We start from the raw sequence: 57,671 nt of genomic DNA, 5'->3' as shown, positions 1-57,671 counted from the left end.
TAAGATTTCCTGCAAATCATCATAGAAAAAAGCAATTTCTTTACGAACTTTTTTCAGATCTTCAGATTCAGGAGAATAAAATCCGCCTGCTATAAAACTTGCGCCTTTTTCAATATGCACATAATATCCGGCGCGGTTTAAACCTTTGGTTCCTCCAGACATCCAGATTCCCAAATGCGCTTTGTAAGGAGATTTGTCTTTAGAAAAACGAATATCACGATTAATTCTAAAAGTACAATTTTTAACTTCTAATAATTCTAAAGAAGGATCAAGCGGTTTCATTGCATCTAGAAAATCGTTTACCAATTGATGGTAGTCTTTCTTGAAAACTTCATATCGTTTTTTGTTTTCCTGAAACCATTCTCGGTTATTGTTCTTTTTTAAATCGTCTAAAAATTGCAATGATTCTTTCGCTAACATATTCAGTGTTTTTTGATTGCAGTTACTTTTTTTCTAATTCGTTTTTTTAGTTTGCCACTAATTGCACGAATTTACACTAATTTATTTTCTTATTTAGCCACAGATTAAAAGATTTACACAGATTGAATCATTTTAATCCTTGCGATCTGTGGCAAAAATAATTCGCGTAAATTCGTGTAATTCGTGAAAAAAACTTTACAAATTAAATATCTTATAAGTCTGATGTGTCGATTTCACAATTGCTTCAGTTCTTTCGGGATGAGTGTCTGAGATGAAAAGCTGTCCAAACGTTTCGCTATTGACCATTTCGACAATTTTGGCAACACGGGTTTCGTCTAGTTTATCAAAAATATCATCAAACAATAAGATAGGCTTTACGCCACTTTGCTTTTTTAGAAATTCAAATTGGGCCAGTTTCAAAGCAATCAAAAAAGATTTCTGCTGTCCTTGCGATCCGAATTTTTTTATCGGATGTGAATCAATTTCAAAAGATAAATCATCTTTATGGATTCCAACACTGGTATATTGAAGTGCGCGGTCTTTATTGATGTTTTCCTGTAAAAGCACTAAAAGGTCTTTCTCAAACAAATGACTTTCATAAACCAACTGTACACTTTCTTCCGATCCCGTTATTACTTGATGGTGCTTATTAAATATAGGTATAAACTGTTCGAGAAAATCTTTTCGTTTTTCAAAAATAGACTTTCCGTAACCGTTTAATTGTTCATTATATATAGATAAGGTATCGTTGTCGAAAACATGATTTAAAGCAAAATATTTTAAAAGAGCATTTCGCTGCGTAATCACTTTTTGATATTGAATGAGTTCGTGCAGATAAGTGGAGTCTAACTGTGAAATTACGCTATCCATAAATTTACGGCGCGTTTCGCTTCCTTCAATAATCAAGTCACGATCTGCGGGTGAAATAATTACTAGCGGAATAAAACCAATATGATCTGAAAATTTATCATATGCTTTTCCGTTTCGTTTTAGCACTTTTTTTTGTCCCTTTTTTAAACTGCAAACAACTTGTTCTGTTCTCTCGTTTTTTTCGAGTTCAGCATCAATAACAAAAAACTCTTCACCGTGTTTGATATTTTGCACTGCCAACGGATTAAAATAGCTTTTGCCATATGCTAAATGGTAAATAGCATCGAGCACATTGGTTTTTCCAATGCCGTTTTTTCCAACAAAACAGTTGATTTTGATGTCGAAATCAAAACTTGCCTCTGAAAAGTTTTTGTAATTGAATAATGAGATTTTGTTTAAATGCATTTTTTAGAGACTCCAAGTATAAAAATTGCTGTTTTTGAGCAGTAAAAATTTGAGGGTGCAAATTACCGAAAATTATCGATATAATTGGCTTTGGAGGTGTTTCAAACTGATTTATTTTAGCGCTTTCGCGAAAGGACAAGTGAAATGCAAAAATATTTTTTTTAAAATAGTGATAAAATTGAAATTTTTTACCTCAGTTTCAATAAAAATTTTATTTTTGCCGTTCACTAAATAAATTTTAAATGGCAACTTACAATAAAAGAGGATATAAGACACCAAAAGAAAAGGAAGTAAAAGAAGTTACTGAAGAACAACAAGTAATTATTGACGAAAAAGACAGTACTACAGCTGGAGTTTTCTCAAAATTAGATGAGACGGCTTCAAAAACTGAGGACTGGGTGGCTAAAAATCAAAAAATCATTATTGGTTTAGTTGCTGGTATTGCAGTTGCAACAATTGGATATTTGGCTTACCAAAAATTCATTGCAACTCCTAAGCAAGAAGAAGCTGCAAGTGAGATGTTTGTTGCACAGCAAAACTTTGAAAAAGCTGTAAACGGTGTTTCTAGCGATTCATTATTCAAATTGTCATTGAATGGTTCTGAAGGTAAATTCGGATTTATTAAAATTGCTGACGAATATTCTGGAACAGATGCTGGAAACTTAGCAAACTACTATGCTGGTATCGCTTACTTAAATACTGGTAAATTTGATGAGGCAATTAAATATTTAGGTGAATTTAAATCTGAAGATGTAATCTTAAGTGCTTTAGCAAAAGGTGCTACAGGAGATGCTTACTCTCAAAAAAATCAGCAAAAAGAAGCTTTGGATTTTTATGTAAAAGCTGCTGAATCTAACAAAAACGATTTTACAACGCCTCGTTTCTTATTAAAAGCTGGAAAAACTGCTTTAGCTTTAGGGCAAAAAGAAGATGCATTGAAATATTTTAATGACATTAAAGATAATTACGACAGTACTCCAGAAGCAGCATCTGTTGATGCTTTGATTGGATTAGCACAATAATTATACTATTTGAGTTCAGTTTTTAGATTTTAGATTCGTATTTTAGCAGTCTGAAATTTAATAACAAAAATAGTACAGATGGCTACTGAAAATAAAAATCTATCAGAATACGATAAAAACACAATCCCAAACGCGAAAGACTTTCGGTTTGGGATTGTTGTTTCTGAATGGAATGATACTATAACAGAAGGACTTTATAATGGTGCTTTTGACGCTTTGGTTGATTGCGATGTTCCTGCACAGCAAATTATCCGTTGGAATGTTCCAGGAAGTTTTGAGTTGATCTATGGAGCTAAAAAAATGCTTCAGACTCAAAATGTTGATGCAGTTATTGTAATTGGATGTGTAATTCAAGGAGAAACAAAACACTTTGACTTTGTTTGCGAAGGTGTAACTCAAGGAATTAAAGACTTGAATGTTCAAACAGATGTACCTGTTATTTTCTGTGTATTAACAGATAATAATATGCAACAGTCAATTGACAGAAGCGGAGGAGCTCACGGCAACAAGGGAACTGAAGCAGCAATTGCGGCAATCAAAATGGCATATATTCGCCAGCAGGCTTCGATAGCACACGTTTTTAATCAGCCGTTATTGACTTCAGGTGCGATTCAAATTGAAGATTCGCCGAAGAAAATAGAAAACGAATAAGCACGTTTGTTTTAAAAAATATTAAAACCTATACTGTTAAATGTATAGGTTTTTTTTATGTTTTTTTTGTGATTGTCTTAAGTTATGTCAAGTTCAGAATTATATTACATTTGAGTTGATCTTTAATTTACTTTCTATGAAAAAATTTTTACTCTACGCTTTTGTTTTATGTTTTGTTCAAAGTTATGCTCAGAAAAAAATCAATGAAAATTTGAAAAAGGAGCTCGATTCTATTATGAAATCTGATCAGATTCTTAGGGAATATATCAATTTTGATACTTCTGAGAATCGAAAACTAGAAATAGTAAAAGAACTGGGACGTGAAAATGATCCGAATTTTAGAAAAGGAATTTGGCTTGAAATGAAAAAACGTGATTCTCTTAACTTGATTAAGATTGAAGAAATTATTAAGCAGTATGGTTATCCAGGAAAAAGTTTAGTTGGCGAACCAACCAATATTGCTGCGTGGTATGTTATTCAGCACAGTTCAAAAATTGGAGAATATTTGCTAATGATTGAGCAGGAAGCTAAAAAAAAGGAAATACCTTTTACCTACTTTGCTAAAATGCAAGACCGCTATCTAACACAACAAGGAAAGGAGCAGATTTATGGAACGCAGGGTCAGATGAAACAAATAACAAATAAAGAGACAGGAAAAAAAGAGTTTTTTAATTATGTTTCTCCAATTCAAAATCCTGCTAAAGTTAACGATCGTAGAAAGAAAGCAGGTTTTACAACCACAGTTGAAGAAAATGCAAAAGAAATGGGAATGGAATACAGGGTTTATACCTTAGATGAAATCAAGAAGATGGACTAGTTTTTTTGTGTCTAACCAGCAATCATTCTGTTTTATAGATTGTTGTGGTTTTTGTTTTTTTTATGATTGTTCTTGTTCTAAAAGCCAATCAAAATTCACTAAATTTGTACTTCTTGGTTTGTAAAAACCTAATCTAAACTTTAAAACTATTATTGCTTAATGTCGAGTATTATTCAATTGCTTCCTGATCACGTTGCTAACCAAATTGCTGCTGGAGAAGTGGTTCAAAGACCAGCTTCAGTCGTAAAAGAATTGTTAGAAAATGCTGTTGATGCCAAAGCAACTGATATCAAATTAATTATAAAAGATGCTGGTAAATCTCTGGTGCAAGTTATCGATAACGGAGTCGGAATGACCGTTACTGATGCTCGTTTGTGTTTTGCCCGTCATGCAACTTCCAAAATTCGTCAGGCCGAAGATTTATTTTCGCTTGGTACAAAAGGTTTCCGTGGAGAAGCGCTGGCTTCGATCGCTGCAATTGCGCATATGGAAATGAAAACAAAACAAGATCAAGACGAACTAGGAACGCATATTGTAATTGAAGGAAGTAAATTTGTTTCGCAGGAAGTGGCAGTTTTGCCAAAAGGAACATCATTTGCCGTTAAAAACTTATTTTTTAATATTCCTGCTCGCCGTAATTTCTTAAAGTCGGATACGGTTGAATTTCGTCACGTAATGGATGAGTTTCAGCGTGTGGCATTGGCGCATCCAAATATTCATTTTAGTTTTTACCATAACGGAAGCGAAATGTATAATCTACCAGCAGCAGGATATCGTCAGAGAATTGTTGGTATTATGTCAGGGAAAACAAATGAAAAATTAGTTCCAGTAAATGAAGATACAGAAATTATAAATGTTCAAGGATTTGTTTGCAAGCCAGAGTTTGCAAAGAAAAATAGAGGAGAGCAATTCTTTTTTGTAAACGATCGATTTATAAAAAGCAGTTTCTTGCATCATGCGGTAATGTCTGCCTACGACGGATTGCTGAAAGACGGTTCTCAACCAAGTTATTTCTTGTACCTGCAGGTTCCGCCAAATACAATTGATATCAATATACATCCGACAAAAACAGAAATTAAGTTTGACGATGAACAAGCGCTTTATGCTATTTTAAGAGCATCAATAAAACATAGTTTAGGGCAGTTTAATGTTGCTCCAGTTTTAGATTTTGACCGCGATGCTAATTTAGATACGCCATATCACTATAAAGATGTAGAAGTGGGAATTCCAACCATTCAGGTTGATGGAACTTTTAATCCTTTCACAGATGATAAAACCAATCAGCATTATAGCAAAACGGCTTCAGGATCATCTGGATATAGTTCGGGTTCTTCTTTTTCGTCTTCATCAGGATCATCATCTTCTGGATCGTCGTATTCTGGTTTTTCTAAGAGGGTGGAGCCAACTGCAAGTTGGGAAAGTTTGTATGTTGGGTTAGATGTTGAAAATCCAGAAAGCACAGAAAGTTCGCCTTTTACATTTGAAAATGAAGAAGTGACTTCTTCTTTATTTGATGATGAAGATGTCGAACAAGCAACGCAGAAAACGTATCAAATACATAAAAAATATATTGTATCGCCAATAAAATCAGGAATGATTATTGTGGATCAACAGCGTGCACATCAGCGAATTTTGTACGAACAATTTTTGTTGAATATGACCGTAAATCAAGCTTCTAGTCAGCAGTTGCTTTTTCCTTTAGATTTGTTTTATTCGGCTTCAGAAATGAAACTGATTGAAGAATTGAAACCTTCTTTGGAAACTACTGGATTTGTTTTTGACGAAAGTAAAACAGATCACGTTGTAATTTCTGGAATCCCTGTAAATATTACAGAAAGTGAAGTCTCGCAGGTAATCGAACAATTATTAAGCGATTTGCAAGACGGAATTCCAGCAAACAGCTACAGTCAGAACGATACAATTGCCAAGTCGATGGCTAAAAGTTTAGCGGTTAAAACAGGATCTTATTTAACCGAAAAAGAACAAGATAATTTGGTAAACGGTTTGTTTGCCTGCAAAGATCCAAATATTTCACCTTTTCAAAAACCTACCTTCATTACCATGCGTGTTGAAGATATAGATAAAAAGTTTGCTTTATGATGAATATCACGCCAGTAGTTAAACAACTGCTAATTATTAATATTATATTTTTTATTGGCTCTCAGTTAGTGCCAGTTTCTTATGACTATTTAATGTTGTATTATCCTGAAAGTGATAATTTCAGGCTTTGGCAGATTATTACGCATATGTTTATGCATGCGCCATTGCCAAACTTTGCTCATATTCTATTTAATATGTTTGCATTATACAGTTTTGGTTCGGCTTTAGAGCATTTTTGGGGAGGAAAAAAATTCTTGTTTTTCTATATCTCTTGTGGCTTAGGAGCGGCATTGCTTCATACGGGTGTAAATTATTTGCAAATACATTCTCTTTTAGATTCTGTATCTAATTTAAATTTGTCTAAATCGGATCTTCATGTAATATTAAATGCTGATTATCAGTCTCTTTTTGATTCAAATGGTAAAATGGTTCAGGGTGAAGTTTTGAATATTTTAAGCCAAGCACATTGTAATCAAGAGCAGTTTAATATATTGAGGGAAACAAGCTTCATTGTGCAATCGCCTGTTTTAGGGGCTTCTGGAGCAATTTATGGTTTGCTTACAGCTTTTGCATTTATGTTTCCAAATGCTCAACTGGCGCTATTGTTTATTCCTGTTCCAATCAAGGCAAAATATTTTGTTCCTGGAATTTTAGCAATCGATTTGTTTTTAGGTTTTAAAGGAAGTTCTTTATTTGGAAGCGGTGGAACTGGAATCGCACATTTTGCACACGTTGGTGGTGCAATAGCTGGCTTTTTAATGATGTTGTACTGGAAAAAAAATCAGTTTAATAACAACCGTTGGAATTAATTTTTAACTTTAAAGTACGAATTCTAAAATAGAAGAATTTTTATGAATATTCTAGACGATTTAAAATTACAGTATAGATTGGGTGGTATCGCTATGCGAGTTATGTATTGGAACATAGCATGTTTTATTGTATCGCTTATCTTTTTCTATCAATTTTCAGTAGGTCAGTTTGCTTTTCCGAACTGGTTGGCTTTGTCGTCAGATCCTCAGGTTTTTATGTTTAAACCTTGGACTTTTTTAACGTATGCGTTCTTTCATGACGGTTTTTTTCATCTGTTATTCAATATGATGGTGCTTAATTTTGCAAGCACCTTGTTCTTGACTTATTTTACTCAAAAGCAATATTTAGGACTATATCTTCTAAGTGCTCTTTTTGCAGGAGTAGTTTTTGCGCTGAGTTTTTATTTTTCTAATATCAGCGGTTCCATTGTTGGAGCTTCTGCTGCTATTATGGCTATTTTGGTGGCCGCAACAACTTATTCTCCTTTAATGAATGTGCGATTATTTCTCTTCGGAAATGTGAAACTTTGGCACATTACTGCAGTTATTATAATTTTAGATTTAATGCAGTTTCGTCTTGGAAATATGGGCGGACACATTTCGCATCTTGCTGGTGCTTTCTTCGGATTTGCCTATATTAAATTGCTTCAGAACGGCACTGATTTAAGTATCATTGTTTCTAAAACGTTAGATTTCTTTGCAAATCTTTTTAAAAAATCTCCTACGACCCCATTTACAAAAGTTCATAAAAATTACAAAAAACCTACAGAAAAAACGACATCAAGAATTGTTACGAAAGATAAAACGCAACAGCAGATTGATGAGATTTTAGACAAAATAAGCCAGTCAGGGTACGATTGCCTGACGAAGGAAGAAAAAGAGTTTTTATTTAAAGCTGGAAAATAAACTTGTAGGAGACTAAATATGAAAAACCTCTCTTGGTTTAATAAAATAATGTTCTTTTTGAACATAGTGCTGACTGTGCTTACATTTAGCATTTATGTTTTACCTTTTTTAGCACCTAAAAGTTTTCCGCTTTTATCGGTGCTTACCTTGTTTATGCCTGCTTTTTTTGTGGCCAATATACTTTTTTTTGTCTATTGGGGAATTCAGTTTAAAAAACGGCTCATTTTGTCTGGTTTGGTTCTGCTGACCGGAATTACATTTATTAGTAAATTTTATAAGTTTTCTGGAAAAGAGTATGTCAAAGACGAAAAGGATTTCTCTGTAATGAGTTATAATGTGCGTCTGTTTAATGTTTTTAAATGGCTGGATCGAGATGATATTCCGTCAAACATTAAAGCGTTTATAGACGAAAAAGATCCAGATATTCTATGTATTCAAGAATATTCAAATTCGGCACATTTAGATTTAAAAGTATATCCGCACCGTTATATTTTTATTGATGGTAAAAAAATTAAGACAGGACAGGCTATTTTTTCTAAATTTCCTATTATAGACGAGGGAAAGATTATTTTTCCTAAGTCAGATAATAATGTAGTTTACGCTGATATTAAGCGTGGAAAAGATATTATTCGTGTTTATAATATGCATTTGCAGTCCATTAAGATATCTCCAGACGTAAGTGAGATTTCAGATGATATTGATAATGTAAATCAGAAGAAATCACAGCGTATTTATGCTAGAATTAGCAAGGGATTCACGCAGCAGCAAGAACAGGCAGAAATTTTTAAAGAGCATATCAAAAAATGCAATTACCCAATTATTATTTGTGGAGACATGAATAATAGTCCGTTTTCTTATGTGTACCGAAATATAAAGGGGAAGCTTAAAGACGCTTTTGAAGAGGCTGGAGAAGGTTTTGGCGCAACCTATAAGTTTAAGTATTATCCAGCCAGAATTGACTATATTTTTACAGATACTAAAATGAAGGTAAAAGAATTTGAAAGTTTTCCTGATTTCGAAAACTCAGATCATTATCCTATTATGACTAGACTTTCGATAGATCAGTTTTAGATTATTGTCTGTGTTTTTAAATAATCCATTGCAAATTTACCTTCGTTAAAAAGTAAATCCAAAACACTTAAATTGTTGATGAAGCCATGTTTGTCGTCAAATACTTGAGTGTATTTCTCGAAAGAATTAGTGTCTTTTTTTCCATTTGCTAAGTGTCTGAAATCGGTAAAATTGGCAACTTCATGAAAATATTCTGTTGTTCTTCCAAATTCCAGTTTCATTCGAAGGCATTTCGTAACAATGTCTAAAACTTCGAAGTTTAAATCCATTAAAAATTGGTGTTTTTTCTCGAAAATAGGAATGATGTCATCTTCGAAATACTCAAAGAAAGGAGAGCTTCTATAAGCTGCTTCAAGCGATTTAAAATGCTGTTTCTGCCAATCAAATTCATTTTCGATCAAAATATCTTTTGTCTTCTGATGCGTTGCTTTAGAGTGCTTAACAGGAATATTTAATAATTGAATTCCATTTGGACTATAAATGTAAGTTCTGTTTCTATTGGTCTGTTTTTGGAAATTATCTTCCATTTCAAAAGTAATACTGTCAGATTGCGCTATAACAGCAAAATGACTAATAGAAGGGAAATAAGTTGGAAGTATTAAGGAATTCATGATTTTAATTCTTGTTTAAATGTTTCAGGTTTCAAGCTTCAAGTTTTGTGTGAACTTGGAACTTGAAACCTGACTCAAGAGCTTGCTCGAACAGGCGTAGCAAACAAAAATAACTTTTTTTTAATTACGCTTTATTCTCTCTTCTTTTTTTCCAAATAAAATCTCCTACAAAGTAGATAGCAAGAAGTATTAGGAAGTATTTAAAATAAGAGTGTGGTTGGCCTTCACCATCAACAGTTGTAAATACTCTGTTCCAGCGAATTTTATTGATGCCTTTTCCGTTAGTATCCCAGCTCATCCAGATGAAAACTGGTTTTCCTACAATATGATTTTCTGGAACGTAACCCCAATAGCGGCTATCTTCAGAATTGTGACGGTTGTCTCCCATCATCCAATAATAGTTCTGTTTGAAAGTGTATGTTGTTGCGGGTTTTCCGTTTATTAAGAATTTTGAACCTTGCAATTCTAATGTATTTCCTTCATAATTAGTGATAATTTCTTTATAAAAAGGAAGGGATTCATTTGTTAGTGCAACTGTTTTTCCTGCCTCTGGAATATAAATTGGTCCCATGTTGTCTTGGTTCCATTTATTAATGTGAGGGAAAATGTCGTTGTTGTTTCCTGTGTCAATTTTTCGGATAACTGCAGTGACACCAGGAGTGTTTTTAAATCTTTCTGCTCCAGCTTCTGTTAGGGCGCCTAAATAAAGAGTATCTCTTTTTTCAACTCTATTGCCTGCAGCATCAATTTCAGTTCTAAAGCCAGCTGGATCTGTAATGTCTAATTCTTTAAAAATTGTTTCAAAATCAATTGGTGTTTTTTGGTCTAGAGCAACTGAATAAGAATATTGAGGTTTAGCTCTTTCTGGTAAAACTAATTTTTTACCATTAATAAAAACATAGCCATCTTTTATTGATAAACTGTCTCCAGGAATACCAACGCATCTCTTTACATAATTTGATTTCTTGTCAATAGGCTTGATAACACCTGGTCTTCCTTTTGGTTCAAAGAAATAATGAACCGTATCAACAGGCCAGTTAAAAACGACAATGTCGCATCGGTTTATTTTTTCGAATGCTGGAAGTCTGAAATATGGCAATTGTGGCCAACTTAAGTAAGATTTCTTTTTAGTTAATGGAATAGAGTCGTGAACCATTGGCAGGGCAACAGTTGTCATCGGAACTCTAGGGCCATAGTTTAATTTGCTTACAAATAAGAAATCGCCAATTAGCAAAGATTTTTCTAAAGATGATGTTGGAATTGTGTAAGGCTGTACTACATAAGTGTGTACTAATGTTGCCACTATAATAGCAAACAATAAAGAGCTGACAGTATCTGCCGCTTTGTTTTCAGGCGTTAATTTACGGTCTTTATGATACTCTAATTTCTGAGTGTAATTAACTACGTAGATATAAAAGCCTAAAGTGAAAAGCCCTAAAATAGTGTCTAAAGTTGATTTTTTACCAAAAGTTCTTAATGTCTCAATCCATACAACTGGAAACATGATTAAGTTGATAATCGGAATAAAAAGCAAGATAGTCCACCAAGTAGGACGCCCGATAATCTTCATTAAAACGATAGAATTGTATACCGGAATTGCTGCTTCCCAGCTTTTTCTTCCCGCCGCCTGATACAGTTTCCAAGTACCAAGAAAATGAATAATCTGAACAGCTAGAAAAAATACGAACCAAGAGTATAAAGTCATAATATTGTATTTTAAGTTTCAAATTTAGGAGGGAATGTAATCCTAAATTGTATCGATTTATTGTAAGTTTAAAACGTCTTTCATTGTGAAAATTCCTTGTTTTCCTGCAAGCCATTCGGCAGCAATAACAGCGCCAAGAGCAAATCCTTCGCGGTTATGAGCAGTATGTTTAATTTCGATACTGTCAATTGCAGAGTCATAAGTTACAGTATGTGTACCAGGTACTTCTCCAATTCTTTTTGCTTCAATATGAATTTCATTCTTTTTTGCTTCGTCCATTGTCCAATTTGCATAGCCGCTGTTTTCGATAACGCCTTGAGCTAAAGAAATAGCGGTTCCGCTTGGTGCATCTAGTTTATGGATGTGATGAATTTCTTCCATCGAAACTTTATAAGAATCAAATTGATTCATGATTTTGGCTAAATATTCGTTTAGTCCGAAGAAAATATTTACTCCTAAACTGAAATTTGAACTAGAGATGAATCCTCCTTTTTTCTCATTGCAAAGCGCAATCATTTCGTCATAATGTTCTAACCAACCCGTTGTTCCAGAAACTACAGGAACATTAGCGTTAAAAGATGCAGAAATATTGCTAACCGCTGCAGATGGAACGCTGAAATCAATGGCAACATCTGCTGTTGAAAGTCCGTCATAGGTGTTAAATTCATCTTTCTTTAAAACTATTTCATGACCTCTTTCTAAAGCAATTCTTTCGATTACTTTACCCATTTTTCCGTATCCTAAAAGCGCAATTTTCATTATGATTTGTTTTTTGATTTTTTAAATAGAGGCTGCTCTATTAAAACTTATAATTAAAGGTTAGTCCGACGTTTGGTTTAAATGTTACATCGTCGGGATAAATTTCTGGACGCATTGAAAGCCTTTCGTTTACATTAAATTGTATCAGTGCGGCATCAACATTGGCATCGATAATGTTTAAGACATAGAATCCGACAACAAACAAAGCAGATAAGTCTCTGTTTCTTTGGTAGAATTTTTGTCCGTCAACAAGACGGCTGTCATCCAAAAATTGATATTTGTCATCGTTGTAACCTTCTAATCTTCGTTTGTAGGCGTCACGATAATCGTGGTATTTTTTATTGTTGTCTATATAGAAATATAAGCTGGTCCCGATTGCTCCGTAGACCAATGGAATCTTCCAGTATTTTTTGTTGTATGCTTGACCTAAACCAGGTAAAATAGCAGAGTAAAAAGCTGCTTTTGCTGGTGTAAGCGGGTCTATTTCTTGTAATGCGGTAGTGTCTTTTACGACTAAAACCGTGTCTTTTTTTGCTTGGGCAAAAAGAGAAACGGTTCCTGTTAGAAAGAACAATAGACCAATGGGGACAATTTTATTCACTATCCGTTTATTAATTTAATAATTCTGTTAAAGTCAGCTTCAGAATTAAATGGAATTGTAATTTTTCCTTTTCCGTTACCAGCGACTTTTATATCAACTTTTGAGCCAAAATAATCGTTGAAAGTGTGTTTTTGTGTTTCTCTAACTACAAATCCAGCATCAGCTTTAGGTTTACCATCTGCTTTTGGCTGCTGGCCTTCATGATAATTTTTAACTAAAGCTTCTGTCTCACGAACAGATAAATTTTGACTAACGATTTTTTGATAAATATCAGTCTGAACGTCTAAATCTTCAATGTTGATAATTGCTCTACCGTGTCCCATACTGATAAAACCGTCGCGAATACCTGTCTGGATAATCGGGTCTAATTTTAATAGTCGCAAATAGTTGGCAATTGTCGAGCGTTTTTTTCCTACTCTTTCACTCATTTGTTCTTGAGTTAATTGAATTTCGTCAATTAAACGCTGGTATGATAAAGCAATCTCAATAGGATCTAAGTCATGACGCTGGATGTTTTCAACCAAAGCCATAACCAATGATTCGTTGTCATTTGCAATACGAATATAAGCAGGAACATGAGTAAGTCCTACTAATTTAGATGCACGAAGACGACGCTCTCCAGAGATTAACTGGTATTTATTAAAATCTAATTTACGAACAGTAATAGGTTGAATTACACCAAGTTCTTTAATAGAAGTGGCTAATTCGCGTAACGATTCTTCATTAAAATTGCTTCTAGGCTGAAACGGATTTATTTCAATCGCACTTATTTCAAGTTCAATGATATTTCCAACAACCTTATCAGCATTTTTATCTTCTACTGATTTAATGTCGTTTTCCGGATCTTTTAATAAGGCAGATAATCCTCTTCCTAAGGCTTGTTTTTTAATTACTTTTGTCATAAAAACTATTTACTGTTTTTCTTTATAATTTCTTGTGCTAAATGAATGTAGTTTACGGCACCTTTACTTGTTGCATCATAATTGATAATGCTTTCTCCAAAACTCGGAGCCTCACTTAATTTTACATTTCGCTGAATTACAGTATCAAAAACCATATCATTAAAGTGTTTTTGAACTTCTTCTACAACCTGATTAGATAAACGTAATCTTGAATCGTACATTGTTAGCAACAAACCTTCAATGTCAAGATCTGGGTTGTGTATTTTTTGAATACTCTTAATAGTGTTCAGTAATTTTCCTAATCCCTCAAGTGCAAAATATTCACACTGAATAGGAATAACTACAGAATCTGCTGCTGTTAAGGCATTTAAAGTTAACAAACCTAAAGAAGGAGCACAGTCGATAATGATATAATCATATTCTTCTTTTGCTTCTTCCAATGCTTTTTTAAGCATGTATTCGCGGTTTTCTTTGTCAACCAATTCAATTTCGATAGCAACAAGGTCAATGTGAGCTGGGATCACATCTACGTTTGGAGCTGTGCATTTTAAAACGGCTTCTTTTGGTGTTACAGTGTGCTCAAGTATTTGATAAGTTCCGGTTTCAACTGTTTCTACGTCAATTCCAAGACCAGATGTAGCATTGGCCTGTGGATCAGCGTCGATCAACAATACTTTTTTCTCTAAAACACCTAATGAGGCAGCAAGATTTACTGATGTAGTAGTCTTTCCAACGCCTCCTTTTTGATTAGCAATAGCAATGATTTTGCCCATTTATTTTCTGAATTTTGAACCGTAAAAATACAATTATTTATGGTTTCTGAAAATCTATTTTGTTAACATTTGTGAAAGTGTGCCTAATCGGGGTTTTATGGGAGTTTGATTGAGAATAATTTTAGTTATGAATAAAATTATTAGTAAGTTTTTTAGATAATTTAGCATTTGTTTCGCTGCAAAAATACAAGAATCTAATTTTGAAGTGAAAAAGTTTTTTATTTTAAAATTTCAATAGTCACACAAACTAAACCGCTTTTTTTATTAGATGTAATATCCATAAAGGCTCTTTTGCTGAGATCTATTTCCCTTCCTTTAACAAAAGGTCCCCGATCTGTAACTTCTACAATCACAAATTTTTTGTTCACTTCATTTGTAACTTTTAATAGAGTGCCAAAAGGAAATTTTTTATGCGCTGCGGTAAAATCATTGTTATGGAATCTTTTGCCACTCGCTGTTTTTCTTCCATTAAATCTATCATGATAATAAGATCCGTGTGCGTTTTTCTTGTATAATATGCTTTTTTGGGTTACTACGCATGGATCAATAAGTAGTACGTTTTTTTGTTGTGCGAATGTAATGGCAGAAAAAACTAATGCTGTAAATAGTATGGTCTTATTCATTTTATTTTCTTGTTTTTTTGTGGGTAAAAAAACATTATAAAAGAAAAAGAGATACGTCCAATAGGGTTTATTTATGTTATAAAAAGACAGAATTTAGTGATTTTGTAGTGTTTTTGATAAGAAAATTGAGTCCCAAAACGGACTCGATGGTTGGAGATTATTGCTATTTTGGGCTTTCTTAAAATTACAATTATTACAATCTATCAAACCACAAAATGAACATTTTTATGAGTAAAAAAGCAATCTCATTTTTAGGAGTATTTACGTTTATGATGCTTTTAAGCAGTTTTGTTTCACCTTATTCTTCTAGTGAAAAAATAGAAGGAAATAAAAAAATTGAACGCAAAATTAATAAAAAGAAGCATGCGATTACATTATCTTGGTCAGCTTTTGGTTCTTCGGGAAATTATATAATTACTAGAGGAGGCAGTCGTTTGGCATCTGATTTTGTATCGGTAGGATCAACTTCCAAATTAGCATTTACCGATAATAAACCTAGCAGAAATAAATACGAGAACTATTATAAAGTCAGCAGAAATGAAATTACCATTATAATCTCGCTTGAAAATCAGATTTTTGGCGATAATATGTATTTCTATGACAGAAAATATGAAAAAGCTGAAACGGCTAGAAATGATATCAATTCACAATTTGGCAGTATTGGTTTAGGAGGGGCAAACGGCGAATGGACAACAAAACGTCAGGCTTATTATTTTAAGCCAAATGTAAATGGACAAACTTATGATGTTGGTGGATCGGGTTCTGCATCGTCTGTAGAAGCAAATGCAATAGAATTAGGGTTTTATTCTCATATTGGAGGTTTGGGTAAAGTGCCTTCTGATGTTAAATTAGGAGCCATATTTACAAGACCTCATCTTTCGGGCGGAGCAAATGCGACTTGTACATTTTGGCGTTCTGTAGAAAATGTAGAAGTAATGCGTGATTTTTCGTGGACTGTTTCCCAATCAACAAGTGCAAGAAGATTATTGATTGAAAGTACTTCAAAATATATTTCAGATATTGGGAATACTAATTTTTGGGGTAGTGGCGGTTTTATTGCCGATATTCATTATACATCATCAAGGCCAAATTGGGGTGGACAGCAGCAGTGGTATACAAGAAATACTGTTTTTCCTTCTGGCTCTGAGGTTATGGGAGGTTCTTATAATATGGTTTGGCAGGGATGTGTAAATCCTCCACAAGCAAATGATGCTAATTCGCCTATTGCGACAACGCCTATTATTAGAGAAAAGCCTTTTCTTTTTATTGATAATGATGGAGAATACAAAGTATTTGTTCCCGGATGGCAAAAAGATAGAGTAGGGGTTTCTTGGTCGACGACAGATATGGGGAAAGGCCAAATTCAAGATTTAAGTGAAAATTGGTATGTTGCTAAAGAAGGAGATACCGATGTTGAAATAAATACTGCATTAAAAGCAGGTAAAAATATATTTTTTACTCCTGGACATTATGCATTGAATGCTCCGATTCAGGTAAATAGAAAAGACGCCATACTTCTTGGTGCTGGTATTGCTTCTGTAACACTAGAGCCGACAGAGAAAAATACTTGGGGATGTATTTATGCTGATAATAAAGACGGGATTATCATTGCTGGACTTTTAATGGATTCATTAAATAGTACAACCTATCAAGTTAGAATTGGTAATGAAGGAGCAAATGCGGATCATAGTATAGATCCAATTCTGCTTAGCGATATTACGTGTCGAGTGGGCGGTGTCCAATCAAAAAATGTACAGATTCAGGCTTCTATGCAAATAAACAGTAATAATGTTGTAGGCGATCATTTCTGGTTGTGGCGTGCCGATCATGGTTCGCAAAAAGGTGGCGATGCTCGCTGGCAAAGAGATAGATGCAAAAATGGACTTATTGTTGCGGGTAATGATGTAACGTTATATGCATTGTTTGTTGAACATTATCAGGAATATGAAGTTTTATGGTTAGGAGAACGTGGTAGAACTTTCTTCTTTCAGAACGAACCTCCGTATGATGCGCCAAATCAAGCAAGTTGGAGTAGTCAAGGAGATAGAGTTGATGGTTATGCGGCTTTTAAAGTAGCAAATACTGTAAAAGAACATCATACTATAGGAATGGGATCTTATGCTGTTTTTACAGGAACTGATGGAAATGTAAATAAGAAAAATGGTTTTGAAGTGCCTAATAATCCAAATGTGAAATTGGAGAAGATGTGCATTACTCGTTTTGCTGGACTGGGTAATATTCAAAACGTTATTAATGGTACGGGCGGAAGTACAGCAACAGGTGTAAAACGCGTGGCATTATATAATAATGGTGAAGGCGTACAGCCTTTTGATGAAGAATTTGTTTTGCCTAATAAGGAGTCCTATCCTTCTTATATAAGTATGGGAAAATAGTAAGAACGGTTTTTTTGCCACGAATTCACGAATTATTTTTTCAAATCTTCACGATTATTTATTCGAATTAATTCGAATAATATTAGATAAAGTATTTAAAAAGAAAATTCGTGAATTCGTGGCGAATACTATTTATTTCGTTTCTAGTATGTTTAAGAAAAGCCAACAAAGGCACAAAGTTTTTTATTTGAGTTTAAAGCAAAAAAAAAGTCTTTTCAAAATTGAAAAGACTTTTGTCGGGGTGGCAGTCCCGAAAGCTTTCGGGAGAACCTGCGGCCTTCTCGATTTTCAACCGGGACGCGATAACCGTTCGATTATATAGGTTTTAGTTTATTGCAAAAAAAAAGTCTTTCCAATAAATGAAAAGACTTTTGTCGGGGTGGCAGGACGACCTGCCTATTCCTTAATCCGTTGATTTTATTGGTGTTCTCAAGTATTCTTCCAAAAAGGGTAGCCGAATTGGTCTCATTTAAAATGACTTACCTTGCAGCCCTTTGTTTCCTTGATCAATTTAATTGCAGTCAGTCAATGTACTTTAATAGATGTAAAGGTATTAAAAATGTCATTATGATACAACAAATAATAATCCTTGTTGTGAATTATTAAGGTTATAAATTGGGTAAATTTGTAGCTTGGACTATATTTTTTCAGTATATTTTATAAGCAGTTTAGGAACTCTTTAAACATCAATGATTCAATTTTAAGTAACGAGTGTTGATTTTTCCAATTTAATAAAATAAGTTATTAAGTAAGTATTTATATGTTGGTTCGAGTCCTGTTCCCGCTAAAAAGTAAATACTTTATTAATATTGTGTTGTTCTTAAAAAAAAATTATAATAACTTATAAATAGCTTCAGCTTCGTAGTGGCCTTGATTTGTAGTAGCCCTAAAGGGACAATTTTCGAACCGTTTTCGTGAGGATTTAAAAAGGATAAATGTAACTTAATGATTAAGTGATGAATTTATTGGATAAGGTTTTCCATAGAGACATTTATTTTTTTGTCCATTTTGGAGAACTAGATTATATTAAAAACTCTTAATTACTCTTTTTTAGGGCCATATTCATTATAATATTAAAGGATTTTCAGCTTTAAATTTCAAACAGCTCAGCTTTATTGTTTAGTAGGGAATTTATATGATTGCCAAAATGTATCGTTAAAATTCACTTTAGCAAATAAATGTTGTTCCTCTTTATTCGAAATTGATTTTGGATTAATCTTTATAAAATCACTCCAAAACGAATTGATATTTGTCTTGAAATCCAATGATTTATTTTCGATATTTAATAACTTGCCCGTAATATTTATTTCAGAATGGGATATGTAATACAAATTATCCATTTTAATAAAATCGGTTTCTATTGCTTCATTAACAAACTCTTTTTTAGTATACTTCGCCAACCATCCACTTAACTCTAGTCCTTGTTTAAATTCTTCTGGAAATTTTGTAACCTCCCAATTCTCAAAAATTTTCACAATTGCATAATCATCTTTATTTATATATAATTTACCTGTGTAATTACTTAAAAATATTCTTTTTGTAAAAGTAGAATGGTCTCTTGTTGATGAAAAAGTAATAACAAAAACTTCTTTATTGTTATAAGTTTTAATTTCATCCAAATTAAAAATGAATTTTTTAAATTTTCGACTATCTAAGAGAGGTGCATATTTTATTGGATTGTTATAGATTAAACCGTGAAATTCTCGCAAATTCTGTGGTTCATAACCATTTTTAATATTCCATTTTATCTCTTCTATTTTTTTTGTACTCCTAAAATTATCATTATAAGCCAAATCATATTGTTTCGAAACAATGTCCAAATCAAGACAAATAGTATCGCTGACATTCATTCTTATATTGGAGTACATAGTCGAATTAAAAGGAAAATTAGGGTAGTTTTTAGTAAAGCTATCTATTGTTTTTTTGATAATTTGATAAGGTGCGCTTTTGCTGTAAATTATGACTTCATTCAAAGCATTCGCTTTCAAATCGGAGCTATTGAATGCTTCTTGTAAGACAATAAAATTTTCATTTCCAGCTTGATTTTTTTTTGAATCATTCTTTTTTAAATCATCTTTCTCACCATCATCAATAGTTGTTGATGGTGTTACTTTGTTAAAATACAAATAACCATCATGCAATAAATCCAAGCGAGCCTCTACAAATGTCTCTGGACTAAATAATCTGTTTAATTGTATTTTTCCCATCTCAGGTGAGTTCGATGAAATATACAAATGTGATTTTTTATTTTCGCTTAAATGATATTCAAAAGAATTTTGATCTAATGGTGTCTTGTACCATTTGTTTTGCAAGTAGATCGAATCTGCCGAAGTTACTGCTGCCAAACTGTAGACCTTTTCGTTTAAGGCTTTTTTGATATAGGTTCCCATCGGAACAAATTCCTTAAGCACCGGAGTGTTTATAGAAGTCATATCAGTAATAAAATGTTGATTTGCTCCCCAGCATATAATTTTCTCTCCAGGATGATTTTTAATGTATTCTAACAAATTGTCGGCCATTTGTTTATCTCTAATGTTATCATCAGAAGTAGTATAAAATGAACTTAAAATTATTTCTTTATTAAAATGATATTCGCCTAGAGTCATTAAACTTTTTATAATTTGTGTCCAATAAAAATGTTCTTCGCTTTTTGGTTTATTTGAAATGCTATTTAATAATTGTGATAAGGCCGTTTTATATTCCTCGTAGGTGATATCTCCTTCATCAAAAATCCCAGAATTAAGCATTGACTCTATAAGTAGTTCAAAATCTTCACGCTTTAATTTCAATTTTAATTGATTCTGACTACAGTATCGGTAAAGATCTTCTACAAGTTCTTTTTCTCCATAATCTCCTGTTATTTGATTGTCAAATCCATACAGTTTTAAATCTTTTTTGTTGCGATCAAAGTAATCGATAAAACTTTGAAATTCTTTTCGTTTAGCCCAAATTGTAAACAATGATTTTTTTAAGGCTTCTTTAGTGCTAACTCCTGTATTAATATTTTTTTGTGCTTTCCAAACATCATAAACACCAGACTCAAATGCAATAGTATTAAAACCTAATTCTTGATGTAAATACTCAACAATCTTAGTTTTCATTTCAAAAACATTACCGTCAAAATGTGTTTTTTCGCCAAGTAGTACAACTTGGGCATCTTTTATTTTGTCTTTTAAAAAAGAGAAATCTTCTACCGAACAGTTTTCAGGTAAAACAATAATTTTCTGATTTAAACTCTGTGCTTTACCAATTTGGCAAACTAAAATAATCAATAATAGTATTGTCTTTTTCATTCTAAATAAATTGAATTTTATCTCGGCTCTCTGAAGAGTTTTTACGAAATGCTGTGCGAATGTCTCTGACTTTGCACCCGCAATCTGAATCCGGTATTATTTTTAAATCTAAAATAAACAAAAAAAGCTTCAGATTTATTGAAGCTTTTACTTAGTAGCGGGAAGCATTGAAATATCTAACCGATTTTTTTATGATTTTAATGAAATTTTATCTGCATAAATTGTATTAGAAACATTCCTTGATATTCGCTTATAAAAGTTAAACTGTGATATAAAAATGATGTAGTTTTATCTTTTTAGTTGAGTTGTTAAAACAACATCTTTTAATGCTTCAAATGCGATGGCAACCATTCAAATTTTTGATCGATATGGAAAACTCCTAAGTCATTTTTCAGATGACTTTTAAAATGATATGATGCAACTTCTCTGTATTTTAAAGCCTAATCACACCAAATACAAAACGAAAAAAATGTGCCTAGTGAGAAGCTTAAAATTGAGAAGTCAATCAAAGAATAATCATAAAGTATTGCTACTCACTAAATAAAATCCATAATTAATTATAGTTATTCATAAAAAATATTTTTCAAAATGTGGTTTTCCGTAAAGAAGAAATTGTAAGAAAAGCCATATTTGTAAAAAAATACCATCTTTTTATGAAAAAAATAATTATTCTAGTAATGTTTTGGGCTTCTCTTATGTGTGAAGCGCAACCAAAACTCAAATTTACTTACGATCCTGTAACAGGGAATCAGACTATTAGGCACTTATGTTTCGGCTGTCAGACGGCAAAACCAGCCAAGGAAATCAAAGAAAGTGAGGCATTGACAGATGATGATCTTGAGAAGTTTTTCCCTGAAGATCTGATTTCCTATTATCCCAACCCAGTTAAAGAGGAATTGTACTTGAAATGGGAATTGAAAGATCAAAATGCTGTTTCAAATATTCAGATTTATTCGATCGGTGGACAGATAGTACAAAGTTATTCGGGAAACAAAATAACCAGTCTCAACATTCCATTTCAAAACTACAGTAGCGGGGTTTATCTTGTGCAGTTGAACTATACGTCAGGGCCTTCAAAAACAATTAAAATTATTAAAAAATAAAATTTATGAAACAGTTTTACTTTTCTATTCTATTTTCTGTTTTTGCATTAATGGTTTACGCCCAAGATGAAAACTCAAATTCTATTAAAACTGAAATTACAGCCAGACCTATTAGTGCGTCAACTTCAACGACAGGAAATTCAACGGAAGCTGGAATTACTGAGGGATCTCTTAATGTCTCTCTAACAGGAAACGCCAGTTATACAATACCAATATTGACACCAGCGGGAATTAATGGTTTTGAACCGCAGATTGGTGTAACATATAATAGCCAAAGAGGTTTAAAAGGGACTGCCGCCATTGGATGGGATATATCCGGACTTTCCTCGATTACCAGAATACCTGCAACAAAGTTTCATGACGGAAGAATCGATCCGGTAGATTTTAATAGCTTTGACAGATTTGCATTAGACGGCCAACGCCTTATAATCAAAAATGGGACTTCAAATGTCTATGGTGCTGATAGTACAATATATGAAACGGAATATTTTTCAAACACAAAAATTACGTCTTACGGAGTTCATCCAAACGGAGCCAATTTCGGGCCTGCTTATTTTATTGTTGAATATCCAAATGGCACAAAAGCTTATTACGGCTATTCTGCTGATTCTAAATCTATAACTGAATGGGCGCTTACATACATTGAAAATGCACAAGGTGTAAGAATCAGCTATGGATATACAGTATCCAATAATTGTCTGTTTGTAGATTTTATAAAATACGGTTCATTAGGGAATGGTACAGCTATAAATGAAATTCAATTTGTATATGGTGCCCGATCAACATTCGATCATGGCTATGTAGGTGGATTTTATTACAAACGGGATAAAAACTTAACAAATATTAATGTATCAAGTAATGGAATAGGTTTTAGAAATTATACTTTTGATTCTCCTTATAATATTAATTCTGTAACAGAAAAAAGTGGAGATAATACAAAAACTTATAATCCTACTAAATTTGAATATGACAGAAATGCAACTAATCTGATTAATTATATCAAATCAGATAACACTTTGGATGTTGGACAAATCACAAGTTTAAATGCTGCAACGGTATCAGGTGATTTTGATGGTGATGGGAATATGGATTTTATTTTATATCCAACAACAGGAGCTTTGACTAAATCAAAGTACTGGCTTTACACAGATGCCAATCCAACTGAAGCTTTCAGTATGAGTATACCCCATAGTGTTGGTTCTTTTGATGAAATTTTTCCTGTAACTTATATTAATTCTGTAGGTCAATTAGCTTCTAATCAAGGATGGACAGTTGTAAAGGGTGGTCTCTTTACTACCTATTATTTATCTTCTACTTCTTCAATCCCAACTAACGATCAAAAAGCATTCGCTTTTCCTAGATTCATTTTAGATTATTATTATCAATGTGGTGGTACTAATCCTGATGCAAACGAAAACGAAAATGAAAACATCCAGCTTAGACAGCCAATAAATCCTCCAAATGAGCCAGTTCCTGTACATTATGAAAGTGCTATCCCTAGAACTTATGTTAGTGGAGATTTTAATGGAGATGGAATTACAGATATTGTCGCTATCGAAAAATCTTTTACTTATCCTTACCGATATATGTGCACATCTATTACTTCAACATATGTAGGTGGTAGAGCGTTTTTTATAAATCTAGATAAAAGATTAACTACCAATTTTGCCACCCAAGTCGGCGATCTCTCAACCACTAATACTAGTGATATTAGAGTTGCAGATTTTAATGGAGACGGTAAAGCAGATATTTTTGTTTTTAACGATGGAATAGTAAAAATCTATTCACTAAATTATAATGATACACAATTTACCTTATTATATCAAACTCCAGGAAATGATGTAAACATTATGGTCAGCAGGCCAATACTAATGGGAGATTATAATGGAGATGGGAAAACCGATATTATGATTCCAAAAGCTTATGGGTCTTCAAATTGGTATAGGTATTTGTCAAGAGGTACGGATTTAGTAAAAGAGGAGATTGGTTCCAGTGTTATTTTCGAAGCAAACGACTCTTTTCATACCTATAATTACATTTCCCTAGATGTAAACAATGACAGTAAAACAGATATAATCAAGTCAGTTGCTTTTAGAGACTCTTCCAATACAGTTGGTATAATTACAGTTAATTTTTTTCCTAATTATAACGGATCATTTTTTGTTTCCAGTTTGATATATGCTGGAACAGGAGATCAGCCTGATATAAATATATATGCATTACCTGTATATCTTCCAACATCTCATCAGACTTTTAAGAATGGTATTTATACAACAAGCTCTACTCTTCAGGTCGCGTTTCTTAATCAAAATAAAATTCATTATTTTTCATGCGAAGGCGATTATTTAAGAGATAATCTTCTAACCAATATCACTTTAGGAAATGGAGTTGAGCAAGCTATAAGTTATATTCCGTTAAATTCAGTTTATAAAAACACATATTATACAATTTATAATCCAAGTATTGGATTTGCAAGCTATCCAGATTTTGATATCAAAATAGACCCAAGTTTTTATGTCGTTTCCAAATTAGAGCAAAGAAGCAAAGACTCATACAAGAAAAAACTTTTTGGCTATTATGGTGCGGTTTCAAATATGGATGGCTTGGGTTTTATTGGTTTTAGATCTGTAACACAAACAAACTGGCATGATGACACTACCAGAATCTTTACAGATATAATCAAAAATGATGTTAATTTAAGAGGAGCTAGTACTCAAAGTGCTGTGGTGCCATATCTTTCATACCCATATCCTGGAGAGTTGCCAAGCGATTTTACCACAAAATCGATTACTATTTATAATAATACAATAGAGAACCCATTGCAAAGCAATAAGGTATTCAGGCTCAAAACAACTAATATTAAAGAGTATAACTCTTTAAACGATACCAATTCTGAAACTCGGGATATTGTTTATGATGAGAATGATAATGTTAAATCATCCTCATTATTGTCAAATGAAGGTGCGTCGTTAATTCAGACACAAAAGACTGATGTAGAGTATGCTACTCCGATATCTACTCCGTTTTATATAATTGGAAGACCTACAAGTAAAACCGAAACCGTATCTTCAGATGGGCACACTATGGCAAGCACCGAAGTTTACACCTATAACAGTCAACAATTACTTATAAATACTGATAAAAGTGCTTTAGGGACAGCGGTAATATCAGAAAGTAATGATTATGATTCATTTGGCAATATCATAAAAAAAACAATAACACCTCCTTTGCCATTATTGCCTAGAGAGACCAGTTTTGAGTACGATGGTACAGGGAGATTTGTAGCTAAAATAACAGATAATGATGGAAAGGTATCCAATTTTGAATATTATTCAAGCGGATTATTAAAAAAAGAAACAAATCCCTACAATGTCTCAAGATCGTACACTTATGACCCCTGGTTTAAAAATTATACAATAACAGATGATCAGTTAAATAAAGTTACAACAACAACTTATACAGTTAATTCTGAGAAAACGGTTGTAAACACTACTACTGTAGCTCCAGGTTTGGATACAAGTAAAAGTGAGAGTACGCTGGATGACTTGGGCCGGGTAATAAAATCGGGATTAAAAGATATAAATGGGAATATGTCATATACATCATATCTCTATGATATTTATGATCGAAACTATAAAACGAGTGAACCCTACTTTAATTCTTCTTCCCCTTCTCAATGGAATGAAGTTAAGTTTGATGACTATGGAAGAAGTACAACTGGCAGTTTGTATAATGGAAGGACATCATCAATGTCTTACACACCTGCAAGTTTAATTTCTACCTATACTGATGGGCAAAAATCAAAAATTAGCACTCAAAATGCGATTGGAAATACTATTTCAATTAGTGAAACAATTGGTGGGGGAATTGATTACAGATATTTTGCTAATGGTAATATAAGAAAAACATCTTACAATGGAATAGAGATTACAATGGAGCAGAATGGCTGGGGAGATAAGACCCAACTCAAAGACCCATCGGCCGGAACGTATAATTATGGTTATAATGACCTAGGTGAACTTACTTCTGAAACTATTGAAAATTCTGGAATTACGACAACTATTACCCGTAATCCAAAAACAAGCAGACCAGTTACAAAAACAATGAGTGGTTCAGGAACTAGTACTGTAACGAACTATACCTATGATGACTCTTTACCATTAACTATAGATTACATAGATAACAACGAACCAACAGGAACAAATAGAACGTTAACAACTATATCTTACGACAGTTATAAAAGAGTATCAAATATTGTCGAAGAAAAATTTGGTCTATACAAATTCACAAAAACTTTTACTTACGATGCTCTTAACCGAATAATTACAGAAACTAAGATGGCTGAAATTGGTGGACATACAAGTTCTGTTTTTATGCAGAACAATTACAAAAACGGAGATCTGTATCAAATAGTAGATGGTAACAATAAAGTCCTCTGGCAGACTAATACCTTAGATGAAAAAGGACAGCTTGCCGAAGCCGTAACGGGTAACGGAATTAAGATTTCTAATATGTATAATCCCGATGGTTATCTTTCTACAATAAAGTATGATAAGATTTCATCAGGCGCAAATATACTGACACTTAGTACAGTATTTGATAAGAACACTGATAATCTGACAAGTAGGACTAATAGTGCTTTTGGGAATTACACAGAGCATTTTGAATATGATGCCCTAGACCGATTAACAACATTTACCAACCGACTAGGAATTCAGGAAACGCAGAGCTATGATCCTTCAGGAAAAATACTAAGTAATGATTTAGGAACTTACGATTATGATCCTGTAAAGAAATATCAAAATACTTCCATTAACATCGGTCCCGCAGCTACAGGTTACTATGCTAATAGGGAAGGAATTTTTAACGACAGCATGGAAGATCAGGCTGGTTTTGGGTTGGTTAGATACCCTGGAGATCTTTTTTACAGTTATGACCAAACAAATTCTCATACTGGTAAATATTCATTAAAACTTGAAAATACAATACCTATCGAAAAATACGTTCATGGTGACAAATGGATTGCAATTGATAATGCAGAAGACACAGAATATACTTATTCTGCATGGATATACTCAGATAATCCTCAGGCAGAAATGTTCTTATTTATGAAAACTAATACTGAAACAGGATATTTTTCATTAATTGATAATGTTGTAACCGATGTTAAAAACGAATGGGTCAAAGTAGAAAAAACATTTATCGTTCCAGCACATATTAAAAAGCTTAATATTCGTTTAGACAATAACGGATCGGGAAATGTATGGTTTGATGATGTGCAAATTAGAAAGACAAATGATCCGTCATCATCCGATAGAGATTTAAATATCAGTTATAATGCCTTTAAAAGTCCAATTGAAATCGAGGAAACTAATGTCGATAAAGTAAGTTTTAGCTACAATGGTGATAACCAACGTAGTGTTATGTATTATGGAGGATTTGAAGCAAATGTATTAGAACGACCTTTAAGAAAATACTATTCGGCGGATGGCAGTATGGAAGTTAAGCAAAATATAAAAACTGGTGCAATAGAATTTATAACCTATGTTGGCGGAGATGGATATTCTGCTCCAATTGCAGTAAAAAATGATGGAACAACTCAAAATTATTTATATTTACACAGAGATTATCAGGGAACGATTTTAGCGGTTACCAATGACAATGGAGAACTTGTTGAAAAGCGATTAATTGATGCCTGGGGAAGCATTATAAAAGTTCAGGACGGTGATGGAAATACTTTAAATGGTTTGACCATTTTAGATCGCGGTTATACTGGACATGAGCATTTGCAGAGCGTTGGATTAATTAATATGAATGCGAGAATATATGATCCTTTGCTTCATAGGTTTTTACAGGCTGATAATTTCATACAAGATCCAACAAGTACACAAAACTATAATCAATATGGTTACGTTCTTAATAATCCATTAAAGTATACAGACCCGAGCGGAGATATATGTGAAGGCTGTGGCGGAGTTCCTGGTGTAGATGGTGGCGGAGGAATCGGTACATCTACAGATTTAGCAGAATTTGGAAGAGACACTGGAATAACAGATTGGGCGAAAAAGAATCTAAATTTTAACAGCTGGGGAAGAAGCTGGAATAAGTTTTGGGGCAAAAATGGAAATAAGGATCCTAAGTCTGAACCTAATATGAGCCGTTATGCAAATTTAGCAACTACTGGTTCTGGACAATTTTATGGAGGAGATGGCAGTGGTAGTTTTATGGATTATTTTAGTAGATTTGTTTATGAAACGGATCAGTTTAATCCTCTAGCTCTTCTTTGGGATGGTCTTAAAGGAAATATCACGGGATCTGACAGATATGGAAATGAGTTATCTGGTTTTGAATCAAATTTAAAAATTGTCAGCGCAATACCCGTAACTAAAGTAGCAAGTATGGCAACCGGCAGCAGTATGAAAGGAATTTCATTGCTTGCTTCCAAAACAATGACAAGTGGACAGCTGATTGAACGAGCTGCGGTAAAAGCAGAGTTTGCAATTGCAAAGAATGGACCGCAAGCAGGAATTGCTAAACATAAATATGCTGTTAAACTATTACAACGCTATGAGAGCAGATTTGGCAGCAGGGGATTCAGTTATAATTATTATTTTAATGGTAAACCAGGAAGAGGATTCTTGGATATTTACGATGAAGCAAACGGTATAATTTACGATTTTAAATTCGGAAAAGCTGTTATGAGTAAAGCACAGTATAAAAAATACTCAGAAAGTTTTAAAGGAGCTTTAATATACATTATAAGACCATAAAAGAAAGATGATAGTAGTAAAGAGAAATAATCAAATAGCAGATGATTGGCAACAGGAATTTCCACTTCTTAAAGTTTATGCTCAAAATAAATTTTATAGAATTGTTGGATGCGTAGTAATTGGAATAGAACTTGTCAAAATCCCTCGTACAGATAACTATAGGCCTCACTTTGTCTTATATTCACTGTGTAAGGATAATATAAAAGAATGCATGGATATGCCGATTGTTTTACAGCAGTTTTATGATAAAAAGAATTTTCAATTAGATGTTCCTTTTGATGCTAATTCAAATCTGTTTAAAGAAGCTGTAGAAATTATAAAAAGGCAATATCCAATTTTGATTAGTGATAAAGTTTTAATTAAAGATATTCTTTCAGCCATTGATAATTATTCATCAACAAAACGTTTTAGTATAGCTCCAAATTCATATTTCCAAGGAGATTTCATGCAGATGAAACTACAAATTGAACTTTTTGTAGGTAATACTAAAAAAGCGCAAGAAATTCTGAATGCGATAGAAAAAAGAGATTGGGATGTAAAACATTTTAAAGTGTACGGTTTTGATGTGAAAGAATGGATTGATAATCTGCAGAAAGAAATTTATAAAAAAGATTTTTTCATACAGAAAGTTGAAAATAATCTGACAGATAAAAAACTTGCAAAATTGAAAATTTCACTTTTGCATAGTTGATTTTATGTTAATGTTTGAGAGTAGTGATTTGGAATTCGGACTTACTAATGTTTAAGCATAAAATAAAAAGATGGCATTAATATTTGGATGTGCTAACGAAAACTGGAGATATGAAAAAGGGTGCATTTTGCACCCTTTTTCATATCTCCTTATAAATTCTCTTTTTTTTCTTTGTTTAAATTGATTAGAAACATAGTTGTTTACTTTTTCGCCACGAAGAAGAATATCTGCCAAATTTTCTTTTACATACTCTCTCAATTCAAAATCTTTGAATTTCTCTGAATTTGTTGAAATATAGTTTGATGCTTTCTTTGAAGTGCAAGAATTTTCATTGCACAGCTTTCCTGAATTCCTTTTGCACTGAATTCTTTTCCAAGACTGCTTTCATTGATAACCGACTGTATTTTATAGTCTATAAAAGTGATTCCGTAAAGTTTTCCCTCACTGCTTTTTCGTAAAATAGTATGAATGCATTCAGATTCCAATATTCTGGATAATTTTTCGGGAGAAATTATGTTTTCACGAATGAAAGCTAATTTTATGGCATTTTTTTACATGTTTTTTATAGGATTCTTTTTGTGCTTCATTAGATTTAAATTTTTCTTCAAGAAATTTTAAGATAGGTCTGCTGTAGAATTCGCTGGCTTTTATAGGTACGCCTATCGATTTTGAATTCTGGTCAAGTATCTTGTGAGCAGTCCGTTATTTTTAAAAACTCAGCCCCAGCGCCTTCACCTAATATGAGCACTTATAATATAGGTTCTCAATTATCCAATAGTGCTTATGGTCTAATTCCAAAAATAAATAAAAGTTTTAGAAATATACAATATCCGACTCAATATAGTAGTTTTGGATTTAACCGGACCTATCTATCTCAACGGAAATTTGGCGAAAAACTTATTTAGGAGGTTTTTAATGGTTTTTATACGACTGGTCAATATTTTGTGGGACGAGGCGTTGGTGATTATAGTATGCGTAATCTTAATGGATCGGCAACGAATCGAGATGAAGCTGTTTGGGGGCTTGTCGGGGCTGTGTCAAATGGTATAGCTTTGGGCGAAGCTAAAGCAGCATTGTCTAGTCTTAAAGCTATACCAATGCCTACTGCGGAGTTTTATTCAGTTGCTTTTGAAATGAAGCTCTCTAATACTTTATACCCTAGTACAAAAGGAGCGTATAGCCATTTTAAAGTTGCTAACAATGCATTAGCAGATGCTAATGCGTCAGATGCTTCATTGGCGACATCTATGAAAAATTTAGGAGTTGTTGTTCCTAGAACGAATGCAGGCACTGTGGGAGCAAGTAAGATTCAAAATTGGGTTTGACATCATGGTGGAGAACCAGGAATTATGCAATTAGTTCCTCAATATCAGCATACACAAGGCAGTATTTTTTGGAATACTCTGCATCCTAATAGTATTGGAGGAATGTCAGTTTGGGGAGGAGGATATCCAAGATAGAATTAACTAATTATAAAAAAGCTTATTATGAAATTAATAGAATTAATAAAGTATCTTCATGAAAGTGAGAGCATGAATAGACTAATTGAAAAAGAAGGACTAAATGATGAATCAGAAGCTCTACTAATCTATATGAAAGAAGATTTGAGCCTGACATCTGACATTGTTATTTTGGAAATTGAAGAGACTGAGTATGAACTGATTTTTGAGAAGGAAGGCACAAAGTATATACAATTATTTCCCTTAGAACATGCATTAAACTTAATTGAGTTTGATTTAAATATGAAAAACAAAGGATTTTCTGACTTAGAGATCGCTCAAAGACTCCTAGAATATAGAAAGTATGATGCTTAATAAAAGAGAATAAATAAATAATTGGAAATGTTACGAATTAGAATTTTTTATAAAATAATAGTATAAAGAATTAAAAAAGAATACAGAATTTTTGATTGTTGAACATAAAAGAAACGGCCAATTGGTCGTTTCTTTTGTCTTTTAGTAAGCCTAGAATGCTTTTACCTTAGCATTTCAAATTAAGTAATGAAAATAAAATATATGCCAGACAAAAAATGAAAATAAATTCAGATGTATATTTAGAACTCTTTATTGTTTAAATTCCTTTGTAAATTCTCCTTTTCTTTTTTTGTTTAAATAGTTTCGAAACATAATCATTTATTTTTTCTCCACGGAGCAGAATATCTATTAAATTTTCTTTCACAAAATCTCTTGATTCAAGATTTTGAAAGTTCTCAGAATTTGTTGCAATAGAATTTTGATGCTTTCTTTCAGATGCAAGAATGTTCATGGGACAGCTTTCCTGAATTCCTTTTGCACTAAATTCTTTTCCTAAACTACTTCCGTTAAAAATGGATTTGGGTTTTGTGGTCAACGTAAGTTATTCCGTACAGCTGTCCTTTGTCCATAAGGCTAAATGTTTTTTATTTAAGTTTATATTTTGGTAATAAGTAATTTCAAAACAAGAGATTAATTAATCTTTCAGGAGTGTTACAATATCTGTTACATTATTAGCAGATATAAAATCTAACACAAAATTTTCAGCTTCTTTTTTATGATCTGGTGAAGTGGTAAAAGTATTTAAGTGAAAATCTTCGTTTTCATCGGCTATGTGGATAATTTCAGTATAGCCTCTGGAAATTAAAGTCCCTTTCAGTTTTAATACTTTAAGCTCTTTATCTCTTTCAATTTCTTTTTTTACCCTTAGCTTAATTGTTTTATTCATGGCATTTATTTGGTATTGTAAAATAGTTGAACAAATAATTTTAAAACAAAAAAGAGACTCGAAAGCCTCTTTTTGGAATTAATATATCTTTTATAAAAGCATTATTTTGCTTTTAGCAGTTTTTCCAAATACTCGACTTTATCTTTTTCGGCCTGAACCAAACGTTCGTAAAGCTTGATCTGCTGTTCGTGAGATTCGATTAGTTTATCTAATGGATTAAAATTGCATAGATTATTTGCAAAAGTATTATTGCCTGAATCATTAAAAGTGTTAAAATAATTAAACACACCTTCTTCTGAAAAATTCTTGATCGCTTCCACGCTTACTCCCAAAGCCTTTGCCACTTCGATCAGTTTTTCTTCTTCTACCGTTTCGCTGTTTTCCATAATAGAAATCGCCTGCTGATTTGTTCCCATAGCCTGTGCCAGTGCTTCCTGTTTCATGTCTTTCAGTTCACGGATACGGCTGATTTTACGCCCCATGTGATTTGGTTTTGTTGATGTAGTCATAGCTCAAAGATAATATTTAAGAATAAAAAAGTAAGTCTGCTGTATGATATAGAAATTTTATTGTACGGTATGATACAAAATGATACGGTACAGTACGACTAATCACTTACTTGGCTGTGTGTTAAACAAAAATACAATTTTTCACACAAGTATTAACTAAAAAAAGTAAAATTATGAAAACAATTGAAATTTCACAGCAAAAAGAAGTAATTGAAGCAATTACGGAGCACATCAAGACATCAGCAGTTTATTGTTTCGGCAGTAACAATAATGCTTACAGCTCAAGTAGAAAGGTTTATCCCGATCATGGGATACGCAAAGATCATGTCCATTTGTACCTTTTGGTTTTTGTATCGGAAACTATAGAGAATGCAAGCAATGATATAAGCGATAAGTTAAAAACGAAGACTCAAGGGGCTTTGACTGCAACTATTCTTCTTCACCATGTGCAGAGCCTGAAAAGCCTAGGTCAAGACCAACAGTTTTTCTTCTGGCAGATCATGCAGAATGCAGAACTTTTATTTCAGGACATAAACAATCCTCCATATTTAAACATCAGCGAAACCCCAAAACGAAGCTTAAAACTGACATCAAACTATGCTGTAAACAGGAGCAATATTGCAATTACAATCTGGGACTTGGTTTACAATGATGATGATGCTTCAAATTCGTATGAGTTGAAAATGTTTGGACTTCATCAGATAGTGGAGCAGACCTGCCTTTCCATGATCCGTGTTTTTACAGGCTACACCCCGAGCCATTTTGCAATGGAGCATCTGTTCAGCCTCTGCGAATACTTTTCAAGCATTACTGCAGATTTCTTTCCACGCCAGAGCAAGGAAGACAGAGCAATGTTCAATCTGCTTAAACAGCAGTCCAACGTACTGCGTTTCGCCAAGGCTAACGATGTTGATTATCTCTATTACCAGCTTATGGAAGAAAGATGCGGGAAATTTAGAAAGCAGGCTAATATTCTGATTCAAGATCAGCTTGACAGGCTTGAGAAAGCCGAAAAGGAAGAACCTGAGAAAATAAAATAGCAGAAATCATGGAAACAAATGAAACCAAAACAGCGGGTGAATTTGTCAAAGAGCTGACAGAGAGTTTCTTTTTCAGAACCCTGACCCCGCAGAAAGACAAAGAAGGCATTTATTATGCAAGCCTAAAATTTACAAGCTACATCAATCTGATGTTTACCGTACAGGATCTTCTGAAAATAGCCCTCCACACGCTTGAGAATTCCGATCTTGAAAACTCCAGCCAGATTCAGGATCCCGCTTTTCATCTTACAAGCGTTTTGGAAATTGCATTACAGCTTCTGCCATGCTCCGAATCCGAAGGGCTTGATAAACTGCACAAGCTTTATTTGGAGATCAATAAGGAAAATGACAACGGATAATCTCTGGAAATTATGAAAAAGAATAAAATAACTTTCGAAACAAGATTCTGGGCAGGGTTCAGAACGGGAAACCCATTCAGCGCATTAGAAGAAGTTCTTGATTTTGCCCATCTTGATTATTATAAACAGAACCTAACCCAAGCGGTCCTTCACTGTTATAAGGGTAAAGTATACAAGCAGGAAACTCCCTGCAACGTTTTTGTTTTTTACACAGCTGTGTGTTCGTTTGTCAGAGTTTGCTACTGATTAAAAAAAAATAAAAAAAATGAGCCTGAGTACAGATCATGCAGAATAATGACATTACTGCATTATTTCGGACATGATCGATTTTAACTGATAAATATATTGATATGGAAAAAAATAAAATCAAATTAAGGGATATGGTTGAGAATCCAGAGCAATATTTTGTAATGCTCAAGCCAGCGTCAAAAACAAGAAAAGGTATATACAATCTCAACATAAATGTTAAGGGGTATTCTGATCTTTTTATCATGATTATGGATCTGCTTAAAGCAGGAATGCTGGCTTTAGAGGGAATTGAAATAAGTGAGAACAATCACAGGCAGACTGAACGATACGTTTACAGCCTTCTTAAAGTGATTGAAATGCTGATTCCTTTGGAAGAGGGTGATCTGCTGGACATCCTCCACAGGAAATATTTAAAGCAGAATAAAAAAAGCAGTGCGGACTGATTTTTCTGTGTTAGTAATTTAAAAAAACGCCGACTTCGGAGGCGTTTTCCAGCCCCGCAGGGCAAGTTGTTTTGAGATGCTGAATTCATTTCAAGCATCTCAAAACACAACTTGCAGTTGTCTGGCGACAACATTTTCAGCAATGGATTTTAATGGAAAGGGCTTGATGCCCTTTTTTTTATAATGGACATAAGCCGGTTTATTTTAACAATCTGCAGAATATACAGTCCTGTGGAGCAAAGCCTGCGAGAGGGGCTTTTTTGCTTAAGTGGTGCGGTACATTAGTACAAATTATGCATTATGAAAATATACACGCAGGCAGGCACGCGGATATTCAAGCAGTCCTCCAGTCCTGCACTCAAGCATTCAAGCCTGCAGATATTCCTGCAATCATGCATTCACGCAATCATGTATTTAAGTATTCATGCAGGCAGGTTTTTATGCAGTCATGTGTGCCTTTCTGCAGTCAGGCATTGATTTGAGCAGTCAGGCAGTCCTGCAGGTGCTGATGCATTCATGCAAATAGTGAAGCCATGCCAATAAGAAAAAATATTTTTCCAAAGAAAACAGAAAAAGGGAAAAAAGAAAAAGAAAGCAATCCAAAAGGACGGGATGCAGGCAGGACAAAAGGAAACGGAATAAGTCCCGAAGGGTGTTTTGGGAGGCACGAGCAAAACATTATGCCGTAGTCTTTTGGACAGCCTGATCCAGCACGTCCTATCTTGGTTTTCTTTTTATTGTTCTATTGATGAAAAATACAAATAACAATCAGCAGATAAATAATTGCTTGTAAGCAGATGATTTTGCGGAAATTTTGTAATTGCTGTCTTTCGCAGATATTTGGATATTGTAGAGAGCTTTTAAAACAAATGTTTTAAGCCTGTAATATATTATTAGGATAAACGTTTAAAAGCAGACGCCAAATGGCGGATAGTAAACATAAAATGGAAGATTATGTTTATGGACATGCCCTCCAGTCTGCAGTGAAGTGATTAATCATTGCGGAAAGAGGGCTTAATTTATTTAAGAAGCAGTACTAAATCCAGTGATAAGGCTTGTCCTTGCGGTTCAGATAGCAGTACATCTCATCCTTTTTGAGTTCTGGAAAGAATTTAAGTGCATCTTCAATGGCATAGTTGGGTAGGAAGTAAATCTCTTCACGCAGAGCTTTTATTACTTTTTCACGGCCGTAAAAGCGGACGATCTCGTCAATTTCATTCTGCCCCCCGCGCTCTACGATACGTGCAATGACGGCAAGATAGGCTTTCTGCCAATCCAAGCTGTCAATTCTTGTATCCCAAAAGAATTTGGGATGAAGGCTGGGTATCTGTCTGCGGGTTTTCATACTATAAATTTAGTGATTTTTATTGTTTTAAGCAATCTTTTTACCTTCTAAAACCCCTTCCTTTCTTGGAATTATCAATTTTATTATCCTGACTCTTAACACTAAATATGTGTTCTGGATCTGCTGCAGCTTTCTTTAGACGCTCGGACATCTTTGCCCAGCTTTTCTGTTTCCCTTCGACCATTGAAACATCAAATTCTTTATTGATATTTCCAAAATAGCCCAGAGCATGTTTTGCCCAGAAGACATTTCCGTCGTATTTTTTTTCATAAGCCTGAAGATAGAACTTCAGCGGATTTTCATCCAGAAGAAAATACATATCCACAAAATCTTTCAGCCTCTGTCCGCTTTGAAAAATGGCATGGAGTTTCATAGCTCCGATGTCTTCATTGGATATCAGGCGGATTCCTTCTTTGTTTTCTATAGGGTTCAGAAGAGGGTATTTATGTGTTACAATATCAACTTTGATATCATCAATATACGTCAGAACCGTGTTGTTGTACGTTCTGCTTTCTTTTTCATCTGTGCCATAAGCATCATGCAGATATTTGAGCATCAACTGCGGGTTAAAATCTTTTGTTGTAAAAAGATCAATATCAACCGATAAGCGGTGCCCCAATTTTAAAGACAGTGCAGTGCCTCCAACCAGTACATATTCTTTCAATTTTTCATCCTTCATCAGCTTTTGCAGAAGTTCCCACATCTGACTGCTGACTGTTTCTTTGTAGAGCATAATTGTATGTTTTCAGAAAAATTAATCCTGAAAACAGCCTGCTTCTTAAGAGTGTCTGCCGATGGCTTTATTTGGCTGAGGATGTCCAATACTAAGATTAAAGACCATATTTGGAGAATGTAAGCCAAAGGCTTCCAAATAATTCCACATAATTCCAAATCGGGGGTTGACTGCCAATTATCAGATATATTGGGCTTAAGCAATTCCATTAAAGTTGAGCCATGGAAAATGAAGAGAAAAAGAACCCGCACAAAGGAGGCAGACCTTCCAAAACAGATCCTGCAGTGCACCGCTATTCCATCAGCCTTACTGCAGAGGAAAATGCACGTTTCCTGACGCTCTTTGAAGCATCAGGAATGCATGTAATGGCGCATTTTATCACAGCCTGCATTTTTCAAAAGGGAATTAAAATAGTCAGGATCGATAAAGCCACAATGGATTATTATATGCGCCTGACCTCTTTTTACAGCCAGTTTAGGGCTTTCGGGGTAAATTACAATCAAGTCGTAAAGCTTTTATATCAGAAATTTTCTGAAAAGAAGGCGTCAGCATTTCTGTACAGACTGGAAAAGCAGACAATCGAATTGGCTGTGCTGTCCAAAAAAATCATAGAGATCACGCAGGAGTTTGAGGAAAAACACCTGAAAAAAGACTATTGATTTTAAAGCAAAAGCCTCAAGAGCAGTAGATCTGCAATAGTATTGATACAATTCAATTTATGAAACATAATTTTTAGTGTACCATATATAAAGAATTGATAAGATAAATGCCTAAGATTTTATTAATTGTTTGTCTAAAGTTTGCAGGTAGTAAAAATAAATTATTAAAAGAAGAATCATGGCAGATAGAAATTTGGTAAAGTCACAGGCTGAAAGTCGAGATATAAGACCCGAACAAAAAGAAAGCAATTTTTGCGATCAGAAACAAAAAGCTGAAAAATTAACTATTGAAGAATTAAGAAGCTGTAAAGGTTTTGAAACAGTATCAGAATCGGAGGGAGAAGATATAATTGAAAGCCTTTTTAGGTTAGCAGTAATAGTTTACAATTTTTAAACTAAATTTATGAGTATTGAATGCAGTGATTTAGTGGCTCGAAAGATTCACAAGAAAAGATTTTGTAAAATTATTGGAAGAATATAAATCAGAATCTCAATTTACTTAGTATTTCTTACACCGTCCATCAGTTTTTGGATATCGTCATAGCGGTAATACATAAGCCCGCCAATTTTATTGTAGGGGAGAGTGCCGTTTACTCTAAGATTCTGAAGCGTTCCAGCCGAAATATTGAGAAGTTTACGAACCTCATAACTTTTAAGCCATACGCGGGTTTCCTCGCCTTTCTTGCGAGGGTATTGTTGATATCGCTGGATTTCTTCGAGTAAGTCTTTTTTAAACTTTTCAAGGTCATCTCTTGTAATAAGATCTACATTCATAATACTCAGTTTTACATTAATATGTCATCACCATATTAGTATTGGCTTCAGGTCAAAACAAAATAAAAGTATAGTAGCATTAGAAAGCACAAATGTGTTCTGTTTGGCAGGCATTTGCTCTTTTTTTCTGCTAAAAAAAATCATGACTAAATCAAAATACATTAAACCAATAGAAAGGCAGTCGCTAATTTAGACTGCCTTTATCAAAATACCCAAGCTTTCAATCGTCTAATAAATGAGTAGACATCTGCTGTTTGAGTTTGTGCATATCCTCGCTGAGTTTTTGTTCAACCACCTTAGCATAGATTTGAGTGGTACGGATACTTGTATGTCCGAGCATTTTAGATACACTCTCAATTGGTACACCGTTACTCAGGGTAACGGTTGTCGCAAAAGTATGCCGTGCGATATGAAAGGTTAGAGTTTTAGTTATTCCACTAATGTCAGCGATCTCTTTAAGGTATCCGTTCATTCGCTGGTTTGAAATTACTGGAAATACCGTGCCGTTATTCAGCGCCCGTGGATCATCACGGTATTTTTCCATTAAATCTGTCGCCTGAGGAAGTAAAGGCACATGTACTACTATGTCTGTCTTTGCCCTGCTTGTAGATATCCATAGGCCACCGTCTATACCTGTAACAATCTTGCTTGGGGTTAGTTCAGCGAGTTCAATATAAGAAAGGCCTGTATAACAGCTGAACAGAAACATATCCCGAACATTTCTCAGCCTTTCGATAGTAAATTCTTTATCTATCAGCGATGCAAGTTCTTTACCGTTTAATGAATGCCGTTCTACTTTATCAAAATGTTTTTTGAAGCTGGCAAAAGGATCTTTAGCAAGCCAATCGAGCTTGACAGCCATATTTATCATTTTTCGCAGCCTTTCAATATGCTTCATGATGCCGTTGTTATTAAGTTGCTTCTGGTGGTCTTTTGGAACATAATTAAATAGATAGCGTTCAAAATCCAGAATAAATTTGTGCTTAAGCTGCGAAAGGGCAATATCATTTCTGTAGAGTTTCTCCCTCAGGAATGTTTTTATATACCGTTGCGTGGTATGGTAATTCTTCATGGTTCCCGGAGCAAGTTTATGCATCTGCTGTTCATTATGATATTCCATCAGTGCCATTAGAGTTGGAGCTGTGCTATCTGTGCCCATTACCCGCTCGCGTATCGCAGTGCCGTCTATAGCATCATCATTCAGCAGCATCTGCTGATAGGTATTTATGATTTTTGCCTTGAACTGGCTGAGAAAAATGTTGAGTTCAGTAATTTCTTTGCGGTTTCCCTTAGCCATGCCTTTTCTTTCATCCCATTCGGCTGCCTTAACGGAGCGCTTGACTGAAATCTCAGTTCGTCTTCCATTTACCGTTACTCGGGCACAGATAGGAGCCGAACCTTGGATCGTGGTTTTTTGGGTCTTTAGGTAAAAGAGGACCCCGAATGTAATTCCTGCTGTTTTCATATCTCAAAAATTTAATGTTTCAGATCAATTGCACATTAAATGGGTCTCAAGAAAGCTCGATTTTCTTTTGAAAAACTGCATGATTTGAGTAGCATAAAATGTTAAAATTTTAGCATAACTGATTGATTTTTAAAATATTAAAATGAATTATGGGGCCTAAAGGTAAAAAAAGAAAAAGGGTAGCCGAATAGGTCCCATTTTCTTTGATATAACTTGAATATTTTGGAGTTGAATAAAAAGAAAAACCCCTTAAATCATACGATTTAAGGGGTTTTGACTGCCTTTGAAAGGTCTTCTAGTCGGGGTGGCAGGATTCGAACCTGCGGCCTCCTGCTCCCAAAGCAGGCGCGATAACCGGGCTACGCTACACCCCGAAGATGTAATTTTGTTGTAGTGCCCGAAAGCGGATGCAAAGATATAAATAATTTTGATTTGTAAAAGGAAAAAATGAAAATAAATAAAACTTATTTTGATATAGCTATTTCAGATTTATTTTCGGCGTTATTTTTTATAATAAAGTTTACATTTGCAACTCAAAAAAACTATTACTATGTCAAATACAATCGAAAAAATTAAATGCCTTATTATAGGTTCTGGCCCTGCAGGTTATACTGCGGCTATTTATGCGGCTAGAGCTAACATGAATCCAGTATTATATCAAGGAATGCAGCCTGGTGGTCAATTGACTACAACTAATGAGGTTGAAAACTTTCCTGGTTATGTTGATGGAGTGACAGGACCAGAAATGATGATTCAGTTACAGGAACAAGCAAAACGTTTTGGGGCAGATATTCGTGATGGATGGGCTACAAAAGTTGATTTTTCTGGAGATATTCATAAAGTTTGGATTAACGATACAATCGAATTACACTGCGAAACTGTAATTATTTCGACAGGTGCTTCGGCTAAATATTTAGGATTACCATCAGAACAGCACTATTTAAATATGGGTGGTGGAGTTTCTGCATGTGCTGTCTGCGACGGATTCTTCTACAGAAACCAAGAGGTTGTGATTGTTGGAGCAGGAGATTCTGCATGCGAAGAAGCTCATTATTTATCTAAGCTTTGCAAAAAAGTAACCATGTTAGTTAGAAGCGAAAAATTCAGAGCTTCTAAAATTATGGAAGAACGTGTTCGTAAAACAGAAAACATCGAGATTTTAATGAATCATGATACAGTTGAAGTTTTAGGTGATAACAATGTAGTTCATGCTATTAAAGCTTTAAATAAAACAACTGGCGAAACAATCGAAATTCCTGCAACTGGTTTCTTCGTGGCAATTGGCCACAAACCAAATACAGATATCTTTAAAGATTATATTACTCTTGATGAAACAGGATATATTGTAAATACTCCAGGTACATCTAAAACAAATGTTGAAGGTGTATTCGTAGCGGGAGATGCTGCAGATCATGTATACCGTCAGGCAATTACTGCTGCTGGAACAGGATGTATGGCGGCTTTGGATGCTGAAAGATATTTGGCTTCAAAGGAATAAGTTAAAAAGTTTCAAGTTTCAGGTTTCAAGTTGTTGTAAAGCTGAAATCTTTTGTAATAAAAAATCCCAGTCTAAAATTTTAGACTGGGATTTTTCTTTTTCGTTATATTGATTTTTTAAACTTTAAAAAGCTTACAATGTTGCTGCTTTTGGCTTTGCTGCACCTGGTTTTTTTATCAGTTTTGCTTCTTCGCTAAAGCGTGTAAGTTCTATTTTTGGATCACCATATAATGAAATTTCAGACTTGTCTCCAGCTGCTATTGCAATAGTCGTATCAGCTAAAATTGTAGCAACGGCAGAACCTTCAGCTGTAATATTTGCATCTTTCAAAGTAAATTTTGTTCCTGTAAACACAGAATTATTGTCTAAGCGAATAGTTGCTTTTTCGGCAATTCCTTCAATTGCTGCGGTTGCTTTTTGATATAAATCACATTTGAATTTTATTGCAGAAACCAATGTTTTAACGCCAGCATATTTACTCAATTGCAAACTTCCGTCCTCTGCTTTTAAGTTTAATTCTGTTCTAGACTTATCATCGGCAATTAAAGTAAATTTCTTTGCATTTACATTCAAATACAATTTAGAAAAATCAAGGCAATTCATTGTAATGTCATCCAATTGCAATTCTTGAATAGCATACACTACTGCTTCATTTTTAGTGATTACTTTATTTAATGTTTTAGTATAAGTAACTTTTACAGATAGTTTCTTGAAAATAGTAGATTCTTTATTGGTATATAAGCGAAGTGTTTTTTCTCTTAAATCCATTCCTACAATATCGTGCAGGTTATCATCGGCTTCAATTTTAATTTCGTTTTTCTCTCCTTGTTCCAAATAAACTTCTAGGTTATCATCGACTTCAAGGGCATCAAAACTTCCAACTTCTTTTATTGAGGTAGTTACAATTTTAGAACCTTTAATTTTTTCTCTTTTTTGAGCGAAAGTCAGAGTCGTAACAAATAATAATAGGAGTAGGGCTGTACTTTTTTTCATTAATTCTAGATTTGATTTTGACAAATATAAAAAAATCATCCACTTTTGGTGAATGATTTCGTTTATATTTAACAGTTATGATTTTAGCTTTTACTTACACTTCCTCCAGATGTTGCAGATTTTTCAATTGTTTTTGGAGTACCACTATAATTGATGTTTCCGCCGCTAGAAGCATCTGCTTTTAGGCTTAAGATTGGGCGTACAGAAACTGTTCCACCGCTAGAAGCATCTGCGTGAATGTCATTAGCCATTAATTTTTCTGCATCAATACTTCCTCCGCTTGAAACCGAAGTCGTAAGGCTTAAAGCTTTTCCTTCTATATCTATAGAACTCCCGCTTCCGGCATCTATTGCAATTCTGTCCGATTCGATTTTAACATCCATAGATGCTGCACTCGAAGCTTCTAAAGTAATGTCTTCACCCTGAACAAGTCCGTTGGTTTCAACAGTTGAAGCACTTGAAGCTTCAATTTTATGAACAACAGGCATTTTTACTGTTACTGTTTTTGATGTAATGTTACGGAAAGAGCTGTATTTGCATTCAATAATAAGCGTTCCATTTTCTACTTTAGTAACAATTTCTTTTTGAAGATTGTCATCAGCTTCAACCGTGATTTCTGTAGCATCAGATTGTACAATGACCAAATCGATAGCATTACTTACAGAGATGTTTTTAAATTCTCCTTGAACATTTCTTTTTTCTGTTGTAACATTTCCGCTTCCTTCAATTGCATTCATGTTAAAATTACATGAGGCAAATAATAAGGCCGTAACAGTCGCAATTATAAATTTCGTAATATGAATGATTATTTTTATCATGGTTTAGTTAGTTTTGATTACAACTCCGTTTTTATCAATAGTTAGTTTTCCTTTTTTTCCGTTTAAAACTTCTTTTCCATTAATTTTAACCGAAACTTCTTTTATAGTATCATTGGTGCTGCCAGTATTGTTTTCATAGTCATTTTCGTTGTCGTTCTCATAATCATTTTCATAATCGTTGTCATTGTCCTCATCAGCAGGACAGTTTAAACATTTTACTTTAGATCCGATAACTTTGTAATTGTAATCTCCTTTGTAATTCAGTTCAAAGAAATTGTCATCTGAGTTATAGTAATCTCTAACTGAAGAATCTGGTTTAACTAATTGCCCTTCTGGTAAGTAAAGATAGATGTCAACTTCTTGCCCTCTAAATTTATTTTTTACATCTGTCAGAAAATAGTTATCCAAAATTAAATGATTTCCACTAATTTGAAACTTATAACTAATTTTTTCTGCTCTTTTTTTAGCGTTTGTAAAAGAGTTTCCTCTTGCGCTTTTTTCGATCTGAATGAACGGAGCTGATTCATCTGTATGTAATACATGTAAACGTACATCGTTAGAATAAATCAATTCGTTGTTTGCAGAATCTTGAACAAACTCAAACTCTCTATAGTGGTTCAGGCTTTTTGTATAGTAATCGTTATACTTGAACTTAATGTATAAAGTATCAGCAGGTTTGATTGCCAGAACTTTTTTCTCTACTACTTTATTGTCATAAGAAATTTCAGTTGCCTGTTTGATTCCGATGCTAGTAAGAATTGCGATAGAAATAATCCAAAGAGCTAAAAGCGTGTATTTTGTAATATTTCCGATTGATTTTAAATTTGGAGATAACAGTTTAAATCCTAATAATGTTAAGAAGAAAAACGGAATTCCAACAGCAAAGAACATTAACAATCCGAATGACCAAAGAGGATATTCTGTAAAGTTTCCGGCTTCAACAAAATTCTGCCAAGGGAAATCGATAAAAATATTAGTTCCTAAAGTAAATACGCCAATCAATAACATGATTAAAGTAGAAATCCCTGATATAATTAGAATTACTCCTAAAAATTTAGCAAAGATTTTAAAAACCGTCATGACAAAGTCTCCAAATGAACTACTTATTCTCCCAGCTCCCGACTTTACCTGGTTTCCCATTTTGTCATAATCTGCATTTTTGAATTTTTCAGAAAGTGAATCAATTTCTTCGCGAACTTTTTTTTCGATGTTCGAAATAGTCACTGGTTCTCCTGTCATTTCCAATTTTTCAGAAGTTGTTACCGCTTCAGGAGTTACAATCCAAAGAACGAAGTAAGCTAAAATTCCCGTTCCAAAACCTGCAAAAACGAAGATTAAGAATATGATTTTAATCCAAACCGCGTCAATTCCAAAGTAATGTCCTAAACCTGTCGCTACACCGCCAATCATACCATTTTCTTTGTCACGATATAATTTTTTGTGTTTTCTTGCAGTATAGTTATTGAAAGATTGATTTGCATTTTCTTCGTCTTCAATTCTATAATCTTCTGGCTGTCCCATCACTGCAATCACTTCGTCAACATCTTTCAGTCCAACAACATGTTTTTCGCTTTTTTGTTTTTCTGTCAGTAATTCAGAAACACGCATTTCGATGTCTTTAATAATTTCATCCTGACCAGATGAGTTGTTAAGTGATCGTTTTATAGCGTCAAAATAGCGTGTCAATTTTAAGTATGCATCTTCATCGATGTGAAAAAACATCCCGCCTAAGTTAATATTTACTGTTTTGTTCATGACTTATTGATTTTGATTGGTGATTAGATTTACGGCGTCGGATAATTCTGTCCAAGTGCCGCTAAGTTCGTTTAAAAATGTTTGTCCTATTTCGGTTAATCCATAATATTTTCGTGGTGGCCCAGAGGTCGATTCTTCCCAGCGATAATTAAGTAAACCATCGTTTTTTAATCTAGTTAACAACGGGTAAACGGTTCCTTCTACAACTAGTAATTTTGCGTTTTTTAAAGTGTCTAATATTTCAGATGTATATGCGTCTTTTTCTTTTAATACAGATAAGATGCAAAACTCAAGAACACCTTTGCGCATCTGTGCTTTTGTGTTTTCAATGTTCATAATTTCATTTTGTTTTTTTTTGATTGAACAATTCGTTTTTTGATTGATGATGATTTGATTGATGATTGATTTCGAAACTTATATGATTTGATTGATGTTTCGACTATAACTTTTAATTTTTCAATGTCACTTTATAAAAGGAATCGTAATCGGATATTTGTATAATTCTCCATTTGAAGCTTTTATAGAAGCATAGATTACTAAAAAGAATTCAACAAATTTTAATAATCCGAAAAGGATAACAGCTGTAATTCCGATACTTAGCAGTCCAATGTTTCCTTCGAAGTTAAAATTTCTTATTACAAGATTCTCATTGTACATGAATGCTTCGATTGGGATATTTTGTAAAACTACTGATATAAAAATCGGTATTGCAATTAGTGCTAAAATCAAAGAATAAAGCAAAATACTCAATTGAAAGTTCAATACTTGTTTTCCATGATGATCCACAAATTCAGACTTGTCTTTATAATTTGTCCAAATGATTAGTGGAAAAATATAGTTCCCAAACGGAATTATGTATTGGCTCAAAGTACTCAAATGAGTAAATGCTGCTGTATTCTTTTCTGATGTTTTTTCCATGATGAGTGGTGTTGTTGTTTCCATGATTAAAAGTATATAGTAATTTCTTATGCAAATATATGTCTAAAAGACAGTATCTTGTTTTGCATAGTACTAATTATTAACAAAAATTTAACAAATTTAAAACTGCTAAATATAGGTCAAAACATTGAAAATCATTTGAAAGTAGCATGTTTGTTGACTTCTTTTGATATGTAAAGAATTTATTGTGCATGCATAGTTTTTTTGTATTTTTACATAAAAAATATATTCTATGGCACTTTCGGTATCAAAACTTAATAAGTTTGTCTTTTTTAAACTTCCTTCAGCATACTTTTGCGGAGTTCGGGTAAAGGACATAAATGAGAATAGCTGTACAGTAACGGTAAAGCACAGGTGGATCAATCAGAATCCGTTTAACTCAATGTATTTTGCAGTTCAGGCTATGGCTGCTGAGCTGACGACAGGAGCTTTGGTGATTTCTCAGATTCAGCAAAGCGGCAGAAAAATTTCAATGTTAGTAGCCAACAATAAGGGAAACTTCACAAAAAAAGCGACTGGTAAAATAACATTTGTTTGCAATGACGGGCATTTGATCGCTGATGCTATAAAGAAAACAATAGAAACAGGAGAAGGGCAAACGTTTTGGATGAAATCTATCGGAACAAACGAAGAAGGTGTTCAAGTCTCAGAAATGGATTTTGAATGGAGTATTCGTGTGAAATAGTTATCCATTAAAACTTAAATCTGTTTATACAGAAAGAAAAGAGCAATAATTTTTTATTGCTCTTTTTGTTTTTATAAGTTTCATCTTTTTTGCTTTTCAAGCTAAATGATGAAAATAATTCGTAAGTTGTTTAATTTCAGTACATTTACACTAGAGAGTTGTTTTTTTTGCTAAAATCTTTCACACCTTTTTTCATACTCTCTTACTCACTACAAGCCTATATTAAATATAGTTTCTAAGCTTATAAAAACTATGTAGATTTTTTTGTAAGTTATTGTTTATGTTTTATGTTTTTTACGATTTTACTGCCTTTAGAAGGTATAAAGATGTCTTTATTTATTATTCTTTGGACGATTTGGGGTAAAACAAATCGTCAAATTGAAAAGAAATTTGCTGCGTCTAAAAATATTTGGGCAAAAGATAAACACTAAAAGCAAATACAAAGCCGTATAATTGATTTATAATACTTCGGGCTGTCCTAAATATTTGTTTTTAATAATACATAAAGTTTTATGAGAACAAAGACTACTCTATTTTTATTAATTGCTTTTATTGGTTTAACAAAGCTGTATTCTCAAACAATTACTGCTGTTGCCACGCCTTCAACCTGTGCCGCTAATGGAAAAATAGTTTTAACAGCATCTGGTATACCAGAGCCTATTATCTATGGTATTGCAAAGTCTCCTTACACAGCTGCAGATGTGATCAGTAGTACATCTCCAACTTTTTCCTTTTTAGAACCTGGCAATTATTATTATGGGTATTATAATGGGGCAAATTTTATTCCTTCTAGTTCGACCATTGCTGTTGCTAATCAATATAATACCACTTCACCTAGCTTTCCAGGATATTATGCCACCAGATATGCCTATTGTGGAGATACAGATCCATTAGGAAGGGTAAATGGTACATTATCGGGCGGAAACAAGCCATACAACGTAGAATTAATAAATTCAAGTAATGTCGTTGTACAGCAAAAACAAACCGTAGGATCATCGACAAGTGTAGTTTTTGACGGAGTTCCAGTAGGAACTTATACGCTAAGAGGGATAGATGCTTGTGGTACTGTTGTATATGCACCTAATACCGTAGTCGTACAGCCAAATGTGCTTTATACAGATTTTACTTTAGGAACCGTTAATCCACAGCCTACATCCTCTTACTTTAATGTAACGTACAATACTGCAGGAGATATTTGTTCAGGAATAGCATCGGCTTCTATTACTAATATAGCATTTATGACGGGGACAAATACCATAACAGATGTCACAACTCCAACCGGAGGTCCGTCATTTTATGGAGGAAGAAATCCTATTTACAAAGTAGAAATACAAAATGCATCTGGTGGTTATGATGTATATGATAATTTAACTCAATCGCAAGTAGGAACAAATAATAATTATGTACTTCCCAACGATCGTAGCAAATGGGGATTGATAAAGGTTTCGGTTACGATTTGCGGTATTACCAAAACGAATCAATTAGATTTAGGAGCTTACAATGAGTTCAGAATTAAACCTTTTACTTATACTGGTTTTTCAATTTATGATGACAGTGCTCCCGCTGCTTGTGTCCCACCAAGCCAAGTCGAAATCTGGACAAGTACTTATCAGTCAGGAGGCTGCCAGCCTATTACGTTGGATATTACAGAAAACGGAACTTCGAATACGCAACATTATGTACTTCCTCAAAATTTTAAATTTAAGGTTGATATAGGTAAAACGTATACAGTAGTAGTAAAAGACGGAACAGGAGCTTTATTGCCATCTTATTCCTTTAGAAACTACACTACTTCGACAACTGCAAAACCAATTCAGTCAGATCCTAACAATTTGTATATAGATCCAGCTTATTTTATGCCGAAGCTAACAAAGGATAAAATAACCTTTACAGATGGATTAAGCGGCAAGAATATTGGTAAATGTGCACTTGTAGTTAACAATTTAACAACCAGTCTTGGATTGGTAGCACCTGTTTATATTGAGACGGTTAGCGGACCTTCGGCTATAAATTTAGTAGTAACCCCAACAACAGGATCCTACAATATTGGTGTTGGAAATAATTTATTGCCAGGAACATATAAAATTAGAGTAAGAGATTCTCAGTGTTTTACGGCTGATTATGATCTTGTTTTAAGCAGTTATATTGTAAGTGTGCAGCTTCAAAATGTGACTTCTGTTCCTAGTCCAACAGCTTGCGATCGTTATATTAAAAAAGGAGAGCTTAAGATCACAGCAGTTGGAAATCCATTTGATACTTCAGGGCCACTACAAAGTGTTTATGGATATGATTATGCCTACCCTAGAATTCTCAGTGCACCTGCGGGTGCTAGTGTGTTTGTCAGTACTGATGGTAATTTTCTTCTTAAGGGTAATGTGGTAGTTCCTTTTACTTTTACAGCAGATTTGCCTGGTGATTATCAAATTACATTAAGTAGAAAAGGAGATAATCGTTTACTGCTTGCTTCAGAAGTATTCGAAAATACAATACCTGTCCCTTTAACAGTTACACAAGATTTTCCAGCCTTTGACATTTCGCAGTCAGGAGGAGTTATTTGTCCAGGAAATACAACAGGAAGTTTGACTGTGAAAATCAATAATGCAGTAGGATCAATAACTTATTACATAAAAAAAGATACCGATGCAGATTTTCCTGTTAGCGGTCAGACATCTACAGTTTTTACAGGACTAGCTGCCGGGAATTATGACATTAAAGCAAAAACGCTTTGTTATGAAGTGGTTCAATCTTTTAAATTAGCGACTCTTGCTCAATTAACAGATGTTATTTTTGGGGATAATAATTATTGTTCAGGTGCTTCACTGCATTTTTCGACAGCTGCCGTAGGTCCTGTTAGCAGTATAGTGTGGACTCTTCCTGATAACTCTACTGTTACGGCCAACACATTAAATATTCCTAATTTAACACCAGCAAATAATGGAGAATATAAAGTTGCTATTAATAGTACAGCAGGTTGTGTGGTTAACGGATCAACGATTGTAACCGTAAATGCTCTTCCAGAAGTGCAGATGCCAATTTTTAATGCTTTAAGCCCAAGTTTAATTTGTCAATCTGTTAGTGCACAACAATCTGATTATACTGCTACAGCAGTAAATGCTACAGCAATTAATTATAGCATTTCTCCTCCCGAAGCAGGAACAATTACAGCGGGCATAGTAAATTGGAATTCTTCCTTTAATGGTACAGCGGTTATTACTGCAATAGCAAGTGGCTGTGGTACTGACGAAACAGCTCATTTTACAGTTACTGTAAGTCCAAGAGCAGATGTTTCGGAAATTATTACTGAAGACAGGTCAATTTGTCCAAACGAAACAGGAATTCTTTTGGAAGCTTTAGCACCTAATATTTCAAATCCGATTTTTACATGGTATGATAGTAATTTAGCATCGGCATCTGTGTTAGCTGTCGATGATCATCTTGTAGTTAGTCCAACATCCACAACAACTTATTATGTTGGAGTTGAAGGTAGTGATCTTTGTGTAAACGAAGCCGGAAATCGTAAAGCGGTGACAGTGACAGTTAAGCCTTTGGCAACAGTTGCTGATATAGTGGTTTCAGACGAAACTATTTGTCAAGGAGAAACAGCGACCTTGACAGCCTCGAGTCCGTTAACGAATCCGATTTTTACATGGTATACAGATGCTGCTTTAGAAAATTTAATAAGCAATGTTGAATCAATAAATGTTAAACCAGATGTTACAACAACTTATTATGTTACAGTTGAAGGTGATGGGGTTTGTGCTCTGCCGCCACCAGCCAAGGCAGTAACAGTAACAGTGAATCAGTTGCCAGTTGCGGCAATTTCATATGATAGCAGTTCTTATTGTGACCGTGGTACAGCCACTGTAACCTTAACAGGAACAACAGGAGGAACTTTTAGCAGTGATGCAGGTTTAATAATGGATACGACAACAGGGGCAATTAATTTAGCTTCTTCTACAATAGGAGTTCATACAATTTCTTATGCCTTTAGTGACGGAACCTGCTCGAATACGGTTTCAGCAGTTATAACTATCAATGCTACAGTTTTACCAGCTGCTCTTTCCGATATAAATGAAGAATGCTCTGTAACGCCAATAGCACCAGAATTGACTGATCCATGTGCAGGAACAATAACAGCAACAACTCCAACAGTATTTCCAATAGTAACGCAGGGAGCATCAACTATAACTTGGACATTTGATTATGGAGGAGGCTATACCCAAACGGCAGTACAGAATGTAGCTATTAAGGATATCACCAAACCTGCAAAACCTGTTTTGGATCCTGTTACAGCGGAATGCGAAGTGGCTGCAATAGCACCTCCGACCACTACAGACAACTGCGTTGGAACGGTTATGGGAACCACTTTAGCGAGTTTCCCAATTACAGCGCAGGGCACAACAGAAGTCACTTGGACATTTGATGACGGGAACGGCAATATTGAAACAGCCATCCAAACAGTAAATATTAAAGACATCACAAAACCTGTAAAACCTATTTTGGATCCTGTTACAGCCGAATGCGAAGTGGCTGCAATAGCACCTCCGACCACTACAGACAACTGCGCTAGAACGGTTATAGGAACCACTTTAGCGAGTTTCCCAATTACAGCGCAGGGCACAACAGAAGTGACCTGGACATTTGATGACGGGAACGGCAATATTGAAACTGCGATTCAGGAAGTGGTCATTAAAGACATCACAAAACCCGTAAAGCCTATTTTGGATCCTGTTACAGCCGAGTGCGAAGTGGCTTCAATAGCTCCTCCAACCACTACAGACAACTGCGCTGGAACGGTTACGGGAAGCACTTTGGCAAATTTCCCAATCACGGCACAAGGCACAACAGAAGTGACCTGGACATTTGATGACGGTAACGGAAACATTGAAACGGCGATTCAGGAAGTGGTCATTAAAGACATCACAAAGCCTGCAAAACCTATTTTGGATCCTGTTACGGCGGAATGCGAAGTGGCTTCAATAACACCTCCGACCACTACAGACAACTGCGCTGGAACGGTTACGGGAACCACTTTGACTAATTTTCCAATCACGGCACAAGGCACAACAGAAGTGACCTGGACATTTGATGACGGAAACGGCAATATTGAAACTGCGGTTCAGGAAGTGATCATTAAAGACATCACAAAACCTGCAAAACCTGTTTTGGATCCTGTTACAGCGGAATGCGAAGTGGCTTCAATAGCACCTCCGACCACTACAGACAACTGCGCTGGAACGGTTATGGGAACCACTTTAGCGAGTTTCCCAATTACAGCGCAGGGCACAACAGAAGTCACTTGGACATTTGATGACGGGAACGGAAATATTGAAACTGCGGTTCAGCAAGTGGTCATTAAAGACATCACCAAACCTGCAAAACCTATTTTAGATCCTGTTACAGCGGAATGCGAAGTGGCTTCAATAGCACCTCCGACCACTACAGACAACTGCGCTGGAACGGTTATAGGAACCACTTTAGCGAGTTTCCCAATTACAGCACAGGGCACAACAGAAGTGGCCTGGACATTTGATGACGGGAACGGCAATATTGAAACTGCGATTCAGGAAGTGGTCATTAAAGACATCACAAAACCCGTAAAGCCTATTTTGGATCCTGTTACAGCCGAGTGCGAAGTGGCTTCGATAACACCTCCGACCACTACAGACAACTGCGCTGGAACGGTTACGGGAACCACTTTGACTAGTTTCCCAATTACAGCGCAGGGCACAACAGAAGTGGCCTGGACATTTGATGACGGTAACGGAAACATTGAAACGGCGATTCAGGAAGTGGTCATTAAAGACATCACCAAACCTGCAAAACCTATTTTGGATCCTGTTACAGCCGAATGCGAAGTGGCTTCAATAGCTCCTCCAACCACTACAGACAACTGCGCTGGAACGGTTACGGGAAGCACTTTGGCAAATTTCCCAATCACGGCACAAGGCACAACAGAAGTGACCTGGACATTTAATGACGGAAACGGCAATATTGAAACTGCGGTTCAGGAAGTAATTATTAAAGACATCACCAAACCTGCAAAACCTATTTTGGATCCTGTTACAGCCGAATGCGAAGTGGCTTCAATAGCTCCTCCAACCACTACAGACAACTGCGCTGGAACGGTTACGGGAACCACTTTGACTAGTTTCCCAATCACGGCACAAGGCACAACAGAAGTGACCTGGACATTTGATGACGGAAACGGCAATATTGAAACTGCGGTTCAGGAAGTGGTCATTAAAGACATCACAAAGCCTGCAAAACCTATTTTGGATCCTGTTACAGCCGAATGCGAAGTGGCTTCAATAGCTCCTCCAACCATTACAGACAACTGCGCTGGAACGGTTACGGGAACCACTTTGGCAAATTTCCCAATCACGGCACAAGGCACAACAGAAGTGACCTGGACATTTAATGACGGAAACGGCAATATTGAGACAGCCATCCAAACTGTAAATATTAAAGACATCACAAAACCGGCCAAACCAGTTTTGGATCCTGTCAACGCAGAATGTGAAGTGGCTGCAATAACACCTCCGACCACGACAGACAACTGCGCGGGAACGGTTACAGGAACTACTTTAGCGAGTTTTCCAATTACAGCACAGGGCACAACAGAAGTGGCCTGGACATTTGATGACGGGAACGGCAATATTGAGACAGCCATCCAAACTGTAAATATTAAAGACATCACAAAACCTGCAAAACCTATTTTAGATCCTGTTACAGCCGAATGCGAAGTGGCTGCAATAGCACCTCCGACAACGACAGACAACTGCGCGGGAACGGTTACAGGAACTACTTTAGCGAGTTTTCCAATTACAGCGCAGGGCACAACAGAAGTGACCTGGACATTTGATGACGGGAATGGCAATATTGAAACGGCGGTGCAGGAAGTGGTCATTAAAGACATCACCAAACCTGCAAAACCTATTTTGGATCCTGTTACAGCCGAATGCGAAGTGGCTTCAATAGCTCCTCCAACCACTACAGACAACTGCGCTGGAACGGTTACGGGAACCACTTTGGCAAATTTCCCAATCACGGCGCAGGGCACAACAGAAGTGACCTGGACATTTAATGACGGAAACGGCAATATTGAAACTGCGGTTCAGGAAGTAATTATTAAAGACATCACCAAACCTGCAAAACCTATTTTGGATCCTGTTACAGCCGAATGCGAAGTGGCTTCAATAGCTCCTCCAACCACTACAGACAACTGCGCTGGAACGGTTACGGGAACCACTTTGACTAGTTTCCCAATTACAATGCAGGGCACAACAGAAGTGACCTGGACATTTGATGACGGGAACGGAAACATTGAAACTGCTGTTCAGAATGTTATTATTAAAGATGTTACAGCGCCTGTAGCGCCTGTTTTGGTAGATATTACAGATCAATGTTCTGTAACTTTAGAGGCACCAACTGCAGTTGATAATTGCGCGGGAATTATTACTGGAACAACAATAACGACGTTTCCAGTGACTGAAACAGGAACAACATTGGTAATCTGGACATTTAATGACGGAAATGGAAATATTTCTACTGCCGAACAGAAAATAGTTATTAATACAATTGCATTAGAAGAAGCAGAAAAAGCAACTTGTTTGACCAATAAACCCGAATATATAGTTACTTTATCGGTATCTGGAAAAGCACCATTTACAGTTGTAGGAACAGGTGCTCCAGGAACGTGGTCGGGTAATAATTGGACTTCACATGTTATAAGTGGTGGTACAGATTATAATGTAAATATACAAGATCAGTACAAATGTAACACTCTGAATGTAGCAGGTGTTTCACCTAATTGCTGTGTTTTTGATGTTGTTTGCCCGACTTTCCCAGCTCAAACTGTTTCTTGTGCTGATGAATTGCCAACAGCAACGAGTTTAACAATTGCTCAGTTTGAAGCATTAGGAAATAGAAATGGAAAAATCACCAATAATTGTGGAATTATTGATATTACAGTAGAAAATAGTCAGAATCAAGGATGTAATACTAATATAGTACGAACTTATACTATTACGGAGTATGCAGATGATAACAATAATGGTATACATGATGCAGGAGAAAATACAGTTTTAAACAGCTCGATATGTACAGAGATTATTACACTAAATGATACAACTGCACCTGTTTTTACAGAAGCTTTGCCGCCAGCTGTTATAAATTCTGACTGTGACAGTATTCCTGCTCCAGTAGTTCTTACAGCAACCGATAATTGCAGTAGTGCTACAGTAATGTATACTGAAGAAAAAACGGACGGTGATTGTAGCGGTAGATATTCGTTAGAAAGAACTTGGACAGCAGTCGATGAATGTGGTAATAAAAATGTATTTACCCAAAAGGTTAATGTTTCTTGTATGGAAACAGTTTACAATGCTTTGTCTCCAAATGGAGATGGAATTAATGATACTTTTGTGATTAAGAATATTGATTGTTTTCCAAACAATACTGTGGAGATTTATAACCGTTATGGAGTATTGATTTACAGTAAAAAAGGATATGATAATGTTACCGATCCTTTTGACGGATTTTCTTCTGGACGTGCTACTGTCTTAAAGAAAGACATGATTCCTACTGGAACTTATTTCTACATTTTAGAATATGAAGATAACGGGAAACAAATTAAGAAATCGGGGTATTTATATGTAAGTACTCAATAATGTTTAAAACATAAAGGGCCTTAAAAAAATTTAAGGCCCTTTCTATTAAATATGATTTTCAATTATTTTTTAACGCAACAAGATTTTTTATCTTTTTTCTCAGTGGAGGTCTTTTTGCAGCAAGATTCTTTTTTTGCTTTTTCTTTTGCCGCTGGTTTTGTTTCTTGAGCCATTACTCCAATTGAGAATAAAGCTGCTGTCATTACTGTGATAACTTTTGTCATTTTAATTAAATGTTTTTTGTGTTAGAGATTATAATTGGTAATCCAAATATAAACTGATTTAGTATTTGTGAGAATAGTTTTATTGTTAATGTTTTGTTAGATTCTTTTCTTAATTTTTTTTAGCTGATGTGCATTTGGATGCTTTATTTGAAAAAATTGTCGTCAATTTCAATGTTTAAAGATTTCATAATTATGCCTTTATAATTTTCTTTTAACAAATTTTGTATTGCCGGTTGAGATTTGTATACCATCTTATAATTAGCATTTTCAATTTCAATGCTTTTAAAGGATTTGCTAATTTCATTAATATTTTCATCGTTCCATCTTCCTCTTCCAAAATAAATATAACCATCTTCTTCTTCAGGATTATGCGGGATTAAATTAAAAACAATTGAATCTCCTTTTTTCATTTCATCCAATTGATCGTTCTTCACTTGCGAGTTTATTATCAATTTTACCTTAACATTGCTTTCTCCTTTATTTGTAAAAAGGATACCCTGCGAAGGATCGCAACTAGTTAAAGTCATTGCACAACAAAGAAATAATGTAAAATACAGTTTTCTCATACTTGATATTAAGATAAGGTTTTAGAAAACTAAGATAAAATTATTTCACTGTAAAGATGCTTTTCTAAATGAACTTAATTCACTTATATGGTTAAAGAAAAAAATTAATAATTCAAGTTCATTCCAAATCCAATTCCCATATCGCTATCATAATGTGTTGTAATTCCTATGTTTCGGGTTACAATGTATTTTAGTCCAGCCATATATTCTTTATCAGTATTCCACATTAAATTCATTCGAAGCCTTTGCGAAAGCGGAATATCTTTTCGTTCAAATTGTATTCTCACATTTCCATCTGTATAAACCTCAACTTGTGCTTTTATGAGCATTGGTAAAGTATATTCAGCACCTAAACTAAAAACCGAACGATTGTCTTTAGTGTTTTTCTGTCCAAAAAGATTCTGTTCTTGTTCGTCTATTCCCATTTTTCGGTAACGCCAGTCAAAACCAATAAAAGGCATCAACCACTGATTTTTTCCTATATATCTTCCAATGTGAGTTTCCGTTTCATAACCATGTTTGTCATTATAACCCAATCTCCATTCGGTTCCAATACTCCATCTGGTATTGCTAAACATGGCTTCACCATCATTTCCGTTTGTAGCAAAATCATTTTCTGCTCTAAAATGAAACATACGGTCGTCCATTTTTAGCATTTTGAAAGCCATTTCAGGATGATGTATTAATGGGTTTGGAGCTGAATTTTCATAAGTAAAAATTCTTCCCATTCCTGCCATCATATGATATAAAATATGACAGTGAAAAAACCAGTCACCATCAGCATTTGCCTGAAATTCGATTGTATCGGTTTCCATTGGCATAATGTCAATCACATTTTTGAGTGGAGAATAATCGCCATGTTCATTTAAAATTCTAAAATCATGTCCATGTAAATGCATCGGGTGGCGCATCATCGAGCCATTGTATAAAACAATACGAACATTTTCTCCTTTTTTAATTAGAATTTTATCCGTTTCAGAAACCACTTTATTATCCAAACTCCAGACATAACGATTCATATTTCCAGAAAGCGTAAAACGCAATTCTTTTACAGGCGCATCTTTCGGGAGATTAGTTTTAAACGGAGATTTCAACATTCCATAATTCAAAGTCACGATTTCTGAAGTTTCAGTGCTGTCACTTTCCATTTTCATGTCGCCCATATTATGATTAGAATGATCCATTTTAGGTTTTGAATTTTCATCTTCACCCGAAATTTCTGGATACATTACAGCATTCATGTCCATTTTATTCAAAGACATATTCATGCCCATATCGTTCATTTCGCCGTTCATTTTCATCATGTCGTTCATCATTTTCATTCCCTCAAAATATTTTAATTTCGAAAGATGATGAACAGGTTGTTTCTCTCCACTTCCTAAAAACAAAGCTGCAGATCCCGTTCTGTCTTCGGCCGTAGCCAAAAAGGCAAAAGATTTGTTATTTTCTGGAATAGTAACCACAACATCATAAGTTTCAGAAACGGCAATAATCAAACGATCGACTTCTACTGGTTCGACATCGTTTCCATCACTGGCAACAACGGTGATTTTCCCTCCGCCATAAGTCAGCCAAAAATAGCTTGATGCACCGCCGTTGGCAATTCGTAAGCGGACTTTTGAACCTGGTTTGAGATCTGAAAACTGCTGTTCATTTTTACCATTAAGCAGAAATTTTTCATAATAAACATCGCTGACATCCATTGCATTCATTCGTTTCCATTCGTTGGTCACTTTTGTCGAAAAATGTCCTTGTTTTACCGCTTCGGCATAACTTTGCGTTGTTCCTTTTTTAATCGCAAACCAATCATTGGCATTGTGCAGCATTCGCTGAATATTCTCTGGTTTTAGATCTGACCATTCACTTAAAATAACTGGAATAGTGGGCAGATCGTCAATGCCTTTTCGAACAGTTGGATCGTCTTTTTTCTTATTGATGATAAAAAGTCCG

47 protein-coding genes and 1 tRNA gene (2 of these 48 cut by a window edge) are annotated in these 57,671 nt (G+C 34.6%); 22 read left to right on the top strand and 26 right to left on the bottom strand.

Annotation, left to right across the window (positions count from 1 at the left end; genetic code table 11):
- Together AC5ZCW_RS11650 and recF are read right to left on the bottom strand one after the other, a co-directional pair.
- On the bottom strand, nucleotides 1-420 hold the 5' portion of the coding sequence (locus AC5ZCW_RS11650) for a DUF2461 domain-containing protein (RefSeq protein WP_496119946.1). Its footprint begins 258 nt before the window's first position; only the first 420 of its 678 coding nucleotides appear in the window; its start codon is at nucleotides 418-420; the stop codon falls past the left edge of the window.
- A 195-nt stretch (nucleotides 421-615) separates the two neighbouring features.
- Nucleotides 616-1,695 (bottom strand): DNA replication/repair protein RecF, encoded by a 1,080-nt coding sequence (gene recF / locus AC5ZCW_RS11645; RefSeq protein WP_496119944.1) that lies wholly within the window; start codon nucleotides 1,693-1,695, stop codon nucleotides 616-618.
- 242 nt (nucleotides 1,696-1,937) lie between these two features.
- Between recF and AC5ZCW_RS11640 the strand changes: the two genes are divergently transcribed.
- The 7 genes from AC5ZCW_RS11640 to AC5ZCW_RS11610 all read left to right on the top strand — a co-directional run bounded on the left by AC5ZCW_RS11640 (nucleotide 1,938) and on the right by AC5ZCW_RS11610 (nucleotide 9,071).
- Complete coding sequence (locus AC5ZCW_RS11640) at nucleotides 1,938-2,717, top strand: tetratricopeptide repeat protein (RefSeq protein WP_177212178.1); 780 nt, start codon at nucleotides 1,938-1,940, stop codon at nucleotides 2,715-2,717.
- A 78-nt stretch (nucleotides 2,718-2,795) separates the two neighbouring features.
- Nucleotides 2,796-3,368: a 6,7-dimethyl-8-ribityllumazine synthase gene (ribH, locus tag AC5ZCW_RS11635; protein WP_343544936.1), complete on the top strand. Its 573-nt coding sequence runs from the start codon at nucleotides 2,796-2,798 to the stop codon at nucleotides 3,366-3,368.
- 136 nt (nucleotides 3,369-3,504) lie between these two features.
- Entirely contained in the window at nucleotides 3,505-4,185 is a 681-nt protein-coding gene (locus AC5ZCW_RS11630) for a DUF6624 domain-containing protein (RefSeq protein ID WP_496119941.1), read from the top strand.
- A 159-nt stretch (nucleotides 4,186-4,344) separates the two neighbouring features.
- Nucleotides 4,345-6,285, top strand: coding sequence for a DNA mismatch repair endonuclease MutL (gene mutL, locus AC5ZCW_RS11625; protein ID WP_496119940.1), 1,941 nt, complete (start codon nucleotides 4,345-4,347; stop codon nucleotides 6,283-6,285).
- Nucleotides 6,282-7,094 (top strand): rhomboid family intramembrane serine protease, encoded by an 813-nt coding sequence (locus AC5ZCW_RS11620; RefSeq protein ID WP_343544939.1) that lies wholly within the window; start codon nucleotides 6,282-6,284, stop codon nucleotides 7,092-7,094. The genes mutL and AC5ZCW_RS11620 overlap by 4 nt, the downstream gene beginning before the upstream one ends.
- Before the next feature lie 42 nt (nucleotides 7,095-7,136).
- Nucleotides 7,137-8,000, top strand: coding sequence for a rhomboid family intramembrane serine protease (locus AC5ZCW_RS11615; RefSeq protein WP_496119937.1), 864 nt, complete (start codon nucleotides 7,137-7,139; stop codon nucleotides 7,998-8,000).
- 18 nt (nucleotides 8,001-8,018) lie between these two features.
- Nucleotides 8,019-9,071, top strand: coding sequence for an endonuclease/exonuclease/phosphatase family protein (locus tag AC5ZCW_RS11610; RefSeq protein WP_281633799.1), 1,053 nt, complete (start codon nucleotides 8,019-8,021; stop codon nucleotides 9,069-9,071).
- On the opposite strand, the gene AC5ZCW_RS11605 is transcribed toward AC5ZCW_RS11610, so the two are convergent.
- The 7 genes from AC5ZCW_RS11605 to AC5ZCW_RS11575 form a co-directional block, all read right to left on the bottom strand.
- Complete coding sequence (locus AC5ZCW_RS11605; protein WP_343544941.1) at nucleotides 9,068-9,682, bottom strand: WbqC family protein; 615 nt, start codon at nucleotides 9,680-9,682, stop codon at nucleotides 9,068-9,070. The genes AC5ZCW_RS11610 and AC5ZCW_RS11605 overlap by 4 nt on opposite strands.
- A 124-nt stretch (nucleotides 9,683-9,806) precedes the next feature.
- Nucleotides 9,807-11,387: a signal peptidase I gene (gene lepB / locus AC5ZCW_RS11600; protein WP_343544942.1), complete on the bottom strand. Its 1,581-nt coding sequence runs from the start codon at nucleotides 11,385-11,387 to the stop codon at nucleotides 9,807-9,809.
- 57 nt (nucleotides 11,388-11,444) lie between these two features.
- The gene (gene dapB, locus AC5ZCW_RS11595) at nucleotides 11,445-12,146 is read right to left on the bottom strand and encodes a 4-hydroxy-tetrahydrodipicolinate reductase (protein ID WP_177212186.1); all 702 of its coding nucleotides are present in this window, start codon (nucleotides 12,144-12,146) and stop codon (nucleotides 11,445-11,447) included.
- A 40-nt stretch (nucleotides 12,147-12,186) separates the two neighbouring features.
- On the bottom strand, nucleotides 12,187-12,747 hold the full coding sequence (locus tag AC5ZCW_RS11590) for a DUF5683 domain-containing protein (RefSeq protein ID WP_177212187.1): 561 nt from the start codon (nucleotides 12,745-12,747) through the stop codon (nucleotides 12,187-12,189).
- Nucleotides 12,747-13,649: a ParB/RepB/Spo0J family partition protein gene (locus AC5ZCW_RS11585; RefSeq protein ID WP_281633797.1), complete on the bottom strand. Its 903-nt coding sequence runs from the start codon at nucleotides 13,647-13,649 to the stop codon at nucleotides 12,747-12,749. The genes AC5ZCW_RS11590 and AC5ZCW_RS11585 overlap by 1 nt, the downstream gene beginning before the upstream one ends.
- Nucleotides 13,650-13,654: 5 nt before the next feature.
- Nucleotides 13,655-14,422: a ParA family protein gene (locus AC5ZCW_RS11580; protein WP_008464569.1), complete on the bottom strand. Its 768-nt coding sequence runs from the start codon at nucleotides 14,420-14,422 to the stop codon at nucleotides 13,655-13,657.
- A gap of 218 nt (nucleotides 14,423-14,640) precedes the next feature.
- A complete protein-coding gene (locus AC5ZCW_RS11575) occupies nucleotides 14,641-15,045 on the bottom strand; it encodes a septal ring lytic transglycosylase RlpA family protein (RefSeq protein WP_496119933.1) in 405 nt (134 codons plus the stop codon).
- A gap of 227 nt (nucleotides 15,046-15,272) precedes the next feature.
- On the opposite strand from AC5ZCW_RS11575, the gene AC5ZCW_RS11570 reads away from it, so the two are divergent.
- Nucleotides 15,273-17,438 (top strand): pectate lyase-like domain-containing protein, encoded by a 2,166-nt coding sequence (locus AC5ZCW_RS11570; protein ID WP_496119931.1) that lies wholly within the window; start codon nucleotides 15,273-15,275, stop codon nucleotides 17,436-17,438.
- Nucleotides 17,439-18,550: 1,112 nt separating this feature from the next.
- Here the strand turns inward: AC5ZCW_RS11570 and AC5ZCW_RS11565 are convergent.
- Nucleotides 18,551-20,731, bottom strand: coding sequence for an erythromycin esterase family protein (locus AC5ZCW_RS11565; protein ID WP_496119929.1), 2,181 nt, complete (start codon nucleotides 20,729-20,731; stop codon nucleotides 18,551-18,553).
- A 653-nt stretch (nucleotides 20,732-21,384) separates the two neighbouring features.
- On the opposite strand from AC5ZCW_RS11565, the gene AC5ZCW_RS11560 reads away from it, so the two are divergent.
- From AC5ZCW_RS11560 to AC5ZCW_RS11540, 5 genes are all read left to right on the top strand, one after another.
- The gene (locus tag AC5ZCW_RS11560; protein ID WP_496119927.1) at nucleotides 21,385-21,834 is read left to right on the top strand and encodes a T9SS type A sorting domain-containing protein; all 450 of its coding nucleotides are present in this window, start codon (nucleotides 21,385-21,387) and stop codon (nucleotides 21,832-21,834) included.
- Between the two features lie 5 nt (nucleotides 21,835-21,839).
- On the top strand, nucleotides 21,840-28,604 hold the full coding sequence (locus tag AC5ZCW_RS11555; RefSeq protein WP_496119925.1) for an RHS repeat-associated core domain-containing protein: 6,765 nt from the start codon (nucleotides 21,840-21,842) through the stop codon (nucleotides 28,602-28,604).
- Nucleotides 28,605-28,611: 7 nt separating this feature from the next.
- Complete coding sequence (locus AC5ZCW_RS11550) at nucleotides 28,612-29,295, top strand: hypothetical protein (RefSeq protein ID WP_496119923.1); 684 nt, start codon at nucleotides 28,612-28,614, stop codon at nucleotides 29,293-29,295.
- Between the two features lie 944 nt (nucleotides 29,296-30,239).
- Nucleotides 30,240-30,620 carry a hypothetical protein gene (locus tag AC5ZCW_RS11545; protein ID WP_496119921.1) on the top strand — a complete coding sequence of 127 codons (381 nt, stop codon included), beginning with the start codon at nucleotides 30,240-30,242 and terminating at the stop codon, nucleotides 30,618-30,620.
- A 162-nt stretch (nucleotides 30,621-30,782) separates the two neighbouring features.
- Nucleotides 30,783-31,109 (top strand): hypothetical protein, encoded by a 327-nt coding sequence (locus AC5ZCW_RS11540; RefSeq protein WP_496119919.1) that lies wholly within the window; start codon nucleotides 30,783-30,785, stop codon nucleotides 31,107-31,109.
- Nucleotides 31,110-31,365: 256 nt separating this feature from the next.
- On the opposite strand, the gene AC5ZCW_RS11535 is transcribed toward AC5ZCW_RS11540, so the two are convergent.
- The 3 genes from AC5ZCW_RS11535 to AC5ZCW_RS11525 all read right to left on the bottom strand — a co-directional run bounded on the left by AC5ZCW_RS11535 (nucleotide 31,366) and on the right by AC5ZCW_RS11525 (nucleotide 32,504).
- On the bottom strand, nucleotides 31,366-31,644 hold the full coding sequence (locus AC5ZCW_RS11535) for a hypothetical protein (RefSeq protein WP_496119917.1): 279 nt from the start codon (nucleotides 31,642-31,644) through the stop codon (nucleotides 31,366-31,368).
- Nucleotides 31,645-31,743: 99 nt separating this feature from the next.
- The gene (locus AC5ZCW_RS11530; protein WP_078006066.1) at nucleotides 31,744-31,995 is read right to left on the bottom strand and encodes a hypothetical protein; all 252 of its coding nucleotides are present in this window, start codon (nucleotides 31,993-31,995) and stop codon (nucleotides 31,744-31,746) included.
- A gap of 101 nt (nucleotides 31,996-32,096) precedes the next feature.
- Nucleotides 32,097-32,504, bottom strand: a complete 408-nt coding sequence (locus AC5ZCW_RS11525; RefSeq protein ID WP_496119915.1) for a helix-turn-helix domain-containing protein — start codon at nucleotides 32,502-32,504, stop codon at nucleotides 32,097-32,099.
- 173 nt (nucleotides 32,505-32,677) lie between these two features.
- Between AC5ZCW_RS11525 and AC5ZCW_RS11520 the strand changes: the two genes are divergently transcribed.
- From AC5ZCW_RS11520 to AC5ZCW_RS11505, 4 genes are all read left to right on the top strand, one after another.
- A complete protein-coding gene (locus AC5ZCW_RS11520; RefSeq protein WP_496119913.1) occupies nucleotides 32,678-33,544 on the top strand; it encodes a hypothetical protein in 867 nt (288 codons plus the stop codon).
- Nucleotides 33,545-33,552: 8 nt separating this feature from the next.
- Nucleotides 33,553-33,903, top strand: coding sequence for a hypothetical protein (locus tag AC5ZCW_RS11515; protein ID WP_496119911.1), 351 nt, complete (start codon nucleotides 33,553-33,555; stop codon nucleotides 33,901-33,903).
- A 350-nt stretch (nucleotides 33,904-34,253) separates the two neighbouring features.
- Nucleotides 34,254-34,595 (top strand): hypothetical protein, encoded by a 342-nt coding sequence (locus AC5ZCW_RS11510; protein WP_496119909.1) that lies wholly within the window; start codon nucleotides 34,254-34,256, stop codon nucleotides 34,593-34,595.
- 533 nt (nucleotides 34,596-35,128) lie between these two features.
- Nucleotides 35,129-35,284: a hypothetical protein gene (locus AC5ZCW_RS11505; RefSeq protein ID WP_496119907.1), complete on the top strand. Its 156-nt coding sequence runs from the start codon at nucleotides 35,129-35,131 to the stop codon at nucleotides 35,282-35,284.
- Between the two features lie 347 nt (nucleotides 35,285-35,631).
- On the opposite strand, the gene AC5ZCW_RS11500 is transcribed toward AC5ZCW_RS11505, so the two are convergent.
- Nucleotides 35,632-35,940, bottom strand: a complete 309-nt coding sequence (locus tag AC5ZCW_RS11500) for a DUF6922 domain-containing protein (protein ID WP_496119905.1) — start codon at nucleotides 35,938-35,940, stop codon at nucleotides 35,632-35,634.
- Nucleotides 35,941-35,980: 40 nt separating this feature from the next.
- A complete protein-coding gene (locus AC5ZCW_RS11495; RefSeq protein ID WP_496119903.1) occupies nucleotides 35,981-36,673 on the bottom strand; it encodes a nucleotidyl transferase AbiEii/AbiGii toxin family protein in 693 nt (230 codons plus the stop codon).
- A gap of 221 nt (nucleotides 36,674-36,894) precedes the next feature.
- Between AC5ZCW_RS11495 and mobA the strand changes: the two genes are divergently transcribed.
- Both mobA and AC5ZCW_RS11485 read left to right on the top strand, forming a co-directional pair.
- Nucleotides 36,895-37,332, top strand: a complete 438-nt coding sequence (mobA, locus tag AC5ZCW_RS11490) for a conjugal transfer protein MobA (protein ID WP_496119901.1) — start codon at nucleotides 36,895-36,897, stop codon at nucleotides 37,330-37,332.
- A 178-nt stretch (nucleotides 37,333-37,510) separates the two neighbouring features.
- Nucleotides 37,511-37,726: a hypothetical protein gene (locus tag AC5ZCW_RS11485; RefSeq protein ID WP_496119899.1), complete on the top strand. Its 216-nt coding sequence runs from the start codon at nucleotides 37,511-37,513 to the stop codon at nucleotides 37,724-37,726.
- Between the two features lie 101 nt (nucleotides 37,727-37,827).
- Here AC5ZCW_RS11485 and AC5ZCW_RS11480 read toward each other — a convergent pair whose 3' ends face one another.
- The 3 genes from AC5ZCW_RS11480 to AC5ZCW_RS11470 all read right to left on the bottom strand — a co-directional run bounded on the left by AC5ZCW_RS11480 (nucleotide 37,828) and on the right by AC5ZCW_RS11470 (nucleotide 39,945).
- Nucleotides 37,828-38,106: a helix-turn-helix domain-containing protein gene (locus tag AC5ZCW_RS11480; RefSeq protein WP_496119897.1), complete on the bottom strand. Its 279-nt coding sequence runs from the start codon at nucleotides 38,104-38,106 to the stop codon at nucleotides 37,828-37,830.
- A gap of 220 nt (nucleotides 38,107-38,326) precedes the next feature.
- Nucleotides 38,327-39,571, bottom strand: a complete 1,245-nt coding sequence (locus tag AC5ZCW_RS11475; protein ID WP_496119895.1) for a site-specific integrase — start codon at nucleotides 39,569-39,571, stop codon at nucleotides 38,327-38,329.
- 299 nt (nucleotides 39,572-39,870) lie between these two features.
- Nucleotides 39,871-39,945, bottom strand: a tRNA-Pro gene (locus tag AC5ZCW_RS11470).
- A gap of 176 nt (nucleotides 39,946-40,121) precedes the next feature.
- Between AC5ZCW_RS11470 and trxB the strand changes: the two genes are divergently transcribed.
- Entirely contained in the window at nucleotides 40,122-41,069 is a 948-nt protein-coding gene (gene trxB / locus AC5ZCW_RS11465; RefSeq protein ID WP_177212190.1) for a thioredoxin-disulfide reductase, read from the top strand.
- Nucleotides 41,070-41,201: 132 nt separating this feature from the next.
- Here trxB and AC5ZCW_RS11460 read toward each other — a convergent pair whose 3' ends face one another.
- The 5 genes from AC5ZCW_RS11460 to AC5ZCW_RS11440 all read right to left on the bottom strand — a co-directional run bounded on the left by AC5ZCW_RS11460 (nucleotide 41,202) and on the right by AC5ZCW_RS11440 (nucleotide 45,577).
- Nucleotides 41,202-42,062: a GIN domain-containing protein gene (locus tag AC5ZCW_RS11460; RefSeq protein WP_496119893.1), complete on the bottom strand. Its 861-nt coding sequence runs from the start codon at nucleotides 42,060-42,062 to the stop codon at nucleotides 41,202-41,204.
- 83 nt (nucleotides 42,063-42,145) lie between these two features.
- Nucleotides 42,146-42,880 carry a head GIN domain-containing protein gene (locus AC5ZCW_RS11455; protein ID WP_496119891.1) on the bottom strand — a complete coding sequence of 245 codons (735 nt, stop codon included), beginning with the start codon at nucleotides 42,878-42,880 and terminating at the stop codon, nucleotides 42,146-42,148.
- Between the two features lie 3 nt (nucleotides 42,881-42,883).
- The gene (locus tag AC5ZCW_RS11450; protein WP_496119889.1) at nucleotides 42,884-44,635 is read right to left on the bottom strand and encodes a PspC domain-containing protein; all 1,752 of its coding nucleotides are present in this window, start codon (nucleotides 44,633-44,635) and stop codon (nucleotides 42,884-42,886) included.
- Nucleotides 44,636-44,638: 3 nt separating this feature from the next.
- Nucleotides 44,639-44,971 carry a PadR family transcriptional regulator gene (locus AC5ZCW_RS11445; protein WP_008464689.1) on the bottom strand — a complete coding sequence of 111 codons (333 nt, stop codon included), beginning with the start codon at nucleotides 44,969-44,971 and terminating at the stop codon, nucleotides 44,639-44,641.
- Between the two features lie 126 nt (nucleotides 44,972-45,097).
- Nucleotides 45,098-45,577, bottom strand: a complete 480-nt coding sequence (locus tag AC5ZCW_RS11440; RefSeq protein WP_496119887.1) for a DUF4870 domain-containing protein — start codon at nucleotides 45,575-45,577, stop codon at nucleotides 45,098-45,100.
- Nucleotides 45,578-45,806: 229 nt separating this feature from the next.
- On the opposite strand from AC5ZCW_RS11440, the gene AC5ZCW_RS11435 reads away from it, so the two are divergent.
- Nucleotides 45,807-46,259 carry a DUF4442 domain-containing protein gene (locus AC5ZCW_RS11435; protein WP_496119885.1) on the top strand — a complete coding sequence of 151 codons (453 nt, stop codon included), beginning with the start codon at nucleotides 45,807-45,809 and terminating at the stop codon, nucleotides 46,257-46,259.
- A 512-nt stretch (nucleotides 46,260-46,771) separates the two neighbouring features.
- A complete protein-coding gene (locus tag AC5ZCW_RS11430; RefSeq protein WP_496119883.1) occupies nucleotides 46,772-54,931 on the top strand; it encodes a T9SS type B sorting domain-containing protein in 8,160 nt (2,719 codons plus the stop codon).
- 62 nt (nucleotides 54,932-54,993) lie between these two features.
- Here the strand turns inward: AC5ZCW_RS11430 and AC5ZCW_RS11425 are convergent, their stop codons facing one another.
- The 3 genes from AC5ZCW_RS11425 to AC5ZCW_RS11415 all read right to left on the bottom strand — a co-directional run.
- A complete protein-coding gene (locus AC5ZCW_RS11425; protein ID WP_496119881.1) occupies nucleotides 54,994-55,155 on the bottom strand; it encodes a hypothetical protein in 162 nt (53 codons plus the stop codon).
- Between the two features lie 143 nt (nucleotides 55,156-55,298).
- Nucleotides 55,299-55,721, bottom strand: a complete 423-nt coding sequence (locus AC5ZCW_RS11420) for a hypothetical protein (RefSeq protein ID WP_496119879.1) — start codon at nucleotides 55,719-55,721, stop codon at nucleotides 55,299-55,301.
- A 104-nt stretch (nucleotides 55,722-55,825) separates the two neighbouring features.
- Nucleotides 55,826-57,671: the 3' portion of a multicopper oxidase family protein gene (locus AC5ZCW_RS11415; RefSeq protein WP_496119877.1), read on the bottom strand. 398 nt of this gene lie beyond the right edge of the window; 1,846 of the gene's 2,244 nt are visible here — the last part of the coding sequence; the start codon falls outside the window, past its right edge; the stop codon is at nucleotides 55,826-55,828.

The sequence above is a fragment of the Flavobacterium sp. PLA-DH12 genome, assembly GCF_059511845.1.
Note: the sequence above shows the minus strand (reverse complement) of the source record. Positions and strands in the feature narration are given on the sequence as shown.

Excerpts from the sequence above, each read along its gene's own strand:
- ribH (WP_343544936.1), top strand. The coding sequence starts at position 2,796 with ATGGCTACTGAAAATAAAAATCTATCAGAATACGATAAAAACACAATC.
- AC5ZCW_RS11500 (WP_496119905.1), bottom strand. The coding sequence starts at position 35,940 with ATGAAAACCCGCAGACAGATACCCAGCCTTCATCCCAAATTCTTTTGG.
- AC5ZCW_RS11605 (WP_343544941.1), bottom strand. The coding sequence starts at position 9,682 with ATGAATTCCTTAATACTTCCAACTTATTTCCCTTCTATTAGTCATTTT.
- AC5ZCW_RS11580 (WP_008464569.1), bottom strand. The coding sequence starts at position 14,422 with ATGGGCAAAATCATTGCTATTGCTAATCAAAAAGGAGGCGTTGGAAAG.
- AC5ZCW_RS11435 (WP_496119885.1), top strand. The coding sequence starts at position 45,807 with ATGGCACTTTCGGTATCAAAACTTAATAAGTTTGTCTTTTTTAAACTT.
- AC5ZCW_RS11420 (WP_496119879.1), bottom strand. The coding sequence starts at position 55,721 with ATGAGAAAACTGTATTTTACATTATTTCTTTGTTGTGCAATGACTTTA.
- AC5ZCW_RS11440 (WP_496119887.1), bottom strand. The coding sequence starts at position 45,577 with ATGGAAACAACAACACCACTCATCATGGAAAAAACATCAGAAAAGAAT.
- AC5ZCW_RS11455 (WP_496119891.1), bottom strand. The coding sequence starts at position 42,880 with ATGATAAAAATAATCATTCATATTACGAAATTTATAATTGCGACTGTT.
- mutL (WP_496119940.1), top strand. The coding sequence starts at position 4,345 with ATGTCGAGTATTATTCAATTGCTTCCTGATCACGTTGCTAACCAAATT.
- AC5ZCW_RS11480 (WP_496119897.1), bottom strand. The coding sequence starts at position 38,106 with ATGAATGTAGATCTTATTACAAGAGATGACCTTGAAAAGTTTAAAAAA.
- AC5ZCW_RS11475 (WP_496119895.1), bottom strand. The coding sequence starts at position 39,571 with ATGAAAACAGCAGGAATTACATTCGGGGTCCTCTTTTACCTAAAGACC.
- AC5ZCW_RS11520 (WP_496119913.1), top strand. The coding sequence starts at position 32,678 with ATGAAAACAATTGAAATTTCACAGCAAAAAGAAGTAATTGAAGCAATT.
- AC5ZCW_RS11540 (WP_496119919.1), top strand. The coding sequence starts at position 30,783 with ATGAAATTAATAGAATTAATAAAGTATCTTCATGAAAGTGAGAGCATG.
- AC5ZCW_RS11495 (WP_496119903.1), bottom strand. The coding sequence starts at position 36,673 with ATGCTCTACAAAGAAACAGTCAGCAGTCAGATGTGGGAACTTCTGCAA.
- AC5ZCW_RS11610 (WP_281633799.1), top strand. The coding sequence starts at position 8,019 with ATGAAAAACCTCTCTTGGTTTAATAAAATAATGTTCTTTTTGAACATA.
- AC5ZCW_RS11640 (WP_177212178.1), top strand. The coding sequence starts at position 1,938 with ATGGCAACTTACAATAAAAGAGGATATAAGACACCAAAAGAAAAGGAA.
- AC5ZCW_RS11550 (WP_496119923.1), top strand. The coding sequence starts at position 28,612 with ATGATAGTAGTAAAGAGAAATAATCAAATAGCAGATGATTGGCAACAG.
- AC5ZCW_RS11425 (WP_496119881.1), bottom strand. The coding sequence starts at position 55,155 with ATGACAAAAGTTATCACAGTAATGACAGCAGCTTTATTCTCAATTGGA.
- AC5ZCW_RS11555 (WP_496119925.1), top strand. The coding sequence starts at position 21,840 with ATGAAACAGTTTTACTTTTCTATTCTATTTTCTGTTTTTGCATTAATG.
- recF (WP_496119944.1), bottom strand. The coding sequence starts at position 1,695 with ATGCATTTAAACAAAATCTCATTATTCAATTACAAAAACTTTTCAGAG.
- AC5ZCW_RS11560 (WP_496119927.1), top strand. The coding sequence starts at position 21,385 with ATGAAAAAAATAATTATTCTAGTAATGTTTTGGGCTTCTCTTATGTGT.
- AC5ZCW_RS11510 (WP_496119909.1), top strand. The coding sequence starts at position 34,254 with ATGGAAAAAAATAAAATCAAATTAAGGGATATGGTTGAGAATCCAGAG.
- AC5ZCW_RS11515 (WP_496119911.1), top strand. The coding sequence starts at position 33,553 with ATGGAAACAAATGAAACCAAAACAGCGGGTGAATTTGTCAAAGAGCTG.
- AC5ZCW_RS11460 (WP_496119893.1), bottom strand. The coding sequence starts at position 42,062 with ATGAAAAAAAGTACAGCCCTACTCCTATTATTATTTGTTACGACTCTG.
- AC5ZCW_RS11530 (WP_078006066.1), bottom strand. The coding sequence starts at position 31,995 with ATGAATAAAACAATTAAGCTAAGGGTAAAAAAAGAAATTGAAAGAGAT.
- AC5ZCW_RS11615 (WP_496119937.1), top strand. The coding sequence starts at position 7,137 with ATGAATATTCTAGACGATTTAAAATTACAGTATAGATTGGGTGGTATC.
- AC5ZCW_RS11565 (WP_496119929.1), bottom strand. The coding sequence starts at position 20,731 with ATGAAAAAGACAATACTATTATTGATTATTTTAGTTTGCCAAATTGGT.
- AC5ZCW_RS11445 (WP_008464689.1), bottom strand. The coding sequence starts at position 44,971 with ATGAACATTGAAAACACAAAAGCACAGATGCGCAAAGGTGTTCTTGAG.
- AC5ZCW_RS11630 (WP_496119941.1), top strand. The coding sequence starts at position 3,505 with ATGAAAAAATTTTTACTCTACGCTTTTGTTTTATGTTTTGTTCAAAGT.
- AC5ZCW_RS11620 (WP_343544939.1), top strand. The coding sequence starts at position 6,282 with ATGATGAATATCACGCCAGTAGTTAAACAACTGCTAATTATTAATATT.
- lepB (WP_343544942.1), bottom strand. The coding sequence starts at position 11,387 with ATGACTTTATACTCTTGGTTCGTATTTTTTCTAGCTGTTCAGATTATT.
- AC5ZCW_RS11450 (WP_496119889.1), bottom strand. The coding sequence starts at position 44,635 with ATGAACAAAACAGTAAATATTAACTTAGGCGGGATGTTTTTTCACATC.
- AC5ZCW_RS11430 (WP_496119883.1), top strand. The coding sequence starts at position 46,772 with ATGAGAACAAAGACTACTCTATTTTTATTAATTGCTTTTATTGGTTTA.
- AC5ZCW_RS11585 (WP_281633797.1), bottom strand. The coding sequence starts at position 13,649 with ATGACAAAAGTAATTAAAAAACAAGCCTTAGGAAGAGGATTATCTGCC.
- mobA (WP_496119901.1), top strand. The coding sequence starts at position 36,895 with ATGGAAAATGAAGAGAAAAAGAACCCGCACAAAGGAGGCAGACCTTCC.
- AC5ZCW_RS11525 (WP_496119915.1), bottom strand. The coding sequence starts at position 32,504 with ATGACTACATCAACAAAACCAAATCACATGGGGCGTAAAATCAGCCGT.
- dapB (WP_177212186.1), bottom strand. The coding sequence starts at position 12,146 with ATGAAAATTGCGCTTTTAGGATACGGAAAAATGGGTAAAGTAATCGAA.
- AC5ZCW_RS11505 (WP_496119907.1), top strand. The coding sequence starts at position 35,129 with ATGCCAATAAGAAAAAATATTTTTCCAAAGAAAACAGAAAAAGGGAAA.
- AC5ZCW_RS11575 (WP_496119933.1), bottom strand. The coding sequence starts at position 15,045 with ATGAATAAGACCATACTATTTACAGCATTAGTTTTTTCTGCCATTACA.
- AC5ZCW_RS11485 (WP_496119899.1), top strand. The coding sequence starts at position 37,511 with ATGGCAGATAGAAATTTGGTAAAGTCACAGGCTGAAAGTCGAGATATA.
- trxB (WP_177212190.1), top strand. The coding sequence starts at position 40,122 with ATGTCAAATACAATCGAAAAAATTAAATGCCTTATTATAGGTTCTGGC.
- AC5ZCW_RS11570 (WP_496119931.1), top strand. The coding sequence starts at position 15,273 with ATGAGTAAAAAAGCAATCTCATTTTTAGGAGTATTTACGTTTATGATG.